At 65.2% G+C, this 57,671-nt stretch carries 49 protein-coding genes and 2 pseudogenes (1 of these 51 running past the window's edge); 35 read left to right on the top strand and 16 right to left on the bottom strand.

Annotated features, from left to right (window positions below; all coding sequences use genetic code 11):
• On the bottom strand, positions 1-585 hold the 5' end (the start) of the coding sequence (mexE, locus tag APH33_RS11780; protein WP_054885304.1) for a multidrug efflux RND transporter periplasmic adaptor subunit MexE. Its footprint begins 657 nt before the window's first position; 585 of the gene's 1,242 nt are visible here — the first part of the coding sequence; the start codon lies at positions 583-585; the stop codon falls past the left edge of the window.
• 352 nt (positions 586-937) lie between these two features.
• On the opposite strand from mexE, the gene APH33_RS11775 reads away from it, so the two are divergent.
• Positions 938-2,062 (top strand): MFS transporter, encoded by a 1,125-nt coding sequence (locus tag APH33_RS11775; RefSeq protein ID WP_054885330.1) that lies wholly within the window; start codon positions 938-940, stop codon positions 2,060-2,062.
• 32 nt (positions 2,063-2,094) lie between these two features.
• Here the strand turns inward: APH33_RS11775 and APH33_RS11770 are convergent, their stop codons facing one another.
• From APH33_RS11770 to APH33_RS11750, 5 genes are all read right to left on the bottom strand, one after another.
• Entirely contained in the window at positions 2,095-3,387 is a 1,293-nt protein-coding gene (locus APH33_RS11770) for an MFS transporter (protein ID WP_054885303.1), read from the bottom strand.
• A gap of 37 nt (positions 3,388-3,424) precedes the next feature.
• Complete coding sequence (gene tcuB / locus APH33_RS11765; RefSeq protein ID WP_054885302.1) at positions 3,425-4,585, bottom strand: tricarballylate utilization 4Fe-4S protein TcuB; 1,161 nt, start codon at positions 4,583-4,585, stop codon at positions 3,425-3,427.
• Positions 4,572-6,017, bottom strand: a complete 1,446-nt coding sequence (tcuA, locus tag APH33_RS11760) for an FAD-dependent tricarballylate dehydrogenase TcuA (protein WP_054885301.1) — start codon at positions 6,015-6,017, stop codon at positions 4,572-4,574. The genes tcuB and tcuA overlap by 14 nt, the downstream gene beginning before the upstream one ends.
• A gap of 115 nt (positions 6,018-6,132) precedes the next feature.
• Positions 6,133-7,065: a LysR substrate-binding domain-containing protein gene (locus APH33_RS11755; RefSeq protein ID WP_054885300.1), complete on the bottom strand. Its 933-nt coding sequence runs from the start codon at positions 7,063-7,065 to the stop codon at positions 6,133-6,135.
• A 108-nt stretch (positions 7,066-7,173) separates the two neighbouring features.
• The gene (locus tag APH33_RS11750) at positions 7,174-8,220 is read right to left on the bottom strand and encodes a LacI family DNA-binding transcriptional regulator (protein WP_054885299.1); all 1,047 of its coding nucleotides are present in this window, start codon (positions 8,218-8,220) and stop codon (positions 7,174-7,176) included.
• A 258-nt stretch (positions 8,221-8,478) separates the two neighbouring features.
• Between APH33_RS11750 and APH33_RS11745 the strand changes: the two genes are divergently transcribed.
• From APH33_RS11745 to APH33_RS11730, 4 genes are read left to right on the top strand one after another with little or no spacing between them, the layout of a single operon-like run.
• Complete coding sequence (locus tag APH33_RS11745) at positions 8,479-10,683, top strand: TonB-dependent receptor (RefSeq protein ID WP_082433567.1); 2,205 nt, start codon at positions 8,479-8,481, stop codon at positions 10,681-10,683.
• A gap of 28 nt (positions 10,684-10,711) precedes the next feature.
• Positions 10,712-12,034: an LLM class flavin-dependent oxidoreductase gene (locus tag APH33_RS11740; protein ID WP_054885298.1), complete on the top strand. Its 1,323-nt coding sequence runs from the start codon at positions 10,712-10,714 to the stop codon at positions 12,032-12,034.
• Between the two features lie 8 nt (positions 12,035-12,042).
• The gene (gene mgrA, locus APH33_RS11735; RefSeq protein ID WP_054885297.1) at positions 12,043-13,086 is read left to right on the top strand and encodes an L-glyceraldehyde 3-phosphate reductase; all 1,044 of its coding nucleotides are present in this window, start codon (positions 12,043-12,045) and stop codon (positions 13,084-13,086) included.
• Between the two features lie 3 nt (positions 13,087-13,089).
• A complete protein-coding gene (locus APH33_RS11730; protein WP_054885296.1) occupies positions 13,090-14,019 on the top strand; it encodes an aliphatic sulfonate ABC transporter substrate-binding protein in 930 nt (309 codons plus the stop codon).
• Between the two features lie 15 nt (positions 14,020-14,034).
• Here APH33_RS11730 and APH33_RS11725 read toward each other — a convergent pair whose 3' ends face one another.
• Positions 14,035-14,514: a GNAT family N-acetyltransferase gene (locus tag APH33_RS11725; protein WP_054885295.1), complete on the bottom strand. Its 480-nt coding sequence runs from the start codon at positions 14,512-14,514 to the stop codon at positions 14,035-14,037.
• Between the two features lie 138 nt (positions 14,515-14,652).
• Here APH33_RS11725 and APH33_RS11720 point away from each other — a divergent pair, with 138 nt between their 5' ends.
• The 5 genes from APH33_RS11720 (at position 14,653) to APH33_RS11700 (ending at position 18,622) form a co-directional block, all read left to right on the top strand.
• Entirely contained in the window at positions 14,653-15,282 is a 630-nt protein-coding gene (locus APH33_RS11720) for a LysE family translocator (RefSeq protein WP_054885294.1), read from the top strand.
• A 15-nt stretch (positions 15,283-15,297) separates the two neighbouring features.
• A complete protein-coding gene (locus APH33_RS11715; RefSeq protein WP_054885293.1) occupies positions 15,298-16,173 on the top strand; it encodes an alpha/beta fold hydrolase in 876 nt (291 codons plus the stop codon).
• A gap of 96 nt (positions 16,174-16,269) precedes the next feature.
• Complete coding sequence (locus APH33_RS11710; RefSeq protein ID WP_054885292.1) at positions 16,270-17,157, top strand: pirin family protein; 888 nt, start codon at positions 16,270-16,272, stop codon at positions 17,155-17,157.
• A 78-nt stretch (positions 17,158-17,235) separates the two neighbouring features.
• Positions 17,236-18,147 (top strand): DNA-3-methyladenine glycosylase, encoded by a 912-nt coding sequence (locus APH33_RS11705; protein ID WP_082433565.1) that lies wholly within the window; start codon positions 17,236-17,238, stop codon positions 18,145-18,147.
• A 214-nt stretch (positions 18,148-18,361) separates the two neighbouring features.
• On the top strand, positions 18,362-18,622 hold the full coding sequence (locus APH33_RS11700) for a DUF1652 domain-containing protein (RefSeq protein ID WP_054885291.1): 261 nt from the start codon (positions 18,362-18,364) through the stop codon (positions 18,620-18,622).
• A gap of 18 nt (positions 18,623-18,640) precedes the next feature.
• On the opposite strand, the gene APH33_RS11695 is transcribed toward APH33_RS11700, so the two are convergent.
• From APH33_RS11695 to APH33_RS27650, 3 genes and pseudogenes are all read right to left on the bottom strand, one after another.
• Positions 18,641-19,255, bottom strand: coding sequence for a Yip1 family protein (locus APH33_RS11695; protein ID WP_054885290.1), 615 nt, complete (start codon positions 19,253-19,255; stop codon positions 18,641-18,643).
• An 84-nt stretch (positions 19,256-19,339) separates the two neighbouring features.
• Entirely contained in the window at positions 19,340-19,627 is a 288-nt protein-coding gene (locus APH33_RS11690; protein WP_054885289.1) for a hypothetical protein, read from the bottom strand.
• A 212-nt stretch (positions 19,628-19,839) separates the two neighbouring features.
• Positions 19,840-20,023, bottom strand: a pseudogene (locus tag APH33_RS27650) (hypothetical protein); the annotation flags it as partial.
• A gap of 164 nt (positions 20,024-20,187) precedes the next feature.
• Here APH33_RS27650 and mnxG point away from each other — a divergent pair.
• The 20 genes from mnxG (at position 20,188) to APH33_RS11590 (ending at position 42,494) form a co-directional block, all read left to right on the top strand.
• Complete coding sequence (mnxG, locus tag APH33_RS11685) at positions 20,188-26,031, top strand: manganese-oxidizing multicopper oxidase MnxG (protein WP_054885288.1); 5,844 nt, start codon at positions 20,188-20,190, stop codon at positions 26,029-26,031.
• Between the two features lie 18 nt (positions 26,032-26,049).
• Positions 26,050-28,038, top strand: a complete 1,989-nt coding sequence (locus APH33_RS11680; protein WP_054885287.1) for a cytochrome D1 domain-containing protein — start codon at positions 26,050-26,052, stop codon at positions 28,036-28,038.
• Positions 28,035-28,691: an SCO family protein gene (locus APH33_RS11675; RefSeq protein ID WP_054885286.1), complete on the top strand. Its 657-nt coding sequence runs from the start codon at positions 28,035-28,037 to the stop codon at positions 28,689-28,691. The genes APH33_RS11680 and APH33_RS11675 overlap by 4 nt, the downstream gene beginning before the upstream one ends.
• Before the next feature lie 23 nt (positions 28,692-28,714).
• Positions 28,715-29,350 (top strand): SCO family protein, encoded by a 636-nt coding sequence (locus APH33_RS11670; RefSeq protein ID WP_371263250.1) that lies wholly within the window; start codon positions 28,715-28,717, stop codon positions 29,348-29,350.
• A gap of 149 nt (positions 29,351-29,499) precedes the next feature.
• On the top strand, positions 29,500-31,014 hold the full coding sequence (locus tag APH33_RS11665) for an ABC transporter substrate-binding protein (RefSeq protein WP_054885284.1): 1,515 nt from the start codon (positions 29,500-29,502) through the stop codon (positions 31,012-31,014).
• Positions 31,015-31,026: 12 nt separating this feature from the next.
• A complete protein-coding gene (locus tag APH33_RS11660) occupies positions 31,027-31,668 on the top strand; it encodes a SurA N-terminal domain-containing protein (RefSeq protein ID WP_054885283.1) in 642 nt (213 codons plus the stop codon).
• Positions 31,669-31,905: 237 nt separating this feature from the next.
• On the top strand, positions 31,906-32,439 hold the full coding sequence (locus APH33_RS11655; RefSeq protein ID WP_054885282.1) for a response regulator: 534 nt from the start codon (positions 31,906-31,908) through the stop codon (positions 32,437-32,439).
• 60 nt (positions 32,440-32,499) lie between these two features.
• Entirely contained in the window at positions 32,500-34,182 is a 1,683-nt protein-coding gene (locus APH33_RS11650; protein WP_054885281.1) for a GspE/PulE family protein, read from the top strand.
• Positions 34,166-34,957, top strand: a complete 792-nt coding sequence (locus APH33_RS11645; protein ID WP_054885280.1) for a hypothetical protein — start codon at positions 34,166-34,168, stop codon at positions 34,955-34,957. Before APH33_RS11650 ends, APH33_RS11645 begins: the two co-directional genes overlap by 17 nt.
• Position 34,958: 1 nt before the next feature.
• Entirely contained in the window at positions 34,959-35,501 is a 543-nt protein-coding gene (locus APH33_RS11640; protein WP_054885279.1) for a PilN domain-containing protein, read from the top strand.
• A complete protein-coding gene (gene pilO / locus APH33_RS11635) occupies positions 35,488-36,039 on the top strand; it encodes a type 4a pilus biogenesis protein PilO (protein WP_054885278.1) in 552 nt (183 codons plus the stop codon). The genes APH33_RS11640 and pilO overlap by 14 nt, the downstream gene beginning before the upstream one ends.
• On the top strand, positions 36,039-36,548 hold the full coding sequence (locus APH33_RS11630) for a hypothetical protein (protein ID WP_054885277.1): 510 nt from the start codon (positions 36,039-36,041) through the stop codon (positions 36,546-36,548). Before pilO ends, APH33_RS11630 begins: the two co-directional genes overlap by 1 nt.
• Complete coding sequence (locus APH33_RS11625; protein ID WP_054885276.1) at positions 36,545-38,425, top strand: secretin N-terminal domain-containing protein; 1,881 nt, start codon at positions 36,545-36,547, stop codon at positions 38,423-38,425. The genes APH33_RS11630 and APH33_RS11625 overlap by 4 nt, the downstream gene beginning before the upstream one ends.
• Positions 38,422-38,895 carry a type II secretion system protein gene (locus tag APH33_RS11620; protein WP_054885275.1) on the top strand — a complete coding sequence of 158 codons (474 nt, stop codon included), beginning with the start codon at positions 38,422-38,424 and terminating at the stop codon, positions 38,893-38,895. Before APH33_RS11625 ends, APH33_RS11620 begins: the two co-directional genes overlap by 4 nt.
• Before the next feature lie 5 nt (positions 38,896-38,900).
• The gene (locus tag APH33_RS11615; protein WP_054885274.1) at positions 38,901-39,275 is read left to right on the top strand and encodes a type II secretion system protein; all 375 of its coding nucleotides are present in this window, start codon (positions 38,901-38,903) and stop codon (positions 39,273-39,275) included.
• On the top strand, positions 39,250-39,777 hold the full coding sequence (locus tag APH33_RS11610) for a type II secretion system protein (RefSeq protein WP_054885273.1): 528 nt from the start codon (positions 39,250-39,252) through the stop codon (positions 39,775-39,777). Before APH33_RS11615 ends, APH33_RS11610 begins: the two co-directional genes overlap by 26 nt.
• Positions 39,774-40,175: a curli production assembly/transport protein CsgE gene (gene csgE / locus APH33_RS11605; protein WP_054885272.1), complete on the top strand. Its 402-nt coding sequence runs from the start codon at positions 39,774-39,776 to the stop codon at positions 40,173-40,175. The genes APH33_RS11610 and csgE overlap by 4 nt, the downstream gene beginning before the upstream one ends.
• A complete protein-coding gene (locus APH33_RS11600; RefSeq protein WP_054885271.1) occupies positions 40,172-40,585 on the top strand; it encodes a curli assembly protein CsgF in 414 nt (137 codons plus the stop codon). The genes csgE and APH33_RS11600 overlap by 4 nt, the downstream gene beginning before the upstream one ends.
• A 34-nt stretch (positions 40,586-40,619) precedes the next feature.
• The gene (locus APH33_RS11595) at positions 40,620-41,471 is read left to right on the top strand and encodes a CsgG/HfaB family protein (protein WP_054885270.1); all 852 of its coding nucleotides are present in this window, start codon (positions 40,620-40,622) and stop codon (positions 41,469-41,471) included.
• 786 nt (positions 41,472-42,257) lie between these two features.
• Positions 42,258-42,494 carry a hypothetical protein gene (locus APH33_RS11590; RefSeq protein ID WP_054885269.1) on the top strand — a complete coding sequence of 79 codons (237 nt, stop codon included), beginning with the start codon at positions 42,258-42,260 and terminating at the stop codon, positions 42,492-42,494.
• 25 nt (positions 42,495-42,519) lie between these two features.
• On the opposite strand, the gene alkB is transcribed toward APH33_RS11590, so the two are convergent.
• The 5 genes from alkB to APH33_RS11565 all read right to left on the bottom strand — a co-directional run bounded on the left by alkB (position 42,520) and on the right by APH33_RS11565 (position 48,967).
• On the bottom strand, positions 42,520-43,164 hold the full coding sequence (alkB, locus tag APH33_RS11585) for a DNA oxidative demethylase AlkB (RefSeq protein WP_054885268.1): 645 nt from the start codon (positions 43,162-43,164) through the stop codon (positions 42,520-42,522).
• A 259-nt stretch (positions 43,165-43,423) separates the two neighbouring features.
• Positions 43,424-44,869, bottom strand: a complete 1,446-nt coding sequence (locus tag APH33_RS11580) for a curlin (protein WP_054885267.1) — start codon at positions 44,867-44,869, stop codon at positions 43,424-43,426.
• Positions 44,870-44,885: 16 nt separating this feature from the next.
• Positions 44,886-45,356 (bottom strand): curlin, encoded by a 471-nt coding sequence (locus tag APH33_RS11575; RefSeq protein WP_054885266.1) that lies wholly within the window; start codon positions 45,354-45,356, stop codon positions 44,886-44,888.
• A 15-nt stretch (positions 45,357-45,371) separates the two neighbouring features.
• Positions 45,372-47,606: an Ig-like domain-containing protein gene (locus APH33_RS11570; RefSeq protein WP_054885265.1), complete on the bottom strand. Its 2,235-nt coding sequence runs from the start codon at positions 47,604-47,606 to the stop codon at positions 45,372-45,374.
• Positions 47,607-47,638: 32 nt separating this feature from the next.
• Positions 47,639-48,967 carry a hypothetical protein gene (locus tag APH33_RS11565; RefSeq protein ID WP_054885264.1) on the bottom strand — a complete coding sequence of 443 codons (1,329 nt, stop codon included), beginning with the start codon at positions 48,965-48,967 and terminating at the stop codon, positions 47,639-47,641.
• A 786-nt stretch (positions 48,968-49,753) separates the two neighbouring features.
• On the opposite strand from APH33_RS11565, the gene APH33_RS11560 reads away from it, so the two are divergent.
• From APH33_RS11560 to APH33_RS11545, 4 genes are read left to right on the top strand one after another with little or no spacing between them, the layout of a single operon-like run.
• Complete coding sequence (locus tag APH33_RS11560) at positions 49,754-51,667, top strand: sigma-54-dependent Fis family transcriptional regulator (RefSeq protein WP_054885263.1); 1,914 nt, start codon at positions 49,754-49,756, stop codon at positions 51,665-51,667.
• 1 nt (position 51,668) lies between these two features.
• On the top strand, positions 51,669-53,402 hold the full coding sequence (locus APH33_RS11555) for an ABC transporter ATP-binding protein (protein WP_054885262.1): 1,734 nt from the start codon (positions 51,669-51,671) through the stop codon (positions 53,400-53,402).
• Positions 53,392-54,063 carry a S8 family serine peptidase gene (locus tag APH33_RS11550; RefSeq protein WP_054885261.1) on the top strand — a complete coding sequence of 224 codons (672 nt, stop codon included), beginning with the start codon at positions 53,392-53,394 and terminating at the stop codon, positions 54,061-54,063. The genes APH33_RS11555 and APH33_RS11550 overlap by 11 nt, the downstream gene beginning before the upstream one ends.
• Positions 54,056-55,348: an NAD(P)/FAD-dependent oxidoreductase gene (locus APH33_RS11545; protein ID WP_054885260.1), complete on the top strand. Its 1,293-nt coding sequence runs from the start codon at positions 54,056-54,058 to the stop codon at positions 55,346-55,348. Before APH33_RS11550 ends, APH33_RS11545 begins: the two co-directional genes overlap by 8 nt.
• Before the next feature lie 120 nt (positions 55,349-55,468).
• On the opposite strand, the gene APH33_RS11540 is transcribed toward APH33_RS11545, so the two are convergent.
• A complete protein-coding gene (locus APH33_RS11540) occupies positions 55,469-56,962 on the bottom strand; it encodes an aldehyde dehydrogenase (RefSeq protein WP_054885259.1) in 1,494 nt (497 codons plus the stop codon).
• A 493-nt stretch (positions 56,963-57,455) separates the two neighbouring features.
• Between APH33_RS11540 and APH33_RS11535 the strand changes: the two are divergent.
• A pseudogene (locus APH33_RS11535) lies at positions 57,456-57,671 on the top strand (quinohemoprotein amine dehydrogenase subunit alpha); the annotation flags it as partial.

Below are 57,671 nucleotides of genomic sequence, written 5' to 3'. Positions count from 1 at the left end.
GGCGGTGACGATGTTGCCGGCGGTGAATTCGGCACGGCTGACACGCCCGCTGATCGGCGCGGTGACGCGGGTGAAGCTGAGGTTCAGGCGGGCCAGGTCGAGCTGGGCCTGGATCGCGTCGACGCCGGCGCGGGCTTCGGCAGCGGCGCTGCTGCGCGACTCGGCCAGCTCGGCGGAAATGGCGTTGCTGTCACGCAGGCGCTCGCCACGGCGGGCTTCGTTGGCGCTGCGGATGGCGGTGGCCTTGGCCTGTTGCAACTGGGCTTCGAGGCGACGGACTTCAGCCTGGAACGGGCGCGGGTCGATCTGGAACAGCAGGTCGCCTTTCTTCACCTGGGCGCCTTCGGTGAAGGCCACCAGGTCAATCTGGCCGGAGACCCGTGGCCGCACTTCGACGGTTTCCGGTGCTTCCAGGCGGCCGGTGAACTCGTCCCATTCGTTGATCGGCTGCTCGATGACCTTGGCGACGCTGACCTTGGGCGCGGCGGGAGCCTGCACGGCGTCGGGGGTGCGGCCACAAGCGCTGAGCACCACCACTGCCAGGGCAGCAAGGGGGAAGCGCAAGGGTTTGAGTGAGTGATCCATGGAGAACTCCGCCAATGTATTAGTAGTGGGCGGAGTGTGAGTGTCTTGCGCGCGACGCACGAATCGAACGGAGCGAAAGCTATTATCACGCGCAATGATATGTCCGCATCCAACATCGATGGCGGGCATGTGACGGTGACTGCGGGTAAGCTCTCTAAGGCTGTACTGGCCTTTTCGCGGGCACGCCCGCTCCCGCAGGTCCTGCACCAGCTCTGAAAGAAGTGCGGTCCCTGTGGGAGCGGGCGTGCCCGCGAACAGGCCCGTGCAGCCCCCCCGCACAGCGACTGAAATAGGCCCCACCTTGCACACTTACCACCGCCTGCCCGGCCCCCTCAGCATCGTCCTCCTCGGCGTGCTGCAAATCCTGGTCTGGGGCGGCTCGTTCTTCCTCATGGCAGTGATGGCCGACCCGATCAGCCGCGACACCGGCTGGCCCAGCCAATGGGTCTACGGCGCGCTGTCCCTGAGCCTGATGGTTTCGGCGCTGTTGGCCCCGTTGTCCAGCCGGCTGGTCGCCCGCTACGGCGGTCGCCCGCAAATGGCCGCCAGCGGCGCGGTGGTGGCAGTGGGGTTGCTGATCATGGCCGCCAGCCACACCCTCGGCCTGTTCCTGCTGGCCTGGGCGGTGATCGGCATTGGCATGGCCATGGGTTTGTATGAAGCGCTGTTCGCCACCCTCGGCGGGTTGTACGGCGAAGGCGCGGGCAAGGCCATTACCGGCATCACGCTGATTGCCGGCTTCGCTTCGACACTGTCCTGGCCGACCGTGGCCCTGGCCATTGAACACTTCGGCTGGCGGGCGACGTGCGTGTGCTATGCACTGGTGCTGATGGTGGTGGTGGCGCCGCTGTACTGGCGAGTGCTACCCGCAGGTGGCCGGGTTGAAGTCCCCGCCAAGACGCCGGCAAAAGGCGAAACCCTTGGCGTCGACCGCCAGCTCTACTGGCTGCTGACCAGCATGTTCGCCATTGGCGCGATCATCATGACCGCCATCGCCGTACAGCTGGTGGCCGTCCTTCAGGGGTTGGGTCATTCGCTGCCGGTGGCCATCGGCCTGGCGGCGATGCTCGGGCCCAGCCAGGTGGCGTCGCGGGTGTTGCAGATTCTGGCGGGCAAGCGTCACCCGATCTGGACCGCGCTCGCCTGGGTGAGCCTGGTGTTGATCGGTTTGCTGATGGTGACCTTTATCCCGGCAGCTACGGCGGTAGGCTTGCTGGTGTTCGGCTGCGGCAATGGCCTGCGGGCGATCGTACGCGGGCTGTTGCCGCTGGCGATGATGCCTCCTGCGCAATATGTGCTGCTGATGGGGCGCATGTCGCGGCCGTCGCTGATCGGGCAGGCACTCACGCCCGTGGTGGGGGGCTTTCTGTTCGAGCACTTTGGCTCGATGGGGGTGTTGTTGACCTTGTGCCTGCTGGCGCTGACCAATGTGCTGCTGGTGGGCACGCTGATGCATCGGGTGCGAACCAGCAGCTGAGGCTGCTGGCACTACCGGTTGGCTACCGAGGTTCAGCAGCTACGCGCTGCTACTGGCTTGGCTCGACGATACAGCACGGTGGTCGCGGTGAACCCGCAGACCGCTGCGAACATCAGCCAGTAGGCCGGCGACGCTTTGTCCCCGGTGGCCTGCACCAACAGCGTCGAGACCGCTGGCGTGAAGCCGCCGAACAGCGCGGTGGCCAGGCTGAAGGCCAGCGAGAAACCAACCACCCGCACGTTCGCCGGCATCACCTCGGTCAGCGCCGCGACCATGGCGCCGTTGTACATCCCGAAGAAGAACGAGAAGTACAGCAACACTGCAAGCAGGCGCTCGAAGCTGGCGGCTTCGGCCAGCCAGTGCATGGCCGGGTAGGCGGTCAGTACGCACAGTAGGGAAATCGCCAACAGCTGCGGGCGCCGGCCGATGCGATCGGAGAGCGCGCCGCCGATGGGCAGCCAGATGAAGTTGCTGACCCCCACCAGCAGGGTTACCACCAGGCTGTCGGTAGTGCTCAGTTGCAGCACGGTCTTGCCGAAGGTCGGGGTGTAGACCGTGATCAGGTAGAACGTCGTGGTGGTCATGGCCGCCAGCAGCCCGCCCGCCAGCACCGTGCGCCAGTTGTCGCACATCGAGCGGAACACTTCGGCAGCGCCCGGGTGGTGCCCGCGGGCCTTGAACGCGTCGGTCTCCTGCAGCGAGCGGCGGATGATGAAGATGAACGGGATGATCACGCAGCCGATGAAGAACGGAATGCGCCAGCCCCAGGCTGCCACTTCGCTGGTGGCCATGCAGGCATTGAGGCTATAGCCCAGCGCTGCCGCCACGACGATCGCCACTTGCTGGCTCGCCGACTGCCAGCTGGTGAAGAAACCGGTGCGCCCCGGCGTGGCGATCTCCGAGAGGTAGACCGAAACACCGCCCAGCTCGGCGCCAGCGGAAAAGCCCTGCAAAAGTCGGCCCAGCAGCACCAGCAACGGGGCGAGGATGCCAATGCTGGCGTAACCCGGCACCAAGGCGATCAGCACGGTACCTGCGGCCATGATCGACAGCGTCACGATCAGCCCTTTGCGTCGGCCGACCTTGTCGATGTAGGCGCCCAGCACGATGGCGCCCAGCGGGCGCATCAGGAAGCCTGAGCCGAACACCGCGAAGGTCATCATCAGCGAGGCGAACTCGCTGCTGGCCGGGAAGAACGTCTGCGATATGTAGGTGGCATAGAAACCGAACAGAAAGAAGTCGAACTGTTCGAGGAAGTTGCCGCTGGTCACCCGCAGGATGGCGCCCAGCTTGGCGCCCCTGGTCTGTGTTGTTGTTTTCATCATGGCTACCGTTTTGCTCGCTTTTGTTGTTTTTGAGTGTTCAATCGCTGCCGGCATTGATCGGGTTGGGCTGGCGTTTCTCGATGGCGTGCTTGAGCAACGCCGCGCTGCGGAAGATGCCGTGGGCGAACTTGCTGTAAGGCATGGTCAGGAAGAACGCCATCACCAGCCCCAGGTGCACGGCCAGCAGCAGGCCAAGCGCGCTGGTCTCGCGCCACGCCAGCAGCGCCAGGCCGCTGGCGCTGACCAGCAACAGCAGGGCGATGAAGCCGCGATCCATGGGCTTCTGCTCGGCGTCGCCGTGGTTGGGGTTGCGCCGCAGGTTGAGGTAGAGCAAGCCGGCGGGGCCTGCCAGCAGGCCGAGACCGCCGGCAATACCCAGCAAGACCGGCAGGCTCAGCACCGGGTAAGGCGCCGCCACGCCCAGCAGGTAGTGGTAGAGCGTCGCGGTGCCGGTCGCGGCCAGGCACAGCAGGAAGCCGTAGAAGGTCAGGTGGTGAAAGCGCCGGCGCCACAGGGTGAAGCGGTCATCGGCGTTGTTGCAGCCTTCGCCGTGGCCACCGTCCAGATACTTAAGCTTGGCCACGCTGGCCGTCGCCTCCAGGGCTGCGGCGGTCTTCAGCCCGACGCCTGCCGCAGGGGGCGATACGTCGCGCCAGAACCGCCGCACGCCCAGGCCCAGGGCGATGACCGCAAAGCCGAACACCGCGCCGAACATCATTGCCAGGGTGTTGTGCGGGAAGATCCCGTAGAAGTTGCCGCCGGGCATTGGCGTGAACAGGTTGCCCATGGCCAGCAATGTCAGGCACAGGAACAGTACCAGGCCGAAGCCGCTGGCCAGCGCCAGCGTCAGGCCATTGCGTTGGTACAGCCGGCCCAGGGCACGGGGCCAGGCGTATTCGGCATAGGTGTCGAGGCGCACCCTGGCCATGGCCTTGGGCACATTGACTTCGAACGCATGGGGTGCGGCGTACTGGCAGGCATGCAAGCACGCGCCGCAGTTGTGGCACAGGTTGGCCAGGTAGTGGATGTCGGCCTGGTTAAATTCCAGGCGCCGGGTCATCGCCGGAAACACCGCGCAGAACCCTTCACAGTAGCGGCAGGCATTGCAGATGCTCATTTGCCGTTGCACTTCGCTTTCGTGCACGTTCAGCACCGGGATCAGTTCGCTTTTCTGGGCCTGCGGATCAAACAGCTGCATGACGTGCCTCCCGGGAGTCGACAAAGCCTGCGCTGGCAGCCGCCTGGACACCGGCAATGCGGCCGAAAGCCGTGCCGATGGCCATGCCGATACCGGCGGTGTAGCCCTTGCCCAGTACGTTACCGGCCATCATTTCTCCTGCGACGAAAAGGTTGGGGCTGGGCTTGCCGGCGAAATGCACCGCAGCGCTTTCGTCTGTCCCCAGGCCCAGGTATGTGAAGGTGACGCCTGGCTTGAGCGGGTAGGCGTAGAACGGTGGCTTGACCAGCGGGCGGGCCCAGTGGGTCTTGGCCGGGGTCAGGCCGGCGGTGTGGCAGTCGTCGAGCGCGGTATGGTCGAACGTGCCGACCTGGCAGGCATGGTTGAACGCCTCGATGGTCTGGCAAAACGGCGCTTCTGGCAGGCCCAGCTCGCGCGCCAGTTCCGTCAGGGAGTTGGCCGTGGTGCCTGGGAACACCGGTGGCATGAAACGGCCGATGGCCTGCTGGTCGATGATCGAATAGGCCTGCTGGCCCGGCTGGCCAGCTACCAGGCGGCCCCAGATGGCATAACGCTTGGGCCAGAAGTCTTCGCCCTCGTCATAGAAGCGTTCGCCGTCGCGATTGACCACCACGCCCAGCGACACGCAGTCGATACGGGTGCAGATACCGCCGTCATACAGCGGTGCGCGGGCGTCGATGGCGACCATGTGCGCCTGGGTCGGGTCGCCGATGATATCGGCGCCGAGTTCGCCCAGGCGCTTGAGCAGGATGCCGGTGTTGAAGCGCGTGCCGCGGATCAGGAAGTTGTCCGACGGCCATTCGCCACGGGCGTTCTGGCCCCAGGCTTCACGCAACCACTCGCGATTGGACTCGAAGCCACCCGCCGCCAGCACACAGGCCTTGGCCTGGATGCGTTCTGCTGGTAGTTGCCGGCCCTCGACCTCACGGGCCGGCAGGTGAGCGGCGACGAACCTGCCGTCTTGCAGCTCGATATCGCAGACTTGGGCGTTGTAGCGCACCTGCACGCCGAGCCGTTCGGCACTGCGGAAATAGGCGTTCACCAAGGCCTTGCCGCCACCCATGAAGAACGCGTTGGTCCGCGCCACATGCAGGGCGCCGGACAGCGGCGGCTGAAAATGCACACCGTGGCTGCGCATCCAGTCGCGGCAGCTGGAGGAGGCACGAATGGCGATGCGCGCGAGTTTTTCGTTGGTCAGCCCGCCGGTGACCTTGAGCAGGTCTTGCCAGTATTCCTCTTCGGGGTAGGCGTCGACCAGCACATCCTGGGGCGCGTCGTGCATGCAGCGCAGGTTGCGGGTGTGTTGCGAATTGCCGCCACGCCAGGCCTTGGGCGCGGCTTCCAGCAGCATGACGCTGGCGCCGGCCTCACGGGCCATCAGCGCGGCGCAGAGGGCGGCGTTGCCGCCGCCGATTACAAGAACATCGATCATTTTCGCTCCTCGGTCGCAAGGAGGCATGAACAGAGAGCCCCTTGCGAGTGAGCAGAAAATAGGGCGGTCGGCGAGGCGCCGAAAGGCGGGTTACGGCATGAGGTGTTCAGTTTTACTAAAGGCTTGCCTCTTCGATCCAGGTCGCCCCCGGCCATTGCCGCTGGCTGACCACCTGGTGAGCAACGTCGATGATCACCCGGCGTGCGGCCAGCGCGGCAGGGGACAGCTCATCCTCCGCCAGGGTCGCCAGCAGGTTGCGCCGGCCAACGTGGGCGTCGCTGATCTGCGCGACCCGCAGCCCGCTTTCACCGCTCAGCGCCGCTGCGGCTCCGGGCTGGATGGTCGCCGCATGGCCTGCACGCACGGCGTTCATCAGCACGGCCAGGCCATCGACCTCCATGATGATGTTGGGCACCAGGCCGGAGCGTTCGAATGCGGTCATCAGGGTCGAGCGCAGCCCATGCTGGGCACTGGGCATGACCAGCGGCAGCTGGCCCAGGTCGGCCAGTTGCACACTGTTTCCCGGCGCATGGGCCAGCTGTGGCGGGCTGATGACGAATAGCTTTTCATCCAGCAGCGGCGTCACGCTCCAGCGTTTGCCACCCTCGAGCTGGAACAGGATCGCAAGGTCGATCTGCCGGGCGTTGAGCTGCGCGGCGAGGTGCCCGGAGAGCATCTCCACCAGGTGCAGCTGGATGTCGGGGTAGCGCTCGCGCATGGCACTGATCAGCGGCAGCGCGAGCACGGTCGCTGTGGTCGGTGGCAGGCCGACGGTGACATAGCCGCTCATGCGCCCACGGTGGGCAGCCAGGACGGCGTTCTCGGCCTGGCGCAGGCTGAGTTGGGCATGGTGCAGAAACGCCATGCCGGCGCTGGTTGGCGTGACACCTGTGCTGCTGCGGTTGAGCAGGCGGGTGCACAGCTCGCTTTCAAGCTTGGCGATCTGCTGGCTCAGGGCAGAGACGCCGACCTCCAGTTCGAGCGCGGCGCGGCCGAGGCTGCCGTGTTCGATGATCTTGATGAAGTAGCGCAGTTGCCTGAGTTCCAAGGGGGCTCCTGAGGAAAGCAGAGGAAATGAGGGTTGGGCGTTAGTGTAACGTGCCTGCTGCGTCAGGCTTGTGCTCGGTGCCCTGCGGCCGCAACTGCCGTTACCGGATCATGCGCTTTCGCGGATAATCAATTCGCATTGCAGCAGGTTCAAGCGTTCCACTTCACCCTCATGGGCCACGCATCCCAGATGCTGCAACACCCGCATGGCTGCCAATTCGCCAATTTGCCGCGACGGGGGCCGCAAGGTGGTCAGGCTGGGTAACAGCATTTCGGCGAAGGGATAGTCGCCAAAACCGACGATGGCCATGTCCTCGGGCAAGCGCAGCCCGGCACGTTGGCCGGCCAGGAGTGCGCCGGCGGCCAGGTTGTCGTTGGCGAAGATGATCGCGTCAGGACGAGGGTCGCGACGGATCAGTGCCTCCATGGCCTGCTTGCCGGCTTCAAACGGCGCGCAGTCAGTCGACGGCACGAAAACCCACGGCTCGAGCCCGGCTTCACGCAGTGCTTCGATATAGCCATCGCGCCGCTCCAGCGCGCTGAGGTCACCAGCCGCGCTGTTCTGCACGAAGGCTATGCGCCGGTGGCCCTTGCCCAGCAGATAGCGACACGCCTGCACACCCACCTGGTGATGGCGGAAGCCAACCTGCAGCGGGGACCGTTCCGGGCGATAGTCCCAGATTTCCACCACCGGTACTTCGGCCTCGGTGAGCATCTTCTCGGTGGCCGGGCTGTGGAAATGGCTGGTCACCACCAGCGCTGCCGGCGACCAGCCGAGAAAGGCCCGCACGGCGCTTTCTTCCTGGGCCTCGCTGAAATAGCTGGACGCCAGCAATAGCTGGTAGCCATGCCGGGTCAAGGTGTCGCTGAAGGCCTGGATGGTCTGCGCGAATATCGGCCCGGAAATGTTCGGAATGACCATGCCGACGATACGGCCACGGGCAGAGGCGAGGCCTCCCGCCACCAGGTTGGGCACATAACCTAGCGCTTGTACCGCGGCCTCGATGCGTTCGCGCAGAGGTGGGGATACCTGCCCGGGCTGGTTGAAGTAGCGCGACACGCTGATGGCGGACACGTCGGCGGCCCGCGCCACCTCCGCGAGCGTGACACGGCCCGCGCCACGGCGCTTGCGGGTGGGTTCCTTGGCTTGGCTCACAGGCTGGCCTCGATGAGAAATGCCGCGATGGTAGCGCTAACGAAGGCGGATATGCCAAATAGCTTTATGGAATATAAATCGTATTTTTAAGTATTTGACCTGCTAAGTATGCGCCTCTGATACTTGTTGATGTTAGCGCTAACAAGCGCGGCTGTTGGCAAGCGCCTGCCACTCGCACGAGCGAGACCAGACACCCACAGCATTACCCGTGTCGGCCCCCGTGCGGGCCATGGTCTGGTCTTTCAAGGCAGTCGCATCATGCACAAACACCGCAAGGCAATCCCGTTCAAGCAACGCCAACCACTGGCCGCCGCTGTATTGCTGGCTGCCATCGGCCAACCCACGCAAGCGGCCGAACCCGCGCCGCAGGCCACGTCGCTGGACGCGGTGACCGTGACCGCCACCCGCCGCGAGTCGACCTTGCAGGAGGTGCCGGTGGCCGTTTCGGTGGTCGATGGCGAACAGCTCGAACGTGACAATCGCAACAACGTCGCCAGCATCGTTCAGCAGGTACCCACGCTCAATTACCGCGCCGGCGCGTCGAACAAGGACACCTCGTTGTTCATTCGCGGTGTGGGGACCATTTCCACCTCGCCCGGCGTCGAGCCGACCGTGGCGACCGTGGTCGATGGCGTCGTGTTCGGCCGCCCCGGTCAGTCCACCCTCGACCTGCTCGACCTGGAGCGTATCGAAGTGCTGCGCGGCCCGCAGGGTACGCTGTTTGGCAAGAATGCTTCGGCGGGCGTGCTGAACGTGGTCAGCAAGGCCATCCCTGAACAGACACAAGGCTACGTGGATTATTCGCACTTCGGCGGTGGCGACGAAAACCGCCTGCGCTTCGGCATCGGTGGCCGCCTGAACGAGCAGTTCAAAGGCTCGTTGAGCACCTTGTGGGGCGACTACGACGGCAATGTGGAAAATGTCGCCAATGGCCACGACGTCAATGGCTACCAACGCAAGGGCGCCCGAGGCAAGCTGGAGTTCGAGCCCAGCGATGAGCTGCGCCTGACACTGATCGCCGACTACATGAAAGGCGAGGACAGCTTGCCCAGCGGGGTGATCACCAGTGCCAGCACGGCCATCGCCAACCAGCTGCGCCCGGTTACGCCGAGTGCGCACAACCGCGACATCAACAGTGACTTCAAGACCCACGTCGAAGACGAGAACCAGGGCCTGTCGGCACAGCTCGATTGGCAGCTGGGCGACTACACGCTGACCTCCATCAGCGCCTGGCGTGGCTGGGACAACACCCAGTACCAGGATGGTGACCGCCGCGCTTTATTGCCGGTCACGGCTTCCCATGACAAAGGCACCGTGGACTATGACCAGTACAGCCAGGAGTTTCGCCTGACGTCGCCCAAGGGGCAGTTCAATGAGTACGTGCTGGGCGCCTTCTACATGCACGGCACCTCCAACGAGACCTATCAGCGGCTTTCGGTCAACGGCGGGGTGGCCAATACGGGCAGGGCGGATTACTCGACGACCAACGACAGCGTCGCGCTGTTTGGTGAAAACACCTTCAACTTCACCGACGATTTGCGCGCCATCTTCGGCTTGCGCTGGACCCATGATGACCTGGAGTACGACCACCGTCGCGTATCGACTTCAGCCACGGCGGTCACCGGCATCCAGCCGTCGACCGCCAGTTCCGGCTCGGTGGACGAAGACGGCTGGAGTGGCCGTACCGGCCTGCAGTACGACTTCAACGACAACCTCACCGGCTACGTCACCTATTCGCGCGGCTACAAGGGGCCGGCGTACAACGTGTTCTTCAACATGCAACCGCGTGATACCCAGGCGCTCAAGCCGGAAACATCCGACGCTTACGAGGTCGGCCTGAAAGGCACCGCGCTGGATAACCGCCTGATGGCCAACCTGGCGGTGTTCCACACCGATTACGATAACTACCAGGCCAACTTCTTCGACACCGTGGCCAACCAGGTGGTGACCCGGCTGGTCAACGCCGGCAAGGTCAAGACCCAGGGCGTCGAGCTCGATGCCAGCTTCCAGGCTACTCGTCAGCTGAAGTTCTCCGCCGCTGCGGCCTACACCAAGGCGCGGGTCGATCATTTCAACTGCCCGGTCGGGGCGGCGGCCAATTGCAACATCGACGGCGGCCGCCTGCCGTTCACGCCGGACTGGAAGACCTATGTGCGCGCCGACTACGTGATCCCGCTGGAGAACGGCCTGGATGTGGAACTGGCCAGCGACTACAGCTGGCAGGACTCGGTGCAGTTCAGCCTGGACCAGAACCCGGACACCGTGCAGGGCGCTTATGGCATCTGGAACGCCAGCATCGCCCTGGCCGACTACAACGACGGCTGGCGCGTGGCGTTGCTGGGCAAAAACCTGGGTGACAAGTCCTACGCGCAGATGCTGGCCAGTGGCGGCGACTATATCTACCGGGCCGTGCCGCGTGATGACGGGCGTTACTTCGGCGTTCAACTGCGCAAGGATTTCTGACTGTGCGAGCACTGCAAGGAGACAGAGCATGAGTCGTCAAATGAGCCTTGGGGCCTTTCTCATGGCCACCGGCCACCATGTCGCCGCCTGGCGTCACCCGGATGTGCCCGCCGACCCGCTGGACTTCGCCAGCTACCGGCGCACTGCGCAAATCGCTGAAGCGGCCTGCTTCGACGCGCTATTCGTTGCCGACAGCGTTGCCGCCGCCAGTGATGCATTGGCCAGTCGCAGCGCCCGGTCGGTGTATTTCGAACCCTTGACCCTGCTCTCGGCGCTGAGCATGGTGACCGAGCGCATTGGCCTGATCGCCACGGCCACCACCAGTTACAACGAGCCCTACCATGTGGCACGCAAGTACGCCTCGCTCGATCATCTCTCGGGCGGCCGTGCCGGCTGGAACCTGGTGACATCCGACGCCGCCGCCGAGGCCGGCAACTTCGGCCGCGATGCGCATATTCCCCATGCCGAGCGTTACGCCCGGGCCCGCGAGTTCCAGCAGGTTGTGCAGGGCTTGTGGGACAGCTGGGCGGATGACGCCTTCGTCCGGGACAAGGCCAGCGGCGAGTTTCACCGGCCGCAGGCCGTGCGCAGCATCGACCATGCGGGTGCGCATTTTCGGGTTCGCGGTCCGCTCAATGTGGCTCGCTCACCCCAGGGCCGACCGGTGCTGGTCCAGGCCGGGTCATCCGAAGCTGGCCGCGAGCTGGCTGCCGAAAGTGCCGAGGTGGTGTTTACCGCGCAGCCCAGCCTGGCCAGCGCCCAGGCGTTTTATGCCGACCTCAAGGGGCGCCTGGCCCGCTACGGGCGTCGCGACGATGAACTGAAGATCATGCCGGGCGTGTTCGTCATGGTCGGCCGCAGTGCCGCCGAAGCCCAGGCCAAGTACCAGCAGTTCCAGGACTTGGTCGACCCCCGTGTGGGGGTTGCCTTGCTCGGCCGCATGCTCGGCAACTTCGACCTGTCCGGCTACCCGCTGGACGGCCCGCTACCGGCACTGCCACTGACTGAAGATGGCCAGCGCAGCCGCCAGCGACTGCTGACCGAACTGGCGGGGCAGGAGCAGTTGACCCTCGCCGAGCTGGGACGGCGCATCGCTGGCGGGCGAGGGCACTACAGCCTGATCGGTACGCCGACGCAGATCGCCGATGCGCTGCAGGCCTGGTTCGAAGGCCACGCGGCCGACGGCTTCAATGTGCTGGTCCCGCACCTGCCGCAGGGGCTCGAAGACTTCGCCAGCCTGGTGGTGCCCGAGTTGCAGCGCCGGGGCCTGTTCCGGCGCCAGTATCAGGGCCACACCCTGCGCGAGCACTTGGGCCTGCAGCGGCCCGCCAATCCCTATTTTGCCGAGTGAGGTCACCCATGAGCTACATTGCTAACCCTGAGCGCTATGCGCGCATTCCCTACCGTCGCGTTGGCCGCAGCGGCCTGGTATTGCCGGCCCTGTCCCTGGGCCTGTGGCACAACTTCGGCGATGCGACGCCGATCGACACCCAGCGTGCCTTGCTGCGCACGGCCTTCGATGCCGGCATCACCCATTTCGACCTAGCCAACAATTACGGCCCACCCTATGGCAGTGCCGAGCGCAACTTCGGCCGCCTTCTGCGAGAAGACCTGCGCAGCTACCGCGACGAACTGATCATTTCCAGCAAAGCCGGCTGGGATATGTGGCCGGGGCCTTACGGCCAGGGCGGCAGCTCACGCAAGTATCTGATCGCCAGCCTTGACCAGAGCCTCAAGCGTCTGGGGCTGGACTATGTGGACATCTTCTACTCGCACCGCTTCGATGCCGAAACGCCGCTGGAGGAAACCGCAATCGCCCTGGCCGATATCGTGCGCCAGGGCAAAGCGCTGTACATCGGCATTTCTTCCTATTCCGCCAACAAAACCCGCGAGATCGCCGCGCTGCTGGCCGAGTTGAAGGTCCCGCTGCTGATTCACCAGCCTTCGTACAACCTGTTCAATCGCTGGATCGAGCAGGACTTGCTCGACACTACCGAGGCGTTGGGCGCCGGTGTCATCGTGTTCACCGCACTGGCCCAGGGGCTGCTCAGCGACAAGTACCTGAATGGCATTCCCGCTGATGCACGGGTCAACCGCCCCGGTGGCGGCTCGCTGCTGCCGCAGCACCTGTGCGAGGCCAACCTGGCACGCGCCCGTGCGCTCAACGAGATTGCCCGTCGCCGCGGGCAGAGCCTGGCGCAACTGGCGTTGGCCTGGACCTTGCGCGACCCGCGGGTGAGTTCGGCACTGATCGGTGCCAGCCGGCCCGAGCAGATCACCGAGAATGTTGCAGCACTCGACAACCTGGCATTCAGCCTCGAAGAGCTCGCCAAAATCGACCGCCATGCCGTTGAAGGCGGGATCAACCTGTGGGAAAAGCCCTCGACCGACTGGAAGGAGTGAGCCATGCGCGTACTACGCTTTGCCGCGCTCGTACTGCTGGCGCTGGCCGGTGCCGTTCATGCCGCAGACCCCGCGACACTGCGCATCGGCTATCAGAAAGGCTCTATCAGCCTGGTGCTGGCCAAGCAGCACCGGCTGCTGGAACAGCGGTTCGCCAGTACACATGTGCAATGGATCGAATTCCCGGCGGGGCCACAGATGCTCGAAGCGCTGAACATTGGCAGCCTCGATATAGGTTCCACCGGGGACATTCCGCCGATCTTCGCCCAGGCCGCCGGTGCAGACCTGCTGTACATCGGCGCCGAACCTGCAAAGCCGAAGGCCGAAGTCATTCTGGTACCCAAAAGCAGCCCGATCACTTCGGTGACTGAGCTCAAAGGCAAGCGTGTCGCGCTGCAGAAGGGCTCCAGCGCCCACAACCTGCTGTTGCGCAGCCTGGCCAGCGTGGGTTTGAGCATGCGCGACGTGCAACCGGTGTACCTGGCGCCGGCTGACGCCAGGGCAGCCTTCGAGCGTGGCAGCATCGATGCCTGGGCGATCTGGGACCCGTACTATTCGGCCATCGATCTGGAAGGCAAGGCACGGCTGCTGGGGGATGGCGAGGGGCTGGGATTGATCGGGCCATTCATGCTGGGAGCGCGTGGTTATGTCGAAGCCAATGGCGATTTCATCAAGCGCTTGCTGGCGCAGATCTCCGAGGCTGAGGCGCTGACGCGCAGTGACGAGGCCGGTAGCGTCCGTGTACTGGCGCAGTTCATGGGGCTGCCGGAGGAGGTGGTACGGCGCAGTTTCAGCCATCGGCCGGCATCGCCGTTGATACCGGTGAGCGAGGAAATCGTCGCCGCGCAACAGCGCACCGCGCAGCTGTTCTTCGAGAACCGGCTGTTGCCCAAGCGGGTCGACATTGCCGGAGCGGTCTGGCGTCAGGATTGACGTGCTGACCGAAGCTCAGCCCTGGGCGAACTGCAACAGCCTGTCGCCCTCCAGCCGATAGCGTACCCACTCCGCTTGCGGTTCGGCGCCCAGCGATTGGTAAAAACCGATCGCGGGCTCGTTCCAGTCCAGCACGCTCCACTCGAAGCGTCCGCAACCTTTGGCCACGGCTTCGCGAGCGATGTGCCGCAGCACATCCCGACCTGCGCCGCCGCCACGTTGTTCAGGGGTGATGTACAGGTCTTCCAGGTAAATGCCGTTGCGGCCTTGCCAGGTCGAGTAGCTGTAGAAGTACACGGCAAAGCCGATGGCCTGGCCACCGCGCTCGCAGATCAGGCTGTGCACGGTGCTGCCCTCATCAAACAGGCTGTGCTCGATATCGGCCAGGGTGGCGACCACTTGGTGACGGGCGCGCTCGTAGTCCGCCAGCTCGGTGATGTAGGCGAGAATCTGCGCGGCATCGGCGCGAACGGCGGGGCGGATGGTCAAGCTCATGCAGGGCTTCCTTGTGCTTGGCTGAGGGTGCGCGTGGTGAACGGTACAGTAAGGTGTATGTGCATAATTTAATGCAGCTGTACCGGTCGCAGGGTAAGGCGACTCCGTTAGTGTGACAGCTCCTGCAATACTTCTGGAATGCCTGCCATGCTTGCCTCTGCCGACCTGCTGACCGCCTTCGTGCTGTTTGCCTTCGTGTCCTCGATCACTCCTGGGCCCAACAACACCATGCTGCTGGCCTCGGGCGTGAACTTCGGCGTGCGCCGTTCGATCCCGCATGCCATGGGCATCAGCGTCGGCTTCATGGTCATGGTGCTGGCGGTGGGCCTGGGCCTGGGTGAGGTGTTCAAGGCCTGGCCAGTGCTGTACACCGTGTTGCGTTACACCGGTGCGGCCTACTTGTTGTACCTGGCGTGGAAGATCGCCACCTCAGGGCCGCTCGGCGCTGACTCGCCGAGCGCGCGCAAGCCGTTGGGGTTCTGGGGGGCGGCGGCATTCCAGTGGGTCAACCCCAAGGCCTGGGTGATGGCGGTCGGGGCAATCACTACCTACACGCCCGCCCAGGGTTACGTGATGAATGTGATCGTCATCGCCGCGCTGTTCGCCCTGGTCAACCTGCCCAGCGTCGGCGTCTGGGTGATGTTCGGCAGCGCCCTGCGCAACCTGCTGCAGAACCCGCGCTGGCTGATGCTGTTCAATGTCCTGATGGCCTTGCTGCTGGTGATATCACTCTACCCGCTGCTGTTTGTAGAATCGGCGTTTTCATGACCCTCTGAGTACCCGATGCAGTTGATTCCCTGGTCCCATGACAGCTCCGAAGGCTTCACCCTGCGTGGCTGGCGCTCGCCAGTCAGCGGCAAGCCCTTGCTGCACTTCCTGCACGGCAACGGCTTCTGCTGCCTGGCCTACCAGCCGTTGCTGCTGAGCCTGAGCGAACATTTCGATCTTTGGCTCTGTGATGTCCAGGGCCATGGTGACAGCGACCATGGCGGTGAATTCCGCGGCTGGAACCGTACCGCCGCGCTGGCGGTAGAGGCCTTCGAGGCCGGTCGTGGTGAATATGGCGAGGTTCCCCGGTACGCCGTGGGGCATAGCTTCGGTGGCGTGCTGACCGGCTTGATGCTGGCCAGCCAGCCGGGCTTGTTTGCCCGCGCCGTACTGCTCGATCCGGTGCTGTTCAGCCGGCGCATGATCGGCGTGATGGGCGCCGCTGCGCTGGTAGGCCTGCACCGCCGGCATGCCTTGGCGCGCAAGGCCGCCAGCCGCCGCAGCCATTGGCCGGACCGGGACGCGGCGCGGGCCTCGCTGCACGGGCGTGGCATCTTCAAGGGCTGGACCGACGCGGCGCTGCAAGCGTATGTCGAGCACGCAATCGGGGACTGCGGCGAGGGGGTGGTGCTGAAATGCCGGCCCAGCCGCGAAGTGGAGATTTTCAGCTCGTTCCCTTCGCGCATGTGGGCGCAACTGGTTTCCATCCAGACGCCTACGCTGGCACTGCATGGCGAACACACTTATCCCTTCGTGCCGCATTCGGTGCAGCGCCTGGCCCGCCTCAACCCTGCAGTCAGCGCCAGCCAGGTGCCTGGCGGGCATTGTTTCATGCAGGAAGACCCGGCCATGGCTGCACAAAAGGTGCTGGGCTATCTGAAAGCAGAATGATTGTTCTGTTGGTGGAACGATGAGTGCCATTTCAACTGGCTACCGGCTTATTGGTCTCATTGGTAAGGTTAACCCAGCCAAGAGAGGAGACTTCTCATGAAAAAGATCCTGGGTATCCACCGCAGTCCCCACGCCCATTGGGTGGGTGATGGCTTCCCGGTGCGCAGCCTGTTCACCTATGACAACCTGGCCAGCAAGATCAGCCCGTTCCTGCTGCTGGACTATGCCGGCCCGTACGACTTCAGCCCGACCAGCACGCAACGCGGTGTCGGCCAGCACCCGCACCGTGGTTTCGAGACCGTGACCATCGTCTATCAGGGCGAGCTGGAGCACCGCGACTCGACCGGCGCCGGTGGCCTTATTGGCCCTGGTGACGTGCAGTGGATGACCGCTGCCAACGGCATCATCCATGAAGAGTTCCACTCACCGGCATTTGCCCGCAGTGGCGGTTCGCTGGAGATGGTGCAGCTGTGGGTCAACCTGCCGGCGCGTGACAAGCGCGCGGCTGCCGGATACCAGACGCTGCTGTCGACGGATATCCCCGTGGTGCAACTGGAAGGCGATGCCGGCAGCCTGCGGGTCATCGCCGGTGGCTATCAGGGGCATGCTGGCCCCGCGCGGACCTTTACCCCGATGGATGTGTGGGACCTGCGCCTGAAAGAGGGTGCCAGCCTGCAACTGCCGATTGCCGACGGCCACAATGCTGCTCTGGTGGTGTTGCGCGGTACCGTGCGGGTCAACGGCGAGCGCGAAGCCGGCCCGGCCAGCCTGGTGTTGCTGGAACGCGGTGGTGAGGATGTGGCGATCGAGGCGCTCGAAGGCACCAGCCTGCTGCTGCTCAGCGGTGAGCCGATCGATGAGCCTATCGTGGGTTATGGTCCGTTCGTGATGAACAGCCAGGCGGAGATTGCCGAGTCGTTCGATGATTTCCACGCTGGGCGCTTTGGGCAGATGGCGGGCGAGGGGGCTGGCCTGGATCATTGATTGCCTGTACTGGCCTGTTCGCGGGCGTGCCCGCGAACAGGCCGGTACAAACCCTGCAAATATTGGCATGATGCTGCGATGCCTCTGTCCCGACTGCACGCCGTTCACCGCTCGTTCAATGCCTTCGGCCAGCACACGTTGTGGCTGCGCTACCCCACGCCCTACCATTGGCCTTCGACCCAGGCCTTCCTGGCCGCGCGCTGCATCCCCGGCATCGAAACCTTCAGCGCTGGCACCTATCGCCGCAGTTTCCCCGTGGCTGGCAAACACGGTGTACTCGAAGCCCGGCCCGCCAGTGGCAATCGCCTGTTTATCCAACTCAGCGGCGTGCCTGCCGCCGCTGTCCCCAGCCTGATCGCCCGAATTCGCCGCTTCTTCGACCTCGACGCCAACCCGACACGCATCGCCACCGAACTGTGTCGCGACCCCTTGATGGCCAGGCTGCTCGCCGCCCGCCCGGGCTTGCGCGTCCCTCAGGGCTGGGACGCCTGCGAGCAAGCCATGCGCACGGTGCTTGGCCAGCAGATCAGCGTGGCGGGTGCCATGACCCTGGCCGGGCGCCTGGTGGCGCGTCATGGCCAGCCACTTCGTCAGCCGTCCGATGGCCTGACCCATGTCTTTCCGACGCCGCACGTGCTCGCCAACGCCGACCTGGAAAACCTGGGCATGCCCCGGGCACGCGCTGCCACCCTGGGTACATTGGCGCGGGCACTGCTGGCAGAACCAGAGCTGCTGCGAAAGGGCCAGGGCCTGGAGCCGCTGTTGGCCAACCTCTGCCGGCTGAAAGGCATTGGCCCCTGGAGCGCCCTGTATCTGGCGCTGCGCCAGGCAGGCGCCGCTGATGCGTTGCCGCTGGGCGATGTAGCGCTGGTCAAAGCCTTGCGTCTGCTGGAAGGGCCCGACGCCCAATTGGCCGAACGTGCCCAGGACTGGCGCCCCTGGCGCGCTTATGCGGCGCAGCATCTATGGGCGTCCCTGGGCGACAAATAGTCCGTTCAGCGACCGCCTGTCGTGAAGTGCCAGCATCCGATCGAACGAGCGGTGCTGCCCGCCGTTCTTCCACTAAGGTGCTAAGTGATTCCTCGCACGATCATTGCCCCAGCGCATGGACGGCCGCTTGGGCATGCGCAATATCAATTGGCACCCTGCCTGCCAAAGGCGTACTCACACACAACAGGCCATCCAGTACAGAGAGGGTCGTACTATGTCGTTGATAGGAGTTTCGATGCTGGAAATGCGGCAGATCATCGAGCAGGCTTGCCTGCCCGACCGCTGCGAAGTCAGCTGCCCGGACGGCACCACCCTGACCATTCGCCTGGGTCAAGGGCAAAGCCTGGAGGAGGGCGTGACCCTCTCCGGGGTCTCATTGCAGAGCTTGAACAGTTGTCGCGACCTGGTGAATCTTGTCGGTCAGTTGCACACCCTGCGGGACAGCCACCCGGCGGCACTCAGGGCCATCGCCTGAGCAGCCGATGCGTACCGGTCAGCCGAGGCTGGCCGGGCGCACGTATTCAGGCATCAGCCCGTGGCTCCAGAACAGGATCATCGAAACCAGGATGGTCACCAGCAACAGCAACCCCACCCCCCATACGCAGCTGGCAAACAGCATGGCCTGCTCTTTGCGCAGGCGCAGGAAGGTCTGCAAGCCGCCGTACAGCAATACCGTGGCATAGGCAGACGCGGCGACCAGCGCCAGCAGTGCCAGCCAGCGGATCGGCACCAGCCCAACGACGCCGGCGAAGAACCAGGGCGTTGCGCAGTAGGCGGCAAAGCCGATGCATTGATTGAGCGTCGGTTGCGCATCGAAGCCGCGCGACATCCAACGGATCATCACCCCCATCAGCATCACCCCGACCACCGTGGTGGCATACAGCAGCCCGGCCAGTTGCGCGGCGCTGGCCATGCTCAGGCGCACACGGTCTTCGGCGGCCAGGCTCCAGCCGAAGGTGGTGGTACCCACGAACAGGCACAGGGCAGGGACCAGCGCCAGCGCAAGCAGGCGCGGCAGGTATTGTTGCGGGTGGTCCTCTTCGGCGCGGCGGATGTCGATCCAGGCGTCGGAGGGGCGAGTGAAGAGCTTGAGCAACGGGCTGTTCATGGCGATCTCCAGAAGGCAAGCCTTGTAGTTATGGAGATCCGCCGCTTGTATCAGGTTCAGCCTGACATCTGGCCGTTGATCGGCTTATTGCAGTTCCAGCAGCAGGTTCAGGCCGCCATCGCCGCATTTGCCTTGATCGCGGACCACGCCGTGATAGCTGCGCCCGTCCCACACGAACGCCACGCTGTGGGCGCGCTCGACCTTGTCTGGCAAGGGTGGACAGATATGCAGTCGCAGGCCAGGGCGGCCCTGCAGATTGAGAGGGGCGAGCTGGCACTGGCATTCCACGCTCAGGGCGACCGGGCCGAACAGGGTGTCACGGACGTAGTCGAGTTGCAGGCTGGAATTGGGCGCACGGCCTGGCATCTTCATGGCCGCAGGGCTCCTGGGCGCTGGCACGGAAGGGAAGACTGGGTAGGCATTGGCGGCAGGCTCCTGGCAAAAGGATGGCACGTATCATCTTTTGGAAGCTTACCGGAGCTGTATGTTCAACTTGTTTCATGGGGTTTCACGGTTTTTTTTGCAGTGGGCCGACGAAGGGCCGCGTGGCCCGGCGCCTCGTCAGTCAGCCGCTTTGCAGTGAATCATCTGCGTTCAAGCCTGGTGGATTGAACAGGTACTTCTTCAAACGCTTCGGGTGGCGCAGGTGCTGCTCGTACATTGAAGAGGCGGCAGATGACGTACCAGCAGATAGCTAGGCAAAAGGTTGTAAGGAAACAGCACGGCCCAGAACGGCAGTTGCCAGTTCCTCTTGCCCTGCATTTCACCGAAACGACAATGCATATCATCCCCCCGATTCGGGGAATTTCCATGGGGGATCCTCCCCAAATTGGTCCTTTTCCATTGCTAACTTACTGAAATAGCAAGTTATTTCCTTGTGGCACACACCTTGCTGCCCTCTATGCAGTGTTCCTGCGTCCCGGAGGTGCAGCATGTCGATCTCGTCCAAAGGCCCCGTCCTGACATCACTTGTCCTGGCCTTGTTTGGCTGGGAAGCGACCAGCGAGAGCGAGGCTGCCGTGCAGTGCCAACGCACCCTGGTGGCCAACGTGGTAGCCCTGGACCAGCCGCTGATGTTCAACCGCCTGGGTGCGCAGAACGCCAACGGCATGATCTTCGCCCTGCGCGAGGATGTGGTGGATGACCGCCAGGTCCCGCTGAGCAGGGGCGGTGCCGCAGTGCCGGGCAAGGTCACCCTGCGGCCAGACAAGCGACCACGGCCGATCGTGCTGCGCGTGGCCGCCGGCGACTGCCTCACGGTCAACCTCACCAACCTGCTCGACTACCGGGCCAACCCCAACAAGCATGGCATCGAGGCGGAACAAGTCGAAGGCCTCGAACTGCCGAAAGACCCAGCTGCCGAAGGCTTCGTCGCCGACGAGCAAGTCGCCGAGCGCATGGTCGGCTTTCAGGTCAACGGCATGCAGGCGGTCAACAGCATCGCCGACATCTCTGCCAACACCGGCCGTAACGGCAACTTCCTGGTCAGCCCCGGCAGCACCCGCAGCTACACCTTGTTTGCCGAACGCGAAGGGGCGTTCGCCGCTACCAGCAAAGCCGCCACCTTTGGCGGCGAAGGGGCTGCCGGCAATGTCGCCAACGGCCTGTTCGGCCAGGTGGTGGTGGTCCCCAAAGGCGGGCGAACCTACCGCAACACCCTGACCGAAGAAGAAATGCGCCTGGCCACCACCGGCCGCACCGCCGCTGGCCAGCCGGTGATCGACTATGAGGCCCGCTATCCACAGCGCGAACCCTGGATCACCGAGGGCAAGGCCGGCAAGCCGATCATCGCGATGATCGACGGCAACCAGATCCTCAGCAGCGAAACCGACGCCATCGTCATGGGCCCCAACCCTGATGGCAGCTTCCCCAAGTCCACCTACCCACTGGAAAGCATCGGCAAGCGCAACCCGGCGCTGCCCAACCGGCTCGAGGCGTTTCGCGACTTCGCCTCGCAGTTCGCCGATGAGGTGGCCGGCACCCAGGCCTTCCCTGGTTACTGGGCAGACCCGGTGATGGGGCATGTACTGGAACCGGCGCGCGACGCGTTCATGATCAACTATGGCTCCGGTGGCATGGGCGCCGAGGTGGTCGCCAACCGCCTGGGCGTGGGGCCGATGCATGACTGCCTGTCGTGCGCCTACGAAGAGTTCTTCCTCAGTGCGCACACCGTGGGCGATATCGGCACCCTGGTCGATGTGCCGGCCAACGTCGGCCTCGAACATATCCGCCCCGGCGAAGTGCCGCCGGCAAGCGCCACCGGGGTCAAGGCCAGCATGGCCCTGTACCCGGCGGAACCGGCCAACGTGCACCACAGCTACATTGGTGACTTCACCAAGTTCCGCAACACCCACAACGGTCACGAGCAGCACATCTTCCACTTGCACGGGCATCAGTGGCTGTTCAACCCCAACGACGACAATTCCGACTACATCGATGCCCAGGGTATCGGTGCCGGCGTCGGCTACACCTATGAGATCGCCAACGGTGGCTCGGGCAACCGCAACCGGGTGGCTGGCGATGCCATCTATCATTGCCATTTCTACCCGCATTTCGCCCAAGGCATGTGGGCCATGTGGCGGGTGCATGACGTGTTCGAGGAAGGCACCCGGCTGGATGTCAGCGGGCAGGGCGAGAACGGTTTTCACAGCACCCCGTTCGCACTGCGCAGCGGCAAGCCAGCGGCGGGCGCCCGGGCACTGCCAGATGGCGAGATCGTTGCCGGCACGCCAATCCCGGCCATTGTGCCGTTGCCAGGCAAGGCCATGGCGCCGATGCCTGGCAAGGTGGTGGTGGTGCCCAAGCTCGCTGCCGGGCAGACGGTCGCCAACAACGATGACCACCCTGAAAGCGAAGGTGATGACGACCACCCCCAGCAGCCTGGCGCTGCCAAGGCGATCGGCTCGCTGGCCCTGGTCGACCGCAGCGAGGCCAACCGCAATGCCGACGGTACGCTGAAGAACCCGGGCTACCCGTTCTGGATCGGCGGCATGGAAAGCAGCGTCGGCAACCGCCCGCCAACCCCGCCACTGGACATGCTCGACCCGGCCCTGGCCCGGCAGCTCAAGGACAGCGGCAAAGCCTTGTGGGCCAACCTCGACCCCAACCAGGTCGATGGCTGGGACGGTGGACTCGGGCGCCATGCGCTGGACGGTGTATCCGCTGGCGGCGAAGCCGTTACCACCACCACCAAACTGGATTTTTCCAAGGTGGTGCACCGGGCCAGGCCGATCTACCTGCCGGAAGAGGGTACCGACGTCGAGCAGGCCGCCATGCAGTTCCATGCCACAGCCGAGCACCCCAGCTACGCGCTGGTCCCTGGCAGCCAACCGGTGCCCAAGGCCTTCCGCACCAACGGCGCGCTGCCGACCGCAGGCGCCCCATTCTATGAACCGTGCATGGATGACCGTGGCAAACGCCTGACCCAGTCTTCGGGCGCGGGCGAATTCTTCAGCGGCGAAAGCCTGAGCGGCATCAACTTCCGTGGCGCGTCTGCCTTCACTGCCGATCGCCCGCGCATCTACAAGGGCGCCAACATCCAGTTCGACGCGGTGTACAACAAGGTCGGCTACCACTTCCCGCAGGCGCGCATCATCGCCCTGTGGGAAGACGCCTGGCCAGTGATCACCAAGCAGCGCCCGCCAGAGCCACTGGTGATGCGCATGAACACCTTCGACTGCACCATGTACCAGCACACCAACCTGATCCCGTCGTTCTATGAAATGGACGACTACCAGGTGCGCACCCCGACCGATGTCATCGGCCAGCACATCCACCTGCCCAAGTGGGACCTGACCGCTGCCGACGGTTCGGCCAACGGCTGGAACTACGAAGATGGCATCCTCTCGCCCGGCAGTGTGGTCGAGCGCGTGCAGGCCATCCGTGCCTTCAACAACTGCACCGAGGGTGACCCCCGCGACGGCACCGCTGCCTGCCCGAAAGCCAAGCAGCATCCGTACTTCGGCCGCTTCGGCCGGGCCGACTGGCTGGGCGCGCGCACCGCCATGCAGCGCTGGTTCGCCGACCCGCTGGTCAACGTGTTCAACGTCGACCGTGGCTTGGGCACCATCTTCACCCACGATCACCTCGGCCCATCGACCCACCAGCAACTCGGGCTGTACGCCACCGTGCTGGCCGAGCCGGCCGGTTCCACCTGGTACCACGCCGAGACTGGCGAGAAGCTGTACAACCCGGCCACCCGCCAGGATGGCGGCCCGACTTCGTGGCAAGCGGTGATCCACACCGGCGACAACGACGGTGACGGCAAGAACGACAGCTACCGCGAGTTCTTCCTCGAGTACAGCGACTTCCAGCATGCCTACGAGGCGGGGGTATATGTTGGTGCCGGCCCGGATGGCATCCCCAATGCCCAGTCGTTCCCGGCCACTGCCGACAGCTTCCGTTACGCCATCAACCCGCCGGTACGCGGCAAGGCGTCGAACCTGCTGGAAGCCATCGTCGAAGAACGTGGCGGCATCAATCCGGGCTGCCCAAGCCGGCCATGCCCGCAGGCGATCTCGGTGGATGACCCTGGCATGTTCGTCGTCAACTACCGTAACGAACCGCTGGCCCTGCGCGTGTTCGACCCGAACAAGGTCGGCCCGGACGGCAAGCGCGGCATGCAGGCCGAGGGCCTTGGCGGTGACCTCAGCTACGCGCTGCAGACCCGCACCGACCGCGCCATCCCGGCCATGAACCTGGCGCCTTCGGCGATCACCTCGGCGGTCGGCCCAACCGGTGGCACCACGCTATTCCCACCGCATATCAACCGCGGCGGTAGCGAGCCGGGCGACCCGTTCACGCCGATGCTGCGCACCTACAGCGGCGACAATGTGCGCCTGCGCATGCATGCCGGCGGCCATGAAGAGGAGCACAACGTGACGCTGCACGGCGTGAAATGGCTGCAGAATGGCTCCGGCTTCGGCAACAGCTCCAACTCGGGCTGGAAGTCATCGCAGATGATCGGCATATCCGAGCAGCTTGGCTTCCTGGCACCGGTGTCGATGATTTCCAGTTCCGCCGCCACCAACGGTGACTACCTGTATTCGCTGGACGCAGCGCTGGAAGGCTACTGGAACGGCATCTGGGGCATCATGCGCAACTACACCGCCCAGCGTGCCGACCTGTTCCCGCTGCCGAACAACCCGCAGCCGGTGGCCATGCGCAACACCGTCAACTTCGACGGTATCTGCCCGAAAACCACGGCCAACCCCAATGGCATTGGTACCCGCGCCACCGTCAAGCGCAGCTACGAGATCGTCGCCGCGCTGGCCAACGACATCCTCGACAACCGCAACGGCGTCGCCATCAACGATATCGCCGGTATCGGCCAGCATGTCGGCGGGCCGCTGAAGGCCAACGGCGGCACCCTGGTGTTCAACAATCGCAAGACCAGCATCCCGCTGGTGAGCGGTGTCGATCCCGAGGACGGCATGCCGTTCAGCATCGGTGGCCACAGTGCGCCGCTGCACGACCCGACGGCCATCCTGTACGTGCGCAAGGCCGACCTCGATGCCAGCACCGGCAAGCTGAAAGCCGGCGTACCTGTGGAGCCGCTGATCCTGCGGGCCAACGCTGGCGATTGCATCAGCATCACCCTGGAGAACCGCTTGCCCGAGGTGATGCCGGACTTGCCCAGCACCGCGGTGATGCACAACGTGGTCAAGCGTGACCGGTTCGACAGCGAAGGCGCCACCGCCTTTGCCAACAACCTGATGCGCCCGTCCAGCCATGTCGGCCTGCACGCCCAGTTGCTGGCCTACGACATCACCAGGTCCGATGGTGCCAACGTTGGTCTCAACCCGGTGCAGACCGTACCGCCCCGGGTCGGCAACAGTGGCGCCTACCCGAGCAAGGTGTACCAGTACTACGCCGGCCACCTGGAGCGTGAAGGCAAGCCGGTACTGCAACTGGGCCGCTCGGTGGACAACATCAACACCACGGCGATCGAGTTCGGCGGCCTCAACCTGACCCCGGCGGACTTCATCAAACAACCGCAGAAGGGCCTGGTCGGTGCCATGAGTGTCCTGCCGCAGACCGCCACCTGGAGCGAAGACACGGCCACTCGCGCCCAGGCCACGGTAAAGGTCACCGGCCAGCCGGACTACCGCGACTTCGTCACGGTCTGGCAGCGCGCGCTGAACATGCGCTGGGCCGATGGTCGCCCGGTGGAAGGCATCAACGCCGAAGGTAATGGTGCGGCGGGCGACCCGCAGGATAACGGCAACATGGCCGTCAACTACCGCACCGAACCGCTGTGGCTGCGCTTCGGCATGGCCCCGGACTCGCCGTTCGGCCACGCCAACGGCCTGGGCTTCGCCGATGTGCCCAACGCCCACATGGCCTACGCCAATGCCCTGGTCGGTGGCGACCCGCTGACCCCGGTGCTGTACGCCAGGCCGGGCCAGCCGGTGCGCAACCACATCGTCATGCCCAGCGGTGGCAGCCGCGGCATGGTCTACCAGCTGGATGGGCATGTCTGGCCGCTGCATGCATACCAGGCCGAAAAGAACGACTCTGATGGCTACCCGATGAACCTGCCTGGTATCGGCTCGGTGCGCTTTGCCAACAACCCGATGAGCATGTACATCGGCGCCCAGGAAAGCGTGCTGCCGGCCGCGCACTTCAGCTTCATGCTGCCCAGTGCCGGTGGCGCCAACGCAGTGCCCGGCGACTATCTGTTCCGCGACTATGCCGCCTACGGCAACCTCTCGGGGCTGTGGGGCATCCTGCGGGTGACCAACGATGCGCCGCCGGCAACTGCGGCGAGCCAGTAAGGGTAGGGGAGCGCGAGCATGTACAAGAACAAGAAGACTCGGCCTGCAGTACTGGGGGTGATGCTGGGTGCGGCGCTGATCGGCCTGGGCGTGGCGTATGAAAAGCTCTGGTGCGACCCGCGCGAGCTGCTGCAGGAGCCTGACGACCCACAGGCGCTGCACCGGCTCAGCCGCGACGGCGTGACGGTGGAGTTCGAGGCGCGCCCCTTGGCCGGCGGCGACGTGCGTGAAGGCGCGTTTGCCAACATCCGCTTCAAAGTCACCGACCAGGCCAGCGGCCAGCCGCTGTCGGGCATGGCGCCGGGGGCCTGGATCGACCCGGCACAGTCGGCACCGGCAGAAGGCGGCAACCGCGACCAGAGCTGCAAGGCCCGTGTTGCTTTGTTCCTCAAGAGCAGCATCGGTGCACGCCCGTTGCTCGACCTGAACAGCTACTTTCTGCTGGTGCTGAACAAGGACGCCAGCCTGACCGTGATCGATCCGACCGTGTCGGTGGGCGGCATCACCAGTACCCTGGCGCGCATCGACCTGCCGGGCCGGCCCATGGACTGGACGGCCACCGGCGACGACAAGCAGGTCTTCGTGTCGATGCCGGAGCGTGGCCAGGTGGCAGTCATCGATACCGAGACCTTCACCCGCGTGGCCACCCTGGAGGCCGGTGAGTCACCGGTCCGCGTGGCCCTGCAGCCGGACCAGCACCGGCTGTGGGTCGGCAACAACAGCAGCGACCCGGCCAAAGGCGGGGTCACGGTAATCGACGTTCCCGCGCGCAGCACCCTGAAGTCATTCGCCACCGGCTCCGGGCACCACGAAATCGCCTTCAGCGCCGACTCACGCTACGCCTTTGTCAGCAACCGCGACGGCGGCACGCTGAGCATCATCGACATCCCCCAGATGCGCCTGGTGAAAACCCTGGAGGTCGGCCCGCACCCGCTGTCGGTGGCCTACTCGGCTTTGTCCCAGGCGGTCTACGTCACCGACGGCGAAGAGGGCACGGTGCGGGTGATCGATGCCAGCAGCCATCAGTTGCGCCACATCGTCAAGGCCGAGCAAGGCCTCGGGCCGATGCGCTTCAGCGCTGATGGCCGCTATGGCATCGTGCTCAACACCCTGGACAACCAGGCGCTGGTGATCGATGCCAGTACCGACAAGCTGATCCATCGGGTTCCGGTGGCGGCCGAACCGTATCAGCTGACCTTCACCAAAGGCTATGCCTACATCCGCGGCCTGGCCTCGCCCAAGGTCAGCATGATCAACCTCAGCAGCCTGGGCGAAGGGCGCCAGCCGATCGTGCAGGGTTTCGAAGCCGGCCCCGCGGCGCCCCGCCAGGCCGGCGACCTGCCACTGGCCCAAGGGTTGGCGGTGTCGCGTGACGACAATTCGGTATTCGTGGTCAACCCGGTGGACAACACCACCTACTTCTACGCCGAGGGCATGAACGCCCCGATGTCTGGCTACAACAACCGTGGTCACCAGGCCCGCGCGACCCTGGTCATCGACCGCAGCCTGCGTGAGCTGGCACCCGGCGTGTATGGCTCGACGGTGAAGATGCCGGCGGCAGGCAGGTTCGATGTGGCCTTTCTGCTCAACCAGCCGCAGATCATCCACTGTTTCAGCACCGAGGTGGCCGCGGCGCCAGCGGCAAGCAAGCGCCGGGGGGCGCATGCCGAGTTCATCGGCCTCGACCAGCCCATGGCGCAGCAAACGGAATTCACCGCCAAGGTACGCATCGTCGGCGACGACGGTCGGCCACGGCTGGGCCTGGGCGACCTGACCCTGCGCTACTTCCTGGCGCCGTCTTCGCTGCCGCGCAACCTGCCGCTCGAAGAGGTGGGTGAGGGCGTGTACCAGGCGGCGTTGACCTTGCCCGAAGCCGGCGCCTGGTACCTGCATGTGCAATCGCCATCGCTCGGGCGCTCGTTCGCCGAAGAAAACTACACCAGCCTGCGCGTGCTGCCAGCCGCAGCGGCTACTGCTTCCCAGACCGAAGTGAGGCATGTGCGATGAACGCCAAGCATTCTTTCCAGCTGCTTGCCCTGAGCCTGGCATTGGCCAGCAACCTGGCACTGGCCCATGCCGGCCATGACCACGAAGGCCACGCCGGGCCGCCGCCGATGGCCCACCAGGAAAAGGCCAGCGTGCGCTTTGCCGACGTTCCGCTGCTCAACCAGGACGGCATGCCGGTGCGCCTGGAGCACGACCTGGTGGGCGAGCGCCTGGTGATCATGGGCTTCATCTACACCAGCTGCACCACGGTGTGCCCGGTGGTGTCGTCGATCATGGGCAAGGTCCAGCAACAGCTGGGGGGGCGGGTGGGCGAGGAGATCCAGCTGGTGTCGATCAGCGTCGACCCGCAACGTGACGACGCCAAGCGCCTGCAGGGCTACGCCAAAGCCTTCCAGCATGGCCCGGGCTGGAGCTGGCTGACCGGCTCGCAGTATGCAGTCACCGAAACCCTCAAGGGCCTCGGCAGCTTCAGTGCCGACCTAAGCCAGCATCCGCCGCTGATTCTGGTGGGTGACGGCCGCACGGGCCACTGGACCCGCTACTACGGCTTCACCGACCCGGCCGTGCTGGTCGAAGAAATCAACCGCCTGAGTGCTCGTCGCGTCCACGCCAAGAGCACCGCCATCGCCGAACGCAGTGAGGTGCAGCCATGAGCAGCACAACCCGCCACACCACGATGCGCAGCACTGACTGGCTGGCCCTGGTGGCCGTGCTGTGGATCCTCAGCGCGGTAGCGTTTGCCCATGAGGGCCATGGGCCACAGGGGCCCAGCCCGCAACCGGCACCGCCGGCCATGACCAGCGGTGGAGGCACCCGCGATGCGCAGGCGTGGTTCACCGACACCGTGCTCAAGGACCAGAACGGCCGCGAGCTGCGCTTCTACAGCGATGTGCTCAAAGACAAAGTGGTCATGCTCAACGTGATATTCACCCGCTGCACCGACGCCTGCCCGCTGATCACCCGCAAGCTGCGTGAGGTGCGCGACGCCATGGGGCCAGCGCTGGCCAGCCAGGTGACCTTCGTGTCGATCAGCAGCGACCCGCTCAACGACAACCCGGCAGCGCTCAAGGCCTTTGCCGAGAAGCAAGGCGTGGACAGCGCCAACTGGCTGTTCCTCACCGGCGACAAGGCTGATGTCGACCTGGTGCTGGGGCGCATCGGCCAGTTCCTGCCCAGCCCCGAGCAGCATTCGACGCAGCTGATTGCCGGTGACGTGGCCGGCAAGCGCTGGAGCAAGATCCGCCCGGATGCACCGCCTGCGGCCATCGCCCAGCGCATGCAGCTGCTGGCGCAACCGTTGGCTGGGCGATAGCCGCCATGGAATTGCGCAATTCTTGTAGGAGCGGCCTTGTGTCGCGAAAGGGCTGCAAAGCAGCCCCGGCCATTCGTGCATTAATGCTGATTCACTGGGGCCGCTGCGCGACCCTTTCGCGACACAAGGCCGCTCCTACAAGGGCCCGCATGCTCCTGGGATTCATCCTTTTTGGGGTAATTGGCGGCTCAGCATGTGCGCTGGAACTTACCGCCAATGAACAGGCCGGCAAGCGCCTCTATCGGCAAGGGGTCTCGAGCAGCGACGCACAGCTGATGGCTCGGGTCGGTGCCAGCGACATGAGCGTGCCCGCCAGCGTGCTGCCCTGCGCCAGCTGCCACGGGCTTGACGGGCGTGGGCGCGCCGAAGGCGGGGTACGCCCACCCAGCCTCGACTGGCAACGCCTGGCGCTCGGGCAGGGCGAGCGACAAAGCAACGGTCGCCGCTACCCGGCCTACCGCGACGGCACGCTGGCCCGCGCGATCCAGCACGGCGTCGACCCCGCGGGGCAGCGACTGGACCCCGCCATGCCGCGCTTCGAATTGACCCTGGCTGACCAGCGCAACCTTACGGCTTACCTCAAACGCCTGGGCGATGAACGTGACCCCGGGGTGGAAGCAGGCGTGCTGCGCCTGGGCACCTTGCTCCCGGCCCGTGGCCCACTGGCTGAAGCCGGGCATGTGGTACGTGCCGTGCTGGAGGATGGCCTGGCTCAGATCAACCAGCAGGGTGGCATTCATGGGCGACGCCTGGAGCTGGTGGTCGCCGATGCTGACACCGACCCGGCCAGTGCCGAGCACGCCTTGCAGCGCCTGCTGGACCAGGAGCAGGTGTTCGCCTTGATCACCCCGCTGGTGCCCATGCTCGATCAGCAACTGCCGACACTGCTCGAACAACGGGGCGTGCCGCTGATCGGCAGCACGCCACGCAGCGGCGGCAGCCCTCTGATTTTCGACCCGCTGCCGGGTGTCGCCAGCCAGTTGCTGAGCCTGGCAGCCCATGCCAAGGGCGCCCTCGGCTTGCCGCCAGATGGCTTGCGCGTGGTGTATGCCGGCAACGATCAGGCGGCATTGGCCGAGCAGGTGCGCCAACGCCTGCTCCAGCAAGGCTGGACGCCCGCACCGATCCTGGCCTTCGACGGCCAGGCCGTCGATGGCCAGGGTATCGTCTTCGTCGGTCGCGCCCAGGCCTTCTCCGCGCTAGCCCAGGCGCTGCACGCCGAAGGGCGTGCGCCATACCTGCTCGCCGCCTCCAGCCAGGTGGCGGTAGCGGTGGCCAGCTTGCCAGCGCAGTGGTCGCAACGGCTGTTCCTGGCCTATCCGTTCTTGCCCGATGACTGGACCGAGCAGGGCATGGCGAGCCTGGCTGGCCTGCAACAGCGCCAGGGTCTCGACCCACGCCAGGCGTCGCTGCAGGTCAACGCCCTGTGTGCCCTCAAACTGCTGACGGAAGCCCTGAAGCAGATGGGGCGCGACGCCAGCCGCGAACGGCTGGTGGGCGCCCTGGAGCGCCTGCACGATGTCGATACCGGCCTGACCCCGGCGCTGGGCTTCGGCCCCGGCAGGCGCCAGGGTATGGCTGGCGCCCATGTCGTCGCGGTGGCGCTGCCCGGGCCGCGCTTCAGCGCCGTCGCACCGTACCGGCCGTTGCCGGACAGCCCTTGAACGGAGGTGCTCATGCGATTCCTGTTGCTGTGCCTGCTGCTGGTGGCCGCCAAGGCGAGCTGGGCCGACGTACCCGCTGCGCGGGTCAACGGCGTGACTATCGACCAGCTGCGCCTTGAGCGCTATTTTTCCGAATATCTGCAGGCACAGGGCAGGGCAGTGGCCAGCATTCGTAATCCGACGCTGTACAAGCGCCTGCGCGAGCAAGCACTGGATGAACTAATCGACAAGGAATTGCTCTGGCAGGAAGCCCAGCGCCAGGGTATTCACATCAGTGATGAGCAGGTATCAGCGCAAGTCAGCGAAGTCGAAGCAGCCTTCGCCAGCCCGGCACTGTTCGCAAGGCGCCTGGCAGATGCAGGATTCGATCGCGCAGAGTACGCTGATTACATGCGCCGCGAGCTGGCCGCGCAGCGGGTGTACGCTCAGCTCAGCGCGGTAGACGAACCCAGCCAGGCCGAAGTTGCGGCGTTTTACCAGGCCAACCGGCAAATCCTGCAAGGAGCGCAGAACCAAAGTGTTAGTGCATTGGTCATACCCGAACCAGCCCTGCAACTGGCCAAGGCTGCGCTCATCGGCCAGTTGCAGGCGCAGGCGCGCCAATCCGTGCGCCAACGTTTGCGCGAATCCGCTACAGTGGAGATCGCTGACTGACGCCCTTGAACGGGTTTCCCCAAAGCTGGGGAATAGCGCTTTGGCAAAGTGCCATCAGTTTCCCCGGATGTGGGGAACAAGGCCTGCGCCTGCGTCGTGGGGTGTGCTGCAACCCAGTGGGATCAAAGACTTACAGTGGTGCGAGAAGACAATTCATGCCTGGCACGAAGCCTGCTCTAGCCTTGTCGAGGCCGCACTTCGCAACCCGGGTAACCGGGCAGTATTTGGGAGTCGACCTTGGTGAAGAAAGTATTGGTAGTCGATGACGAACAGACCCTTGCGCAAAACCTGCAAGCGTACCTGCAGGCGCAAGGCCTGGAAGTTCACGTCGCCCACGACGGTGCCAGCGGTATCGAGCAGGCTCAAAGCCTGGCACCGGAGGTGATTGTGCTGGATTACCGCTTGCCTGACATGGTGGGGTTTCAACTCCTGGAGACCGTGCGCAAGAACAGGCAGTGCCATTTCGTGCTGATCACCGCTCACCCGACTGCCGAAGTCCGTGAGCGAGCTGCCGAACTTGGCGTCAGTCATGTCCTGTTCAAGCCGTTCCCGTTGGCCGAACTGGCCCGCGCGATCTTCGACCTGATGGGCATCGAGCGCCGGCGCAGGGCCACTGACGATCCAGCCGAAGGGTTTGTCGAACGACGCCAGAACAGGAACGAATCGTTCCCCTTGCAGTTGTACGATGGCAGCTGGGTGTTGGCCGATCGCCGCCGTAATGGCGCCAAGCCCCCAGGACCTGACGACGAACAACTGCTCACCGGGGAATAGCGGCGCCCGCTGCCCTGGCCAAGCCAGCCCGCGACGCGCCCCTGAGCGGAGTCGCAGGCCATGGCAGACGTATTCGATACAGGTGCAGGCAAGTACAGCGCCTACCCCCGCGACCTCCTGGCCCAGGCCCGCCTGCAAGCGGGCGACGAGCGTCTGCTCAACTGCCTGGAGCGCCTGGCCAACGACACCCCCGACCGCTTCATCCAGCGCCTTGGCCTGACCCTGCATTACCCGGTGCTGGCTACCCAGCTACTGCTGGCCAGCACTGCGCGCTTCGACACGGTCAGCCTGGCCCAGTGCCTGAAGCACGAGTTCGTGATGATCGAGCAGGACGGCCAACTGATCGGTGTGTTCGCCGACCCTTTCGACCATGCCCGCCTGGCCTGGATCGACGACAACCTGCAAGGCGCGCCGCTGTACCTGGCCCACGCTGCCGACCTGGCCACCTTTCTGGCCCGCCACGAAGAAAGCTTCCACGCCGTCGATGCCCTCGATCATGGCCCGGAAACCAGCGGTGAAAGCGACCCGCTGCAACGCCTGTCGCTGACCAGCATCAGCGAAGACCAGAGCAAGGTGGTGAAGCTGGTCAACTCGACCCTGTACGACGCGCTCAAACAGCACGCCAGCGATATCCACCTGGGGATGACTGGCCAAGGCCTGGTCATCAAGTACCGCATCGACGGCGTGCTCAATGGCGCTGGCAAGGCCAGTGGCAGCGCCTTCGCCGATCAGGTGATCTCGCGCATCAAGGTCATGGCCGAGCTGGACATCGGTGAAAAACGCGTTCCCCAGGACGGCCGCTTCAAGGTCGCCATCGGCGAGCGGCAGATCGATTTCCGTGTGTCGATCATGCCGAGCATCTTTGGTGAGGACGCGGTGCTGCGGGTGCTCGACAAGCAGGACCTGTCCGACCGCGTCAGCGGCGTGCAGCTACAGGCCCTCGGTTTTGCCGAGCAAACCCTGTGCGCCCTGCGCCGGCTGGCCTGCGAGCCCTATGGCATGATCCTGGTCACCGGCCCCACCGGCAGCGGCAAGACCACCACCCTGTACGCCATGCTCAGCGAGATCAACCATGGCGTGGACAAGATCATCACCATCGAAGACCCGGTCGAATACCAGCTGCCCGGCGTGCTGCAGATTCCGGTCAACGAGAAGAAAGGCCTGACCTTTGCCCGTGGCCTGCGCTCGATCCTGCGCCATGACCCGGACAAGATCCTGGTCGGCGAGATCCGCGACCCGGACACCGCACAGATCGCCGTGCAGTCGGCGCTGACCGGCCACCTGGTGTTCACCACCATCCACGCCAACAACGTCTTCGATGTGATCGGCCGCTTCAGCCAGATGCAGGTCGACCCCTACAGCTTCGTCTCCGCTCTCAACGCGGTGCTGGCCCAGCGCCTGATCCGCCTGGCCTGCCCGCACTGCTGCACACCGTGCGAGGTCGATGACCAAGCCTTGGCCGCCTCGGGCCTGACCCGCGAAGCGGTCAGCGGCTGGACATTCGTTCGCGCCCAGGGCTGCGGCCAGTGTCGTGGCAGCGGCTACCGCGGCCGCAGCGCGATTGCCGAACTGCTGCACCTGGACGACGACCTGCGGCAGATGATCGTCGAACGCCGCCCCCTGTCGCAGATCAAGCAGCTGGCCTGCCAACGCGGCCTGCGCCTGCTGCGTGCCTCGGCCCTGGACCTGGTCCGTGATGGCCGCACCACACTCGAGGAGATCAACCGTGTCACATTCATCTGATCGTGGCTCTTACAAGTACAGCGCCGTGCTCGGCGCTGACGGGGTCGGCCTGGGTCGCTCGTGCGGCAAACAAACGCAGTGGCTTGGCAGCCGCGCATTCACCTGCGAAGCCGCGCAACCGGCCTGGGAAGCGGCCTTGCAAGCCTTGGCTGCACTGCTGGCCGAACACGCCGTCAAAAGCGCCCCGTTGCGCGTGCTGCTGTCGGCGCGTTACAGCCGCTTCTGCCTGGTGCCGTGGAGCGATGCCATCGGCCAGCCTCGCGAGCTGGATGCCTACGCCCGGGCCTGCTTCGAGCACCTCTACGGCCAGTCGCTCGGTGACTGGCGCATCGTCCTTTCGCCGGAGCCCGCCGGGGCCGCACGTATCGCCACCGCGCTCCCCGAAGCCCTGCTGCTGGGCCTGCAGAGCCTGGGACGGGAAAACCGCCTGAGCCTGCGCTCGGTGCAGCCCTACCTGATGGCCGCCTACAACCGCTGCTCGGCGCAGCTGGAGCAGGGCGACTTCCTGTTCGTGCTCGCCGAACCACGCCGCAGCGTACTGCTGCTGGCCGCTGGTGGTGCCTGGCAACAGGTGCTGGCCCAGGGCTGCGCTGACAGCGACCAGGCCCTGCAGGCGCTGATCGAACGCACCTGCGAGTTGTACGGCGAGCAACTGCCACGGGTGTACCTGCATGCCGCAGGGCGCGGCGACGTCCCGCAACTGGCGGCTGTGCAGCTGTGCCAGCCCGCTGGCGACAGCGACCCGCTGTGCGCCATGTGGCGGGCGGTGGCCTGACATGCGCCGCCTCGACCTGGAATTTCAGCCCCGTCGCAGCGGCCCGTTGGCCTGGTCGCTGCTGGCCCTGGGCGCAGTCGCAGTCGCCGGGCTGGTGCTGGTGCAACAGCAGCTGCAGGCCGAGCAGGCAGACCTGGAAACCCAGCTGCACAGCCTGGAACTGCAACTGGGCCGCCGCCCGGCCCCGGTCGCCCCGCAGAACAGCGCCGCCAGCCGCGAGCAGGCCGAACGCCTGGCGCAGATGCGCAGCGTCTCGCAGCAACTGCAACGGCCCTGGCAACAGCTGTTCGCCATGCTCGAAGCGCAGCCACAGGAGGACGTGGCATTGCTGACCCTGACCCCGGACGCCCGCAAGGGCCAGGTGCGCATCAGCGCCGAGGCTCGCAACCTGGAAGCGATGCTGCAGTACCACCAGCGTCTGGAGCAGAGCGACGAGCTCAGCGATGTGTCGCTGCTCAACCACGAAGTGGTTGCCGGGCAGCCCGAGCACCCGGTGCGCTTCAACCTCACCGCCACCTGGGAGACCGGCCATGCGCGTCCCTAGCCTTATCCTTCACGAGCAACTGCGCCGCATCGGCCCGGTCGGCCTGGGCGCCGTCGGCGTCGCAGCACTTGCCGTCGGTATTGCGCTGGCCGGTGTAGTGCCCGAGTGGCAGGCCGTGCGCGAACTGCGCGCCAGCGAAGCGGATGCCAGCGTGCAGGTCGAACGGGTCAAGCGCGGCGAGCTGAAGATTGCCGTCAAGCCCGAGCAACAGGCGCTGGACAGCCTGCGCCAGCAGTTGCCCGGGCAGCCTGAAGCCAGCGAGCTGATCGAGCGCCTGTATCACCTGGCCAGTGCCGAGCACATCAGCCTGGCGCGCGGCGAGTACGCTCTGGGCGTCGACCCCAAGACCCAGCTGTCGCGCTACCAGATCATCCTGCCAGTACGCGGCAGCTACCCGCAGATCCGCGGCTTTCTGCGCGGCCTGATCGGCCAGCTGCCGACCCTGGTGCTGGAAGACCTCGAACTCAAACGCAAATCCATCGGCGACACCGAGCTCAACGGCCGGGTGCGCCTGACCCTCTACCTGTCGAGGTCGTGATGAATACACAACGCGCAGTGATATGGGTCGGGTTCCTGGGCATCAGCGCTGCGTTGGCGTGGGCACCGGGCCATTGGTTCCAGCAGGAAGACAGCGTTGTTCCCTTCGCGGGCTCGCCCGCTCCCACAGGGTCAGCGTCGCCTGCGGAACCTGTGGGAGCGGGCGAGCCCGCGAAAGGGCCGACAAGGGCCTCCAGGGATCTGTTCCCAGCCCAGCAATGGACCAAGCCACAAACCCTGGCCACGGTCACCGAACAACCTGTAGTCGCCGCACCCGTCGTAGCGGCGGCCCCTACCGCCCCGGCGCTGCCGTTCCAGTTCGTCGGCCGCATGGGCGACCGCGACGACCTGCAGATCTTCCTGCAGAGCGGCGAAAAGCTCTACGTCGTGCGCAAGGGCGACGTGATCGACAGTACCTATCGCCTCGACAGAGTCTCGGCCAATGAGCTGGACCTGGTTTATCTGCCTTTGCATCAGTCACAGACCTTGTCTGTAGGGAGCGCACCATGAAGTCGTCGAAACCGTGCAAGCCTGCTCCGTTCATGCTCCTGGCGCTGTGCGTGGCCATTGCCGGCTGCGGCTCCAGCGGGGTGCGCAAGGACAGCGCCGAGCTGATGAAGGAGGGCCAGTACGAGGCCGGCATTGCCCGCCTGGAAGAGGCCTTGAGCGAGAACCCGCGCGACACGGAGCTGAACATCGCCCTGGCCCACGGTCGCCAGGCAGCGGTGGAAGCGCTGATCAGCCAGGCGGATGCCGACCGCATCCGCCATGACTTCACCAGCGCCCGCACCGGCTACAGCCGGGTGCTGACCCTCGAGCCGAACAACCGCCGTGCCCAGGAAGGCATCCGCCATCTGGAGCTGATCCGCACCCTCGACGAGCGTGTCGCGCTGGGCCAGGCTGCGCTGCGCCAGGGCGACCTGTTCGGCGCCGAGCGCTACATGCGCGAAGTGCTGCGCCTGGACCCACAGAACCAGAAGGGCGTGGCCCTGCGCACCGACATCGAGAACGTCCAGGCCCGCACTGCAACGCCTTACCCGCAGCTGCGCAGCAAGCTGGAGCGCCCGGTCACCCTGGAGTTTCGCGACGCCGGCCTGAAGACCATCTTCGAGGTGCTGTCGCAGGTCGCCGGCATCAACTTCATCTTCGACAAGGACCTGCGCCCGGACATGAAGGCCACCATCTTCGTGCGTGACGTGCGCATCGAGGACGCCGTGGCGCTGCTGCTGGAGCAGAACCAGCTGCGGCAGAAGATCGTCAACGACAATACCTTGCTGATCTACCCCGATTCGCCGCAGAAGACCAAGGACTACCAGGAACTGGTCATGCGCACCTTCTACCTGACCAGCATCGACGCCAACACCGCGCTGAACATGGTCAAGACCATGCTCAAGACCCGTGACGTGTTCGTCGACGAACGCCTCAATACCCTGACCATGCGTGACACCCCCGACGCCGTGCGCATGGCCGAAAAGCTGCTGCAGTCGCAGGACCAGTCCAACCCCGAGGTGGTGCTGGAAGTGGAGGTGATGGAAGTCGCCACCTCGCGCATCCTCGACCTTGGCCTGCAATGGCCCAACACCTTCGGTGTGCTGACTGACGACGGCAACCCGGTCAGCGTGCTCGACCAGCTGCGCGGCATCAACTCCAGCCGTATCAGCATCTCGCCGGCACCGCAGGCCAAGATCAATGCCCAGGACAAGGACATCAACACCTTGGCCAGCCCGGTGATCCGCGTCAGCAACCGCGAGCAGGCGCGTATCCACATCGGCCAGCGGGTACCGATCATCAGTGCCACTTCGGTACCGTCCACCCAAGGCCCGGTGATCACCGAAAGCGTGACCTACCTGGACGTGGGCCTCAAACTCGAAGTGCAGCCGACGGTGCACCTGAACAACGAAGTGGCGATCAAGATTGCCCTGGAAGTGAGTAACGCCACCCCCCTGGAGGCCACCCGCCAGGGCACCATCCCGGTCCAGGTCGATACCCGCAACGCGCAGACCAGCCTGCGCCTGCACGACGGCGAAACCCAGGTGCTGGCCGGCCTGGTGCGCAACGACCACAACGCCGCCGGCAACAAGATACCCGGCCTCGGCGACATCCCTGGCCTGGGGCGGCTGTTCGGCAGCAACAAGGACGACATGAGCAAGTCCGAGCTGGTGCTGGCGATCACCCCACGGATCGTGCGTAACCTGCCGTACCAGAGCCCTTCGGACATGGAGTTCGGCACCGGCACCGAGTCGAGCATGCAGGTGCGCCAGGCGGCGCCGCTGCCCGTGCGTGATGTGCCAGGCGACGTGCCGAGCGATAGCCAGGACAGCGCCCCGGCGATCCAGAGCCAAGTGGCCACTGCCCCAGCCACCGTTACTGTGAGCCCACGGCCATGAAACGCCGCCAGCAGGGATTCAGCCTGATCGAAGTGGTGCTGACCCTGGCCCTGCTCGGGATGCTCGCGACCATGGCTGCACCGTTGACCGAGACGGTGGTGCGCCGTGGCAAGGAGCAGCAGCTGCGCGAGGCGCTGTACCAGATCCGCGACGCCATCGACGCCTACAAGCGCGCCTTCGACGCCGGCTACATCGAGAAGCGCCTGGATGCCAGCGGCTACCCGCCGAACCTGCAGGTGCTGGTCGATGGCGTGCGCGATGTGCGCAGTGCCAAGGGCGCCAAGTTCTACTTCCTGCGGCGCATTCCTCACGACCCGCTGGTGGCGGCCAGGAACCAGGACGAAGGCGGTTGGGGCCTGCGTGCGTACGCCAGCAGCCCGGACAACCCGCGTGAAGGCGAGGACGTCTTCGACGTGTATTCCAAGGCCCGCGGCAAAGGCCTCAACAACATCCCTTACGGGCAATGGTGACAGCCATGAAACGCAGCAAAGGCTTCACCCTGATCGAATTGCTGGTGGTGATGGCGATCATTGCCACGCTGATGACCATCGCCATGCCGCGCTACTTCAACAGCCTGGACAGCTCCCGCGAGGCCACCCTGCGCCAGAGCCTGGCAGTGCTGCGCGAAGCCCTGGACCATTACTACGGCGACACTGGCCATTACCCGGATTCACTGGAGCAACTGGTCGAGCAGCGTTACCTGCGCAACACCCCGGTCGACCCGATCACCGAGCGCAGCGACGCCTGGCAGCTGGTGCCACCGCCCGAAGGCGTAGCCGGCGGCGTCGCCGATATCAAGAGCGGTGCCACAGGGAGGGCGCGTGATGGCAGCCTGTTCGCGGAATGGTAAGGCCAGCGCCGGCTTCACCTACCTGGGCGTGCTGCTGCTGATCGCGATCAGCAGCGTGGCCCTGGCCGCTACCGGCACGGTGTGGTCGAGCGTCGCCCAGCGCGAGCACGAGCGCGAGCTGCTGTGGGTCGGCGGCCAGTATGCACAGGCTCTGCGCAGCTACTATCGCGCCTCGCCAGGCCTGGCCCAGTACCCCAAGGAGCTGGCCGACCTGCTCGAAGACAACCGCTTCCCGGAGGCCAAGCGGCACATCCGCCGACTGTACCCGGACCCGATCACCAACAGTGACGACTGGGGCCTGCTGCGCGCCATCGATGGCCGTATCACCGGGGTGCACAGCCGCTCCGACGCCACGCCGTTCAAGCGCAGTGGCTTCGACATGCAGTTTTCCGGTTTCGAAGGCCTGGAACATTACAGCGACTGGCAATTCGTTGCCGAGCAGGCCTTCAACGAAAGTGCCGGCGGCGCCCGTACCCATGCCGGCCCGGGAGACACGCCATGAAATGCCTGCAGGCCCTGTGCCTGAGCCTGCTGTTGGCAGCCGGGACGCCGGGCGCAGCCATGGCCGACTCCGAGGACGAGATGAAGGGCTTCATCGTCGACAACACCATCTCGCACATAGGCCACGACTTTTACTACTACTTCGCCGACCGCCTGCGCGCCACCAGCCGGCTGGATTTCAACCTGGTGGTACGCGAGCGCCCGGATGCCCGTTGGGGCAGCCTGGTGACCGTGGAGTTCGACCGTGACGTGCTGTACCGGCGCTTTTTGCCACCGAACGTCACGCAATTAAAAGATGAGGCCGTCGCGGCCGCCGACCTGGTCAAGCAGGAAGTCATCCAGCGCAAGCTGCAACGGCTGCTGCAGGACACCACTGATCTGGATAGGGATGAACTATGAACATGTGCATACCCCGTTGCCTTGCGGCTGGCCTGCTGTTCGGCGCCTGCGCCGTCCACGCCACCGAACTGGTGTACACCCCGGTCAACCCGGCGTTCGGCGGCAACCCGTTGAACGGCACCTGGTTGCTGAACAACGCCCAGGCGCAGAACGACTACGACGACCCGGACCTCAAGGACCGCGCATCCGCCTTTGGCGGCACCTCGGCCCTGGAGCGCTTCAGCAACCAGCTGGAGTCCCGCATGCTGTCGCAGCTGATGGACAACATCAGCAACGGCAAGACCGGCAGCATGGCCACCGACGCATTCCTGATCGATGTCATCGATGACTCCGGTGCCCTGAGCATCAAGGTCACCGACCGCGTCACAGGAGAAACTTCGCTCATTGAGGTCAGTGGCCTGAACCCCTGAGAGGGACGGGTCGTTTAGCTGGGGAGAGAGCACCATGAAACGCTTGCTGAGCACTTTAGTGATTGTCGCCACACTTGCCGGCCTGCAAGGTTGTGGCCTGCGCGAGCCGATGCCGGCCGAACAGGACACGGAAACCCCGACCCTGACGCCGCGGGCCTCGACCTACTACGACCTGATCAACATGCCGCGTCCCAAAGGGCGCCTGATGGCCGTGGTGTATGGCTTCCGCGACCAGACCGGGCAGTACAAGCCGACCCCGGCCAGCTCGTTCTCCACCAGCGTCACCCAAGGGGCGGCGAGCATGCTGATGGATGCGCTGAATGCCAGCGGCTGGTTCGTGGTGCTGGAGCGTGAAGGCCTGCAGAACCTGCTGACCGAACGCAAGATCATCCGTGCTTCGCAGAAAAAGCCCGACGTGCCCGAGAACATCATGAGCGAACTGCCCCCGCTGCAGGCCGCCAACCTGATGCTCGAAGGCGGCATCATCGCCTACGACACCAACGTGCGCAGTGGCGGCGAGGGTGCCCGTTACCTGGGCGTCGACATCTCCCGCGAGTACCGGGTCGACCAGGTCACGGTCAACCTGCGCGCCGTGGACGTGCGCACCGGGCAGGTGCTGGCGAACGTCATGACCAGCAAGACCATCTACTCGATCGGCCGCAATGCCGGGGTGTTCAAGTTCATCGAGTTCAAGAAGTTGCTGGAGGCTGAGGTGGGGTACACCACCAACGAACCGGCGCAGCTGTGCGTGCTGTCGGCGATCGAGGCCGCGGTGGGGCATCTGCTGGCCCAGGGCATCGAGCGGCGCTTGTGGCAAGTGGCGGGGGATCCGGCGGAGGGCAAGGCAGAGGTGGACAAGTTCCTTAGCCAGAACCAGCAGCAGTGAATGGCTTGGGTGGTTGGCTTGAAATTTCTGGCGCCTGTGAGATCGAGCGCCGCCCGCGCGGCGCATCGCGGGCAAGCCCGCTCCCACATCTGTTTCGGGCCAGTCTCTCCTGTGCCGCCAACAGGGACCGCCTTGTTGGCACGACGATACATCTCGGTGGGCGCTGATGCCGCTCCACCTGTCTCCAGTCATGCACCAAGGCAGATCCTGTTGGCGGTACAGGAGAGACTGGCCCGAAACAAATGTGGGAGCGGGCTTGCCCGCGATGCGCCGCGCGGGCGGCGCTCGATGTCAGCCCCCACCCAAAGCCTGAGCCCTACACCCCCAGCCATACCCGATCCGCCCAGCCATTTCCCCAGCATCGACCGCGTCAGCAGGAGAGGACGTGGCGGCCGGCAAGAGAAGTGTTACTGCACATGCCCTTCGCTTGAAACGCTTCCCCGACACCGGTAGTCTTTGCCCGCTGCTGTAAATCCAGCAGTCGGGTTTGGTCACCCGCAATCATCAAGGCGCACAAGCGCCCGCTCTGCGATACAGTTGGCGCTTTTTTGTGCCCGGCTGTTTCGTTTTATGGCGGCTGTGCGTGGGGCGCCTCCGTGCGCGCCGGTTTCCTTGATTCCCGGTTGACCAACCCGCGTACAGTCGCCACCCATTCGTTTGGTCACGTTGTGTGGCGGCTCCATTGAATCAAGGAGCGACACAATGACAAAAGGCTTACCTGATCCTCCCGTACGCGCCACCACGGCGGCCTCCAGTTTCTCTACCTGTGAATGCAGCCATCCGCCATTGTTTGCCGTGCGCTCGGGGGTGGATTACGAAGATGCGCTGGTGCACCTGTCAACGCTGCTCAAAGGGGCGTTTGCGACCAATCTGAAGGCCCTTGAGCTGGCCAAAGGAACCTGTCGTGATCTGTTGTTGAGCAATGACCATGGGCTGGATTCGGCCAAGGCGGTGGTGGAGGCGTTGCTGGATGGGGTGGAAAGGCAGCAGTTGGCTGGGCGGAAGATGGTGCCAGGTATCTGACGGCTGGCCGGCCCTGCGTACTGGGTCAACCTGCCTTGCGCAAGGTCAGGTTGATCCGCCGCTCGCCCATTCTGGGGTGTACGCCCGGCTTTATCGGCAACACTCCGTGAAAGCGCAGCCGATCTTCGCCACCCCAGACCAGCACATCACCATGGCTTAACGGTATCCGCTGAGTCCTGTCCGACCGCTGCAACCCGCCAAACAGGAACACCGCCGGCAACCCCAGTGAAATCGACACGATCGGCTGGCCAAAGTCCTGCTCATCGCGGTCCTGGTGCAGGCTCAGGCGGGTGCCGGGCAGGTAGTGGTTGACCAGGCAGGCATCCGGCACGAAACCCTCGAAATCGGCCGCTTCCGCTGCACGGCCTGCCAGTTCGAGCAGGACCTGGGGCAGGGCAGGCCAGGGTTGCCCGCTGACCGGATCGGTAGCGCTGTAGCGATAACCCTTGGCATCACTGACCCAGCCCAGCGATCCGCAATTGGTCAACGCCACGGCCATGTTCAGGCCGCCCGGTGTTTGCATGTGCCGGAACGGCGCGGCACGCAGCACCGGGCGCAGGGCGTCGAGCAGCGGCTCAATGACGGGCAGGGCGAAGCCGGGCAGCAGCACGGTGTGGCTGGCCAGGCGTTGCGGCTGGGGGCCGAACAGGTCGAGGTCGGACTGGATCATCAGGGCGGTGGCGTGGGGTGAGTGCAAGATATTGTAAGCCCAACGCGGTCTTTGTAGGAGCGGCCTTGTGTCGCGAAAGGGCTGCGAAGCGGCCCCGGGATATCAGCAGCTCACAAATTGCAGGGGCTGCTTTGCAGTCCTTTCGCGACACAAGGCCGCTCCTACAAGGACCGTGTCATCACTCATGTGCAAAGCAGGGAAATAAAAAGGAACCGCGACGCCAGGGAGAGGAGACGCCGCGGTTCAAGGGGGGAGCTGGTCAGCGTTGGGTAGCGGTGGCTGTGTTGCCGTTGCCCATCTGGCTGATGGTGGCGCTCTGGTAGGCGCCGCTCTGGTTGACGTTGGCTGTGTTGTTGTTGCCGCCCTGGGTCACGTAGGCGACGTTGGCGCTGTCAGCCTGCTTGATGGTTGCACTGTTGCCACTGCCGTACAGCTGAGTGGTGTAGCTCTGGTTGGCGTAGCCGGACTGGTCCAGGTTGATGCTGTTGCCACTGCCGGTGGACGAGCCGAAGGCGTAGTTGTCGGTGCCGCGCTGGTCGGCGATGAGGCTGTTGTCGCTCCCGTTCTGCTCGAAGTACAGCTCGTTGTAGCTGTCGGCCTGCTTGGTCTCCATGGTGTTGCCGGTGCCTTTCTGGCTCAGCGTGGCCAGTTGGTACTCGCCGTTCTGGGTCAGGTTGACGCTGTTGTTGGTGCCGTTCTGGTCGATCTTGGCGGTCTGGTTCTTGCCGAACTGGCCACCGAGCTTGTCGCCTTTCCAGTTGCTGGCCAACACCTTGTTGCCGGTGCCCTTGCTGTTGACGGTCAGGCTCTGGTTGTCACCGGTCTGGTAGGTGAAGCTGCTGTTGGTCTTGCCACTTTGCGAGACAGCGGTGTTCGAATTGTTGGTCTCGAACTGATCCGACCAGCTGGCGTTGGACTGGCCCTGCTGATACAGGTTGGCGACGTTGTCCTTGCCGAAGCTCTGGTCGATGTAGCCTTCGTTGGTCTGGCCGGTCTGGTTGACCGTGGCGCGGCTGCCGGTCTGGGTGTCCTGCCAGACCTCCACCGAGTGGCCGGTGCCGTACTGGTCGATGGCGATCGTGCCGCCGTTGCCATCGCGCTGGTCACCGTAGGCGAAGTTCTGCTTGCCTTGCTGGTAGATCTGCACATAGCCATCGTTGTGCAGGATGTGCTCGGAGGCGGCGTAGTTGTCCTGGCCATCCTGGGTGATGTTGGCGCGGTTGTTACTGCCGCCGAACAGCTGCTCGACGAAGGCTTCGTTGCGCTGGCCGCTCTGGGTGGTGGTGGCCTGGCTGCCGGTCTGGGTGTCCTGCCACACGGTCGAGCGGTTTTCGCTGCCTTGCTGGTTCTGCAACGACTGGTTGTTCTCGCCCACCGACTGGCTGGCGAAGGCGTCATTGTAGGAGCCAGCGGCCTGCTGGGTGATCTGGCTGCCATTTTCGAACAGCTGCTCGCCGTAGCCGGCGTTGTACGAACCACTGGCGGTCTGGTTGATGCTGCTGGTGCTGTTTTCCTGCACCGCCAGGTGGTTGTGGCCCTTGCCGGTCTGCGTCTGGGTGGCCGCGGCGAACGGTGCAACCGTCTGCTGCACCTCGGCGATGTTCTGGTTACCGTTCTGCGACTGGTTCGAGGTGCTGTCGTCAGCCATGACCTGGCCGGCCAAGGCCAGGACGATAGCGGCGCTTAGGGGGGCGAGCTTGAACATGGTGGAGCCTCCAGGTCTATCGGTATTGGGTGATCTGAACACGCTGGCCATTGCCGGCCTGGGTCACTGAACTGCTCAGGCCAACGCCTGCCTGCTGGATACTGGCGCTGTTGTTGTTGCCGATCTGCTCGATGCTGGCGCTGTTGCTGGTGCCGCTCTGGCGGATCGCAGCGCTGTTGCCATATCCCTGTTGGCTGATGTTGGCCATCAGGTCACTGCCTTCCTGCAGGATGTACGCCTCCTGCGCGCCCCCGGCCTGGACGATGCGGCCCAGCAAGGCCTGGCCGTTCTGGTCGAGGGCGGCGCGGTTACCGTTGCCTTGCTGCTCGATCACTGCCGCCTGACCGGCACCGACCGGCAGCAGGCGGATGATCAGCGGGTCACCGAGGTCGCTACCGGGCGCAAGGTCGGCGTTGTCCATCAGGTCATCGGCCCCGGCCTGGCCCGCCAGGGCCAGGCTCAGCAGCAGTGGATACAGGCACTTCATGGCGTTCTCCTGGCCTTACTGCACCGTCACGTTGACAGTACGGGTACTGCCTTGGCTGCTCGTCACGGTGGCGGTCGGTGCGGCCGTCGGGATGATCGTGGTGCTGTTGCTCACCGCCAGGCGCCAGCGGCCGGTCACCGGTACCGTGGTGGTGCCGAGGGTCTGCACGCCGGTGGTGGTGGTGACCCGCACGGTGATGGTGTTGCCGGTGGTCACCGACGAGGTCCCGCTGACATCCCAGTTGTAACGGTTGTTCGAGCGGGCCAGGACGGTGGCCGCGGTGACCGTGAAGGTCTCGCCGGCTGCGGGCCGTGGCTGCACGTTGACCGTGACGGTGGCCGGGGCGGAAAGCGCGCCCAGGGAATCACGTGCCTGGTAGGTGAATGTGGTGGTGAAGGCCGTGGTCACCGTGGCCGGAGGGGTGTAGCTGACCGTGGTGCCATCGGTGCTCACACTGCCGCGCCCGGCGGCAGGCTGAGTCAGGTTGGCGACGGTCAATGGCACGTTGCCTTCCGGGTCGGTGTCGTTGGCCAACACGTTGATGGTCAGCGGTGCGGCCAAGGTGGTCACGGTTTCCGGGTTGGCGGTGGGTGCCTGGTTGGGCGCGACGTTGACGGTCACGGTGGCCGGTTGCGACTTCAGGCCCTTGGCATCCATTGCCCGGTAGGTGAAGGTGGCGACCACCGGCTGCGTGGCACCTGGCGGTGGGGTGTAAGTCACGGCGCTGCTACCGTTGAGGACCACGCTGCCCTGGCCGGTGGCCGGCTGGGTAACGTCGGTGATGCTCAGTGGCACGTTGCCGTCCGGGTCGCTGTCGTTGAGCAGCAGGTTCATCGTCAGCGGCACGCCGACGCTGGTGCTGCCGACATCGGCCTGGGCCAGCGGCGGCTGGTTGGCGGCCGACACCGGTGCGGTGCCGACCACCACCACCGGCTCTACATCCACGCCGCCATGGCTGGACTTGATGGTGATGGTGGCCGGTGGCTGGGCCAGGTCATTGACGGTGAGCGTTTGCAGGGTGCCGGACTTGGACAGCCGGCCATAGCCTTGGGCGACCATGTCCGGGATCAGCACTTCATCGCTGGAGCGCGCTTCTAGGATCAGCCGCTTGTTGGCCCACTCGTAGCGTGCGGTGCTGACCTTGACCACATCGGAAAGCTTGCTCGAAATGGCGGTCGGCTGGGTGTTGATGTCGCTGCTGCTGGCGGTCACCACCACCACCGGCGGAGGCGCCACCTGGCTCAGTTGCTGGCTGAAGAACAGCCCGTTGTTGTCCGCCGTCATGCTGAACTGGCAAGGCGATGGCGGCGTGCCGACCAGGGCCAGGCCGTTACGGAAGCAGACACTTGCGTCGCTTGGCGCCTTGGCGAATACCTCCACCCGGGTGCCGCCGGCATTGCGCGAGTAGGTCGCCCGCTCCAGTGACGCCGGCAGCTGCGGACGTTGGTCGAGTACCTTGCCGGAGACGGTGAACAGGCTGGTTTCGATGCGCCCGGGCGGGCCGTCGATGCGGATGAAGTTGGTGTTGAACGGGCTGCCCTTGATCGCTTCCGGGCGGTTGGGGTCACCGATGAAGGTGTCGGTGGAGCCGGTCTCCGGGTTGACTGCGGTATAGGGTGCGCCGAAGCCCTGGATGAACGGGCCGATTGCGCCATTGAGCGCACCGGTGAAGTTGCCCGGGGCGCCGATGCCGATGTCACGAGTGATGTTGATCGCCCGGCGGCCGGGTGTGGTGACGTTGACCGTCTCCACGCCGTAGGGGTGGGTGATGGTGTAGGTACCGGCAGTGGGCACCGAGACGCGCAGACGGATGCGCGCAAAGCTCTGCTGGTCGCCATCGACCGGGTTGCCACCAGCGAATGCCGCTTCTATGCCCGCCACATAGGCGTCGAGGGCATAGCCGCTGTTGCCAACGGCAGGAATAGTGGTTTCCGCCAGGAACCAGAACATCTCCGAAGGCCAGTTGTCAGGGAACACCAAGGGCAGGGTATCGTCGAAGACGCCCGGTTCTGGCAGCAGGGTGCACATATAGGCCGGTGCACCGGGGGCGCCAGCGACCAGGGTGCTGACGGCATGCGAGCGGCACAGTTCCAGTGACAGGCCGTTGCTGTCCTTGTACCACAACGGGAAACCGCCGGTGGCGAAGGTGTAGGGGCCAGGGTCGACGTCGGACAGGGCAGCCCAGGCCGCACTGCTGAGGGTGAGGGAGAAACCGGCGGCCAAAAGCGCGCGGCGTTGCCAAGTGTTCATGCTGCCTCCTTGAAGGCGGAGCCTTTGTCTGTTCATGGCACCAGCACCACGTCTTCGATGTCGCTGCCGCCATTGGCACTGGTGACCTGCACCTTGGCTGGCGGGACGGGTGACAAGTTGGCGCTCAGGCTTTTCTGCGCGCCGTCGCCGCTGAAGTTGCCGATGAAGGTGCCGTTGCCGGTGTGGGCAGTCATTGCCGGCGGGTTGGTTTCGTCACTGCTGGTGGCGATCAAGGTCAGGGTGGCATTGGCCAAGCTGTATTCGGCCTTGGTGATGGTGACCAGGTCGGTGAGCGGCATGTCAGCGGTGGTTACGCTGCTGGTGGGGATGGCCACGCTGTTGTCGGCGCTGACCAACATGCTGGTCGGCAGTGCCGGGTTGAGCGCCGACTGGGCATACCAAGTGCCGGTGCCATTGGCTTCGGTCAGTGGCAGGTTAGGGGTCTGGCTGGTCAGGGTGGCGCTGCCTGGTGGTGGCGGTGCCAGCACGAACACGTCCTGTTGGGCGCGCAGGTCACCGTTCTCGGTGTGCCGCGAGTAGGTGCTGCGCAGCGGGATCAACGGCGTCGGTCGGGCTACTGCGGAAAGCTTGCCGGAAACGGCGAACAGGTCCGTGCGCAGGTCGATGCCGTTGGGGCCTTCGATGCGTACGAAGTTAGTGTTGAACGGGCTGCCGGTGACCCGCTCGTTGAGGTTGGGGTCGCCGATGAATGTCTCGCTGCCTTCGGTGTAGGGGCCATTGACGCTGCGCAGGAAGGGCCCGATATCGCCCTTCAGGGCGCCGGTAAAGGTGCCAGCGGAGCCGATGCCGATGTCGCGGGTCATGTTGATCGCCCGGCGCCCGGCGGCGGGTACGTCGAACACCTCGACGCCGTAAGGGTGGGTGACCACGTAGGTGCCGGCCACAGGAACGTCGACCCGGATCCTCACGCGGGCGAAACTGATCTGATCGTTTTCTGCCGGGTCGCCGCCGCCGAACGCGGCTTCGAGCGCGCTGACGTATGTCAGGTTGACCCCGCGGGCGACATCGTTGATGGCAGCGTCGGCGGTGAACCAGAACGATTCATCCGGCCAGTTGCTCGGAAAGACCAACGGCTTGGTGTCATCGAAGATGCCTGGGGCAGGCAACAGGGTGCACATGTACGCCGGTGCGCCTGGGGCGCCGGCGACGCGTGAACTCACCGCCTTGGACAGGCACAGGTCGAGGGTTCGGCCATGGGTGTCCTGGTACCAGGCGGCATAGCGGCCGTTCTCAGGTGTGTAGGGCCCAGTGTCGACGGCGTACAGCGCAGCCTGCGCCGGGAGCTGGAACAGGCCGGCGACGATCGCCACTGCGAGCGTGTTGGGTATCGGTCGGAGCATGAGTCGGTTCCTCCTGCTAACGGGCCCATGGACTTGGGGCGTCTGGGAGGACCAGCGCAACAGCCGTGCCAATTTTTCACATCAGGCTGCAGGCCTTGTGGGGCGTGGGCTGGGCAGGTGATGTCTGACGGAGTGGGCAGGTTTCTGGTGGGCGGTGATCCCCAGTTTTGGGGTTGGTTTTGGGGTTGGGAATAGGGCTGGGAATGCATGGCTGGGAATGCATGGCTGGGAATTGGGTGAGGGCTACCATCTGTCCGCCGAGAGTGCTTTGGCGCCTGTGAGATCGAGCGCCGCCCGCGCGGCGCATCGCGGGCAAGCCCGCTCCCACATCTGTTTCGGGCCAATCTCTCCTGTGCCGCCAACAGGGACCGCCTTGTTGGCATGACGATGCATCTCGGTGGAAGCCAACAGGGGTATGGCGATGCATCTCGGTGGGAGCCAGCAGGGGTATGGCGATGCATCTCGGCGGGAGCCAAAAGGGGTATGGCGATGCATCTCGGTGGCCACTGATTGCTGCTCCACCTGTCTCTAGTCATGCACCAGGGCGGTCCCTGTTGGCGGCACAGGAGAGATTGGCCCGAAACAGATGTGGGAGCGGGCTTGCCCGCGATGCGCCGCGCGGGCGGCGCTCGATCTCCCAGGCGACATACCTCTTGAGCCAAGCACCTCTCAAGGCTCCACACCTCTCAAGGCATGCACCTCGACGCCCACCAAATTCTCCCGCACACTGCGGAAAAAATACCAAGCCCGTAGCCCTGACCCCGAGGGCCACAGCTGGAGCAAAAAATGGCGCGACAATTTCCCATAACAAACGCCCAAGATCCGCTGCACGAATCCCGCCAGGCGCGCATGCGTCTGGCCAGCGAAGGCGAGCTGCCGCTGGGCATGCTGCGCGATGAAATCGACGCCTCCTGGCGCCGCAGCCTCGGCCATGGCCTGGATTGCCTGCAAGGCGAGCAAGTCGGCGTAGGCCTGCAGCAGGGTCAGGACTTGCGCATGCTGCTGGAACGCAACCGGCTGCTGATGGACGCCGTCACCCCCGAACTGGACTACCTGGTATCACGCCAAGGCAAGGCTGGCATCGTCATCCTCGGCGATGCCCAGGCCAACGTGCTGGCCATCGAGGGGCAGAAGCACGTACTGCAACGCGAAGGCCTGCGCGACCTGCACCCCGGCAGCTGCTGGAGCGAGTCGCTGCGCGGCACCAACGCCATCGGCACCGCCGTGGTCGAAGGCCGGCCGACGCTGATCAACTGTGGCGAGCACTACCTGGACCGGCTCAGCCCGTTCTCCTGCACTTCAGTGCCGCTGCGCGACCCGCGCGGCGAAGTGATCGGCGTGCTCGACATCACCCGCGAAGGTGTCATGGCTCAGCCCCAGGACAGCCTGAGCATGCTGATGCTGGCGGCTGGCAATATCGAGAGCAGGATGTTCGGCCTGAGCCATCCCGAGCAACTGGTGCTGGCGTTCCACAGCCGCCCGCAATACCTCAACAGCGCCTGGCACGGCCTGCTGGCGCTAAGCCTGGATGGCGAAGTGCTGGCCGCCAACGACAGCGCCTGTCAATTGCTCCAGGTCCCGCGCCAGGGCCTGATCGGGCGTCGTTGCAGCGACCTGCTGGGCGAGCGCTCGCCGGCCTTCATCGCCCGCCTGTGGCAGGGTGGCGTGAGTAACGTGCAGACCGCCAAAGGTGAATTCGCTTTCCGCGCGCTGCACCTGCCACGGCACACCCCGCTCAATGGCAGCGCGGTGCATGTCAAGCCGACAGTGGCCAACAAAACCCCTGCGCTGGAGGCCTTGGCCGGGGCTGATGCGCGGTTGGCACGCAACCTGCGCATGGCCCTCCAGGGCTTGGGCAATGGCCTGCCAGTGTTGCTGCTCGGCGAGACCGGTACGGGCAAGGAAGTGGTGGCGCGTGCCCTGCATCAAGCCAGCCCGCGTGCCGACAGAGCGTTCGTGGCGGTCAACTGCGCGGCGATTCCCGAGGGGCTGATCGAGTCCGAGCTGTTTGGTTACCGCGAGGGCGCCTTCACCGGCTCACGCCGCGGTGGCATGGTCGGGCGACTGATGCAGGCCCATGGCGGCACGCTGTTCCTCGATGAGATCGGTGACATGCCGTTGGCCCTGCAGGCCCGGCTGTTGCGCGTGCTGCAGGAACGCCGGGTAGCGCCGCTGGGCGCGGGCGACGAACAGGACATCGACGTGGCGTTGATCTGCGCCACTCACCGCGACCTCAAGCGCCTGGTGCAGGACCAGCACTTTCGTGAAGACCTGTACTACCGGGTCAACGGCGTTTCCCTGCGCCTGCCGGCCCTGCGCGAGCGCGATGACCTGGCGAACATCATCGAGGGCTTGCTGGACAAGTCCGGCGCCAAAGGCGTGAGCCTCGACCCGGCCCTGGCCGCATTGCTGGAAGGTTTCGACTGGCCAGGCAACATCCGCCAGCTGGAAATGGTCGTGCGCACCGCCCTGGCCATGCGCGAGGATGGCGAGCAGGTGCTGACCCTCGACCACCTGACCGATTGCCTGCTGGAAGAACTGGCCAGCGGCACGGCGCCCTCGGGTAGCCTCAAGGACAATGAGCTGGAATTGATCCGTGGCGCCCTGGCGCGCCACCACGGCAATGTCACGGCCGCCGCCGAAGCGCTGGGCATCAGCCGGGCGACGCTGTACCGCAAGCTCAAGCAGTTGCGCGGCTGACATGGGCAACCTGTTGCACAGGCTGGTGGAGTCCAGCAACCCGCTACTCATGCGCCAGGCCCTGGCCTGGCTGTATGGTTTCGTCCGCCCCCATCGAAGGGCCATCGGCGTGCTGCTGGGCTTGTCCTTCGGCGCTTCGCTGCTGGCCCTGGTGCAACCCTGGCTGGTCAAGACACTGATCGACGAAGGCCTGCTGGCCAAGGATTACCAGACCCTCTGGCACATGGCGGCGATCATGATTGCCGCCGGGCTGCTGGGCACGGTGCTGGCGGGCGTCAACCGCTACCTGCACACACGCCTGTCGGGGCGCATCCTGTTCGCCCTGCGCGATGACCTGTACCGCCATTTGCAGCAGCTGTCGCCGACCTTCTACGGGTGTCGGCGCACCGGCGACATCCTCTCGCGGCTGGACGGCGATGTGGCCGAGATCCAGCGTTTTGCCGTGGATTCGCTGTTCTCGGCGGTGTCGGCAGTGATTGGCCTGGTGGGGGCGGTGGCGCTGATGCTGATGCTGTCCTGGCAACTGTCGCTGTTGCTGGCACTGCTGATCCCGATCGAAGTCCTGTGGCTGCGCTGGATGCGGCGCAAGGTCGAGCGCGAGGTGCGCAACTTGCGCGAGCGCTCGGCAGATGTGTCGTCGTTCCTGGTCGAGACCCTGCCGGCGATGAAGTTCATCCAGGCGTCTGGCCAGCAGAACCGTGAGGCCGGGCGCCTGGACCAGCTGGGGCAGGGCTACATGCGCCAATTGCTCAAGGTGCAGGTGACCGAGTTCTTCACCCAGGCGATCCCCGGTACCTTGACCTCGTGGTGCCGCGCCTGCGCGTTCCTGGTGGGTGGATGGTGGGTGATCCAGGGCACCTGGCAGCTTGGCGCGCTGATCGCGTTTTCCACCTACATGGGCATGGCGGTCGGCCCGGTGCAGAGCCTGTTGGGCCTGTACGTGGCGGTGCAGCGCATGGCGGTGAGCCTGGGCCGGGTGATGGAGTTGAAGCAGGAAGCGGTGGCCGTGCGCGAGGCCGACTTGCCCAGGCCGATGCCGGAAGGGCCCGGCGAGCTACGCCTGGAAGGCGTGAGCTTTGCCCATGACGGGCGCCAGGGCGCGGTGCTGGCGCAGGTCGATGCCTGTATTGCCGGTGGCCTGAAAGTCGCCATCAGCGGTGCCTCTGGCGTCGGCAAATCGACCCTGATCGACCTGTTGCAGCGCTTCTATGACCCGGATGGCGGGCGCATCCTGCTCGATGGTGCCGACTTGCGCGAACTCGACCTGGCCGCCGTGCGCCAGCGTATCGCCGTGGTCAGCCAGGACATCGTGCTGTTTCGCGGCACCCTGGCCCAGAACCTGGCCTATGGCGCGCCGCAGGCCAGCCGTGCGGAGCTGGAGCGGGTGGTGCGACTGGCCCATCTCGACAGCCTGGTCGAGAGCCTGCCACTGGGTCTGGACGGGCTGCTCGGCGAGCGTGGCCAGCAGCTTTCCGGCGGGCAGAAACAGCGTATCGCCATTGCCCGGGCGGTGCTGCAAGCGCCTTCGATCCTGGTGCTCGACGAGGCCACCTCGGCCGTCGACGAAGCCACCGAGCGCGAAGTGATTGCCGCCATCGACGAACTGTTCGCCGGGCGCACGCGCATCTTGATCAGCCACCGCGCATCGACCCTGGCCGATGCCGATCTGCACCTGCACCTGCAAGGTGGCCGGATGCACGAATTGCCCCGGGAGACGATCCAGCATGGCCGTTGATGTAAAGGTCGGCGTGATCGACAGCGGTTGTGCGCCAACCCAGGCACTGGTCGCTGCCCGGCGTTTCTGGCTGGACGAGGGCGTGCTCTGCGACGGCGAGTTGCAACCAGACCGGCTCGGCCATGGCAGCGCCGTGCTGGCCAGCCTGCAAGCCGAGGTCGGTGTGCTGCCGCTGTTGCTGGCCCAAGTCTTCAGCGAACGCGGCAGCACCAGCGCTTTACAGGTTGCCGCCGCGTTGTTCTGGCTGGCGGAGCAGGGCGTGACCTTGATCAATCTCAGCCTTGGCTTGCGGCAGGACCGGGCGGTGTTGCGCCAGGCCTGTGCTGAAGTGCAGCGGGCTGGCGTGCTGCTGTGCGCCTCCAGCCCGGCGCAGGGCAGTGCGGTGTACCCGGCGGCGTATCCGGGGGTTATCCGTATCACCGGCGATGCGCGCTGCGCGCCGGGGCAATGGTCGTGGCTCGGCAGTGCCCAGGCCGACTTCGGTGGCCATGTGGGCGAGCGCGGGCGGGCCGGTGCGAGTCTTGGCTGTGCGGCAGTGAGCGGGCGGATTGCGGCACTGTTGCAGCAGCAACCCGGCCTGGGCCGGCAACAGGTCTATGCCTGGCTGCAGGCCCACGCCGCGTTCAGCGGCCCGGAGCGACGAGGTACGGCGGATGCCTGAACCACGCATTCTGGTGCTGGGCGCCGGGCCTGCCGGCGCCGCTACTGCGCTTGGCCTGCGTCGGCTGGGTTACCCGGTGACGGTGGTCTCCGACTGGCGGCGTTTTGCCGCCGTGGAAGGGGTTTCGCAGCGGGTACTGGAAGGGCTGCGCCACGCTGGCCTGGGAGGCGCGCTGGCCGAGGCAGCGGTGCCGGCAACACGCCAGGTGCGCTGGAATGGCCAGCACCTGCAACCCAATCAGGAATACCTGCTCGACCGCCAGCGCTTCGATCGTGCGTTGCGTGAGGACCTGTTGCGCACAGGGGTGACGTTGGTGGAGGGGCGTGTGCGTGAAGTCGCGCGTGCAGAGGGCTATGAGGTTCGGCTGGATGACGGGCAGCTGCTTCAGGGCGAGTTTCTGGTCGAGGCGCGTGGCCGTCAGGCGCCGTTGGCGGCCGACCGGCTGCGTGGCCCGGAAACGGTCAGCCTGCTCAACCTCTGGCAGTCGGACCCTGGCGCGCCTGCGTCGGCCGTGGAAAGCCTGGACGATGGTTGGGCCTGGATGGCCCGGCTGGCCGACGGGCGATGCTATTGGCAAGTGACCCTGGATGCCCAACGGCTGCCGGGCAAGGCGGCCTTGCCTGAATACTGTGCGGCACGACGAAGGGCTTCGGCGCTGGTGGCTGAACTGTTCGATGCGCGAGCGCTGGCGCCTGCCCAAGTGCATGCCCGCAGCAGCACGGCGATCCTCGCCGGCGACTGCGTGGGGGATGACTGGCTGCGGGTGGGCGATGCGGCGATGGCGGTTGACCCACTGTCGGGGAATGGGATTTTCCAGTCGCTGTCATCGGCGTTGCAGGCGCCGGTGGTGATCAACACCTTGCTCCGTCGGCCCGAGCGCGCGGCACTGGCGAAGCAGTTTCATCAGCAGCGGATCGAGCAGCTTTTTCTGCGCTTTGCCCGCATCGGGCGGGATTTCTATGGGCAGGAGCTTGAGCGCGCAGGGCAGCCATTCTGGGAGCACCGTCGAGGCTGGCCGGATGCGCAGCCGTTGCATCTGGCGGCAGACTGGGCGGCGGTGCGGGTGGCGCGGCGGCCGGTGTTGCGGGATGGGCTAGTGGACGAGGCTGAAGTGGTGGTGACTTCGGATCAGCCTTTGGGGATCTGGCATTTGCAGGGGATCGAGTTGGCGCCGGTGGTGGGAGAACTGCTTGCAGGCGTGTCACTCGATGGGGTCTTGAATGGGAGACCTATGGAGCACCAGATATTGCTGCGGCGGTGGTTGGGAGAACAGGGTTTAAGCTGAGATCGTGGGGCCGCTCTGCGGCCCTTTCGCGACACAAGGCCGCTCCTACAAGAGAACGCGGACTCCTGTAGGAGCGGCCTTGTGTCGCGAAAGGGCTGCAAAGCAGCCCCGGCCTGTAAATCAGAGCTTGATCAAAACCGACTTGAGCTCGGTGTAGTGTTCGATGGCCGCAGCGCCCATCTCACGGCCCACGCCGGACATCTTGTACCCCCCAAACGGCAGCGCCGGGTCCAGCGCGCTATGGCAGTTGACCCACACCGACCCGGACTTGATCCGCGGAATCATCCGGTGCACCGCAGCCAGGTCGTTGGACCAGATGCTCGCGCCCAGGCCATAGGGGTTGTCGTTGGCCATGCCGACCACTTCGTCGATGTCGTCGAACGGCATCGCCACCAGCACCGGCCCGAAGATTTCCTCCTGCACCAGGCGATGGCGCTGGTCGACGTCGACAATCACTGTCGGCTTGACGAAGTAGCCCGGGCCAAACCCTTCACCGCCACAGGCGATGGTCGCGCCCAGCTCGCGGCCCAACTCGATGTAGCCAGTCACGCGGTCCTGCTGCTTGGCCGAGATCAACGGCCCCATCTGCACCGCCGGGTCCAGGCCGCTGCCGAGCTTCATGCCGTTGGCGATGCCGGCGATGTCGGCGACCACATTGTCGAAATGCTTGCGGTGCACGTACAGGCGCGAACCGGCGCAGCACACCTGGCCCTGGTTGAAGAAGATCGCCGTGGCGGCGCCGGCGGCGGCCTCCTGCAGGTTGGCGTCGGGCAGGACGATGGTTGGCGACTTGCCGCCGAGCTCCAGGGTGACGCGGGTCATGTTGTCCATGGCCGCCTTGCCGATCAGCTTGCCCACTTCGGTGGAGCCGGTGAAGGTCAGCTTGTCCACGCCTGGGTGGCGGCTCAGCGCGGCGCCGGCGTTGAGGCCGGTGCCGGTGATCACGTTGAACACCCCGGCCGGGTAGCCGGCCTCATCCACCAGTTCGGCCAGCTTCAGTGCAGTCAGCGGGGTTTCGTCGGCCGGCTTGAGCACCACGGTGCAGCCGGTGGCCAGGGCCGGGCCGAGCTTCCAGCAAGCCAGCAACAACGGGAAGTTCCAGGCGACGATGGCGCCGACCACACCCACGGCTTCGCGGCGCACGAAGCCATGGAACTGATCGTTGGGCAGCAACGGCATCGACGCTTCGACGGTGCTACCCTCGATCTTGGTGGCCCAGCCGGCCATGTAGCGCAGGAAGTCGATGGCCAGCTGCACGTCCATGACCTTGGCCACGACGGCGCTCTTGCCGTTGTTCAGGCATTCCAGCTCGGCCAGTTGTTGCGCGTCGCGCTCCATCAGGTCGGCCAGGCGCCACAGCAGGTTCTGCCGCTCGCGGGGGCGCACACGGCTCCATGGCGAGTCGTCGAAGGCCTGGCGCGCGGCGCGCACGGCGCGGTCGACGTCTTCCTGCTCGGCGGCGGGCACTTCACCGAGGATTTCACCGGTGGCCGGGTTGCGGAACGCCAGGGTGCGGCCACTGGCGGCGTCCTGCCAGTCGGCACCGATGCGCATCTTCAGCTTGCGTTCAAGGAAGGCGCGGGTGGCGGGCAGGATGGGCAGGTCGGAAAGCATGGGGCTGTGCCTCTTGTCATTGGATGTGACCGGTATAGGCGCAATGGCCGTGCCAAGGTCGGCCGATGGTCGCAAGGTGCTGAACTGCCTGGGTTTTGCCGTGGCGCGAGGTTGGGATTGCAGGGCTGCGCTGTTGCACATTGAGACGGTGTGAGACGGTGGTGAAACACTGCCTGTGCCGGCCTCTTCGCGGGCAAGCCCGCTCCCACAGGTACAGCGCTGAACCTGAGCTCTACGCGATTTCTGTGGGAGCGGGCGTGCCCGCGAAGGCCTGCATGGCAGGCCCAGTCTCAGGATGAAACACGTTGTCGCGAAATGGCACGCTCCGGCCACTCGGCCAGCAGGGCCATATAGCTGGATGAAGGAGCTAAAAGCCTGAAATACAACGCCTTTGCAGCACTTGGCACAGTTTCTGTATCACAACCGTCACAAGCACACCTGCTGTACCAAAGCGTGCAAGAACGATAAGAACAACAACCGTGGAGGTCTGACCTTGAAGACGACTCGACTCCGGCGGCATGCGGGCAAACTGGCGCTGGCCGCCGCCGCACTGCTGGGCACCCAGGCTGTGGTGGCGGCCGAGCAGGGCCCGAGACTGTTGCAGAACACGTGCATGGGGTGCCATATCCCCGAGGGCAACGATACCTACAGCCGCATCAGCCATCAGCGCAAGACGCCGGAAGGCTGGCTGATGAGCATTGCCCGCATG

It is taken from the genome of Pseudomonas sp. NBRC 111130, assembly GCF_001320485.1.
GTDB classification, from domain to species: domain Bacteria; phylum Pseudomonadota; class Gammaproteobacteria; order Pseudomonadales; family Pseudomonadaceae; genus Aquipseudomonas; species Aquipseudomonas vlassakiae.
Note: the sequence above shows the minus strand (reverse complement) of the source record. Positions and strands in the feature narration are given on the sequence as shown.

Bases quoted from the DNA above. Each gene is read 5' to 3' on its own strand.
- APH33_RS11610 (WP_054885273.1), top strand. From the start codon at position 39,250: ATGGCAGCCTGTTCGCGGAATGGTAAGGCCAGCGCCGGCTTCACCTAC.
- APH33_RS11640 (WP_054885279.1), top strand. From the start codon at position 34,959: ATGCGCCGCCTCGACCTGGAATTTCAGCCCCGTCGCAGCGGCCCGTTG.
- APH33_RS11580 (WP_054885267.1), bottom strand. From the start codon at position 44,869: ATGTTCAAGCTCGCCCCCCTAAGCGCCGCTATCGTCCTGGCCTTGGCC.
- alkB (WP_054885268.1), bottom strand. From the start codon at position 43,164: ATGATCCAGTCCGACCTCGACCTGTTCGGCCCCCAGCCGCAACGCCTG.
- APH33_RS11620 (WP_054885275.1), top strand. From the start codon at position 38,422: ATGAAACGCCGCCAGCAGGGATTCAGCCTGATCGAAGTGGTGCTGACC.
- tcuA (WP_054885301.1), bottom strand. From the start codon at position 6,017: ATGATCGATGTTCTTGTAATCGGCGGCGGCAACGCCGCCCTCTGCGCC.
- mgrA (WP_054885297.1), top strand. From the start codon at position 12,043: ATGAGCTACATTGCTAACCCTGAGCGCTATGCGCGCATTCCCTACCGT.
- tcuB (WP_054885302.1), bottom strand. From the start codon at position 4,585: ATGCAGCTGTTTGATCCGCAGGCCCAGAAAAGCGAACTGATCCCGGTG.
- APH33_RS11695 (WP_054885290.1), bottom strand. From the start codon at position 19,255: ATGAACAGCCCGTTGCTCAAGCTCTTCACTCGCCCCTCCGACGCCTGG.
- APH33_RS11565 (WP_054885264.1), bottom strand. From the start codon at position 48,967: ATGCTCCGACCGATACCCAACACGCTCGCAGTGGCGATCGTCGCCGGC.
- APH33_RS11650 (WP_054885281.1), top strand. From the start codon at position 32,500: ATGGCAGACGTATTCGATACAGGTGCAGGCAAGTACAGCGCCTACCCC.
- APH33_RS11615 (WP_054885274.1), top strand. From the start codon at position 38,901: ATGAAACGCAGCAAAGGCTTCACCCTGATCGAATTGCTGGTGGTGATG.
- APH33_RS11625 (WP_054885276.1), top strand. From the start codon at position 36,545: ATGAAGTCGTCGAAACCGTGCAAGCCTGCTCCGTTCATGCTCCTGGCG.
- APH33_RS11725 (WP_054885295.1), bottom strand. From the start codon at position 14,514: ATGAGCTTGACCATCCGCCCCGCCGTTCGCGCCGATGCCGCGCAGATT.
- APH33_RS11570 (WP_054885265.1), bottom strand. From the start codon at position 47,606: ATGAACACTTGGCAACGCCGCGCGCTTTTGGCCGCCGGTTTCTCCCTC.
- APH33_RS11770 (WP_054885303.1), bottom strand. From the start codon at position 3,387: ATGATGAAAACAACAACACAGACCAGGGGCGCCAAGCTGGGCGCCATC.
- APH33_RS11630 (WP_054885277.1), top strand. From the start codon at position 36,039: ATGAATACACAACGCGCAGTGATATGGGTCGGGTTCCTGGGCATCAGC.
- APH33_RS11595 (WP_054885270.1), top strand. From the start codon at position 40,620: ATGAAACGCTTGCTGAGCACTTTAGTGATTGTCGCCACACTTGCCGGC.
- APH33_RS11720 (WP_054885294.1), top strand. From the start codon at position 14,653: ATGCCTGCCATGCTTGCCTCTGCCGACCTGCTGACCGCCTTCGTGCTG.
- APH33_RS11700 (WP_054885291.1), top strand. From the start codon at position 18,362: ATGTCGTTGATAGGAGTTTCGATGCTGGAAATGCGGCAGATCATCGAG.
- APH33_RS11560 (WP_054885263.1), top strand. From the start codon at position 49,754: ATGGCGCGACAATTTCCCATAACAAACGCCCAAGATCCGCTGCACGAA.
- APH33_RS11670 (WP_371263250.1), top strand. From the start codon at position 28,715: ATGCGCAGCACTGACTGGCTGGCCCTGGTGGCCGTGCTGTGGATCCTC.
- APH33_RS11740 (WP_054885298.1), top strand. From the start codon at position 10,712: ATGAGTCGTCAAATGAGCCTTGGGGCCTTTCTCATGGCCACCGGCCAC.
- APH33_RS11715 (WP_054885293.1), top strand. From the start codon at position 15,298: ATGCAGTTGATTCCCTGGTCCCATGACAGCTCCGAAGGCTTCACCCTG.
- APH33_RS11660 (WP_054885283.1), top strand. From the start codon at position 31,027: ATGCGATTCCTGTTGCTGTGCCTGCTGCTGGTGGCCGCCAAGGCGAGC.
- pilO (WP_054885278.1), top strand. From the start codon at position 35,488: ATGCGCGTCCCTAGCCTTATCCTTCACGAGCAACTGCGCCGCATCGGC.
- APH33_RS11600 (WP_054885271.1), top strand. From the start codon at position 40,172: ATGAACATGTGCATACCCCGTTGCCTTGCGGCTGGCCTGCTGTTCGGC.
- APH33_RS11575 (WP_054885266.1), bottom strand. From the start codon at position 45,356: ATGAAGTGCCTGTATCCACTGCTGCTGAGCCTGGCCCTGGCGGGCCAG.
- mnxG (WP_054885288.1), top strand. From the start codon at position 20,188: ATGTCGATCTCGTCCAAAGGCCCCGTCCTGACATCACTTGTCCTGGCC.
- APH33_RS11550 (WP_054885261.1), top strand. From the start codon at position 53,392: ATGGCCGTTGATGTAAAGGTCGGCGTGATCGACAGCGGTTGTGCGCCA.
- APH33_RS11540 (WP_054885259.1), bottom strand. From the start codon at position 56,962: ATGCTTTCCGACCTGCCCATCCTGCCCGCCACCCGCGCCTTCCTTGAA.
- APH33_RS11555 (WP_054885262.1), top strand. From the start codon at position 51,669: ATGGGCAACCTGTTGCACAGGCTGGTGGAGTCCAGCAACCCGCTACTC.
- APH33_RS11745 (WP_082433567.1), top strand. From the start codon at position 8,479: ATGCACAAACACCGCAAGGCAATCCCGTTCAAGCAACGCCAACCACTG.
- APH33_RS11675 (WP_054885286.1), top strand. From the start codon at position 28,035: ATGAACGCCAAGCATTCTTTCCAGCTGCTTGCCCTGAGCCTGGCATTG.
- APH33_RS11730 (WP_054885296.1), top strand. From the start codon at position 13,090: ATGCGCGTACTACGCTTTGCCGCGCTCGTACTGCTGGCGCTGGCCGGT.
- APH33_RS11680 (WP_054885287.1), top strand. From the start codon at position 26,050: ATGTACAAGAACAAGAAGACTCGGCCTGCAGTACTGGGGGTGATGCTG.
- APH33_RS11710 (WP_054885292.1), top strand. From the start codon at position 16,270: ATGAAAAAGATCCTGGGTATCCACCGCAGTCCCCACGCCCATTGGGTG.
- APH33_RS11705 (WP_082433565.1), top strand. From the start codon at position 17,236: ATGCCTCTGTCCCGACTGCACGCCGTTCACCGCTCGTTCAATGCCTTC.
- APH33_RS11665 (WP_054885284.1), top strand. From the start codon at position 29,500: ATGCTCCTGGGATTCATCCTTTTTGGGGTAATTGGCGGCTCAGCATGT.
- APH33_RS11545 (WP_054885260.1), top strand. From the start codon at position 54,056: ATGCCTGAACCACGCATTCTGGTGCTGGGCGCCGGGCCTGCCGGCGCC.
- csgE (WP_054885272.1), top strand. From the start codon at position 39,774: ATGAAATGCCTGCAGGCCCTGTGCCTGAGCCTGCTGTTGGCAGCCGGG.
- APH33_RS11690 (WP_054885289.1), bottom strand. From the start codon at position 19,627: ATGAAGATGCCAGGCCGTGCGCCCAATTCCAGCCTGCAACTCGACTAC.